Annotated in this window: 54 protein-coding genes, 1 tRNA gene and 2 pseudogenes (1 of these 57 cut by a window edge); 33 read left to right on the forward strand and 24 right to left on the reverse strand. The window is 69.2% G+C overall.

All coding sequences use genetic code 11. From position 1 onward, the window contains the following. Together ASD66_RS24735 and ASD66_RS12405 are read left to right on the forward strand one after the other, a co-directional pair. Positions 1–193 (forward strand): annotated as a pseudogene (locus tag ASD66_RS24735) (hypothetical protein); the annotation flags it as partial. A gap of 34 nt (positions 194–227) precedes the next feature. Next, positions 228–779, forward strand: coding sequence for a nucleosidase (locus ASD66_RS12405; RefSeq protein WP_056891084.1), 552 nt, complete (start codon positions 228–230; stop codon positions 777–779). 72 nt (positions 780–851) lie between these two features. Here ASD66_RS12405 and ASD66_RS12410 read toward each other — a convergent pair whose 3' ends face one another. Then, the gene (locus tag ASD66_RS12410; protein WP_082599529.1) at positions 852–1613 is read right to left on the reverse strand and encodes a LysR family substrate-binding domain-containing protein; all 762 of its coding nucleotides are present in this window, start codon (positions 1611–1613) and stop codon (positions 852–854) included. 328 nt (positions 1614–1941) lie between these two features. On the opposite strand from ASD66_RS12410, the gene ASD66_RS12415 reads away from it, so the two are divergent. From ASD66_RS12415 to ASD66_RS12425, 3 genes are all read left to right on the forward strand, one after another. Next, a complete protein-coding gene (locus ASD66_RS12415; RefSeq protein WP_200950007.1) occupies positions 1942–2562 on the forward strand; it encodes a M23 family metallopeptidase in 621 nt (206 codons plus the stop codon). 511 nt (positions 2563–3073) lie between these two features. Continuing rightward, the gene (locus tag ASD66_RS12420; RefSeq protein ID WP_056678061.1) at positions 3074–3274 is read left to right on the forward strand and encodes a cold-shock protein; all 201 of its coding nucleotides are present in this window, start codon (positions 3074–3076) and stop codon (positions 3272–3274) included. A gap of 72 nt (positions 3275–3346) precedes the next feature. After that, positions 3347–3757, forward strand: a complete 411-nt coding sequence (locus tag ASD66_RS12425; RefSeq protein WP_056891086.1) for a TIGR03618 family F420-dependent PPOX class oxidoreductase — start codon at positions 3347–3349, stop codon at positions 3755–3757. A 60-nt stretch (positions 3758–3817) separates the two neighbouring features. Here the strand turns inward: ASD66_RS12425 and ASD66_RS12430 are convergent, their stop codons facing one another. The 3 genes from ASD66_RS12430 to ASD66_RS12440 form a co-directional block, all read right to left on the reverse strand. Further along, positions 3818–4330: a ferritin gene (locus ASD66_RS12430; RefSeq protein WP_056678070.1), complete on the reverse strand. Its 513-nt coding sequence runs from the start codon at positions 4328–4330 to the stop codon at positions 3818–3820. A 62-nt stretch (positions 4331–4392) separates the two neighbouring features. Then, positions 4393–5013, reverse strand: coding sequence for a response regulator transcription factor (locus ASD66_RS12435; RefSeq protein WP_056678073.1), 621 nt, complete (start codon positions 5011–5013; stop codon positions 4393–4395). Further along, positions 5010–6092, reverse strand: a complete 1083-nt coding sequence (locus ASD66_RS12440; RefSeq protein WP_200950009.1) for a sensor histidine kinase — start codon at positions 6090–6092, stop codon at positions 5010–5012. The genes ASD66_RS12435 and ASD66_RS12440 overlap by 4 nt, the downstream gene beginning before the upstream one ends. 109 nt (positions 6093–6201) lie before the next feature. On the opposite strand from ASD66_RS12440, the gene ASD66_RS12445 reads away from it, so the two are divergent. The 3 genes from ASD66_RS12445 to ASD66_RS12455 all read left to right on the forward strand — a co-directional run bounded on the left by ASD66_RS12445 (position 6202) and on the right by ASD66_RS12455 (position 8800). Continuing rightward, positions 6202–7251 (forward strand): ABC transporter permease, encoded by a 1050-nt coding sequence (locus tag ASD66_RS12445; protein WP_235530068.1) that lies wholly within the window; start codon positions 6202–6204, stop codon positions 7249–7251. Then, a complete protein-coding gene (locus ASD66_RS12450; protein ID WP_056891088.1) occupies positions 7248–7931 on the forward strand; it encodes an ABC transporter ATP-binding protein in 684 nt (227 codons plus the stop codon). The genes ASD66_RS12445 and ASD66_RS12450 overlap by 4 nt, the downstream gene beginning before the upstream one ends. A gap of 68 nt (positions 7932–7999) precedes the next feature. After that, the gene (locus ASD66_RS12455) at positions 8000–8800 is read left to right on the forward strand and encodes an alpha/beta fold hydrolase (protein ID WP_056891459.1); all 801 of its coding nucleotides are present in this window, start codon (positions 8000–8002) and stop codon (positions 8798–8800) included. A 77-nt stretch (positions 8801–8877) separates the two neighbouring features. Here ASD66_RS12455 and ASD66_RS12460 read toward each other — a convergent pair whose 3' ends face one another. From ASD66_RS12460 to ASD66_RS12470, 3 genes are all read right to left on the reverse strand, one after another. Further along, entirely contained in the window at positions 8878–10539 is a 1662-nt protein-coding gene (locus ASD66_RS12460) for a SulP family inorganic anion transporter (protein ID WP_056891089.1), read from the reverse strand. A gap of 16 nt (positions 10540–10555) precedes the next feature. Further along, positions 10556–11455 carry a universal stress protein gene (locus ASD66_RS12465; RefSeq protein WP_082599463.1) on the reverse strand — a complete coding sequence of 300 codons (900 nt, stop codon included), beginning with the start codon at positions 11453–11455 and terminating at the stop codon, positions 10556–10558. 151 nt (positions 11456–11606) lie between these two features. Beyond that, positions 11607–12503, reverse strand: coding sequence for a universal stress protein (locus ASD66_RS12470; protein ID WP_056891091.1), 897 nt, complete (start codon positions 12501–12503; stop codon positions 11607–11609). A gap of 180 nt (positions 12504–12683) precedes the next feature. Between ASD66_RS12470 and ASD66_RS24160 the strand changes: the two genes are divergently transcribed. Next, a complete protein-coding gene (locus ASD66_RS24160) occupies positions 12684–13124 on the forward strand; it encodes a pyridoxamine 5'-phosphate oxidase family protein (RefSeq protein ID WP_162254269.1) in 441 nt (146 codons plus the stop codon). A 26-nt stretch (positions 13125–13150) separates the two neighbouring features. On the opposite strand, the gene ASD66_RS12480 is transcribed toward ASD66_RS24160, so the two are convergent. Further along, positions 13151–13945, reverse strand: coding sequence for an ABC transporter permease subunit (locus ASD66_RS12480; RefSeq protein WP_082599465.1), 795 nt, complete (start codon positions 13943–13945; stop codon positions 13151–13153). Next, entirely contained in the window at positions 13884–14849 is a 966-nt protein-coding gene (locus tag ASD66_RS12485; RefSeq protein ID WP_200950011.1) for an ABC transporter ATP-binding protein, read from the reverse strand. The genes ASD66_RS12480 and ASD66_RS12485 overlap by 62 nt, the downstream gene beginning before the upstream one ends. Positions 14850–15013: 164 nt before the next feature. Here ASD66_RS12485 and ASD66_RS12490 point away from each other — a divergent pair, with 164 nt between their 5' ends. Further along, positions 15014–16396, forward strand: coding sequence for an MBL fold metallo-hydrolase RNA specificity domain-containing protein (locus tag ASD66_RS12490; RefSeq protein WP_056891094.1), 1383 nt, complete (start codon positions 15014–15016; stop codon positions 16394–16396). Positions 16397–16451: 55 nt separating this feature from the next. Here the strand turns inward: ASD66_RS12490 and ASD66_RS12495 are convergent, their stop codons facing one another. Further along, positions 16452–17318 (reverse strand): universal stress protein, encoded by an 867-nt coding sequence (locus tag ASD66_RS12495; RefSeq protein ID WP_082599466.1) that lies wholly within the window; start codon positions 17316–17318, stop codon positions 16452–16454. 227 nt (positions 17319–17545) lie between these two features. On the opposite strand from ASD66_RS12495, the gene ASD66_RS12500 reads away from it, so the two are divergent. Continuing rightward, entirely contained in the window at positions 17546–17968 is a 423-nt protein-coding gene (locus ASD66_RS12500; RefSeq protein WP_056891096.1) for a pyridoxamine 5'-phosphate oxidase family protein, read from the forward strand. On the opposite strand, the gene ASD66_RS12505 is transcribed toward ASD66_RS12500, so the two are convergent. Further along, entirely contained in the window at positions 17893–18846 is a 954-nt protein-coding gene (locus ASD66_RS12505) for a universal stress protein (RefSeq protein ID WP_056891097.1), read from the reverse strand. The genes ASD66_RS12500 and ASD66_RS12505 overlap by 76 nt on opposite strands. Before the next feature lie 132 nt (positions 18847–18978). Between ASD66_RS12505 and ASD66_RS24740 the strand changes: the two genes are divergently transcribed. The 5 genes from ASD66_RS24740 (at position 18979) to ASD66_RS12530 (ending at position 22800) form a co-directional block, all read left to right on the forward strand. Continuing rightward, positions 18979–19884, forward strand: coding sequence for a hypothetical protein (locus ASD66_RS24740; protein WP_056891098.1), 906 nt, complete (start codon positions 18979–18981; stop codon positions 19882–19884). A 37-nt stretch (positions 19885–19921) separates the two neighbouring features. Next, positions 19922–20377, forward strand: coding sequence for a pyridoxamine 5'-phosphate oxidase family protein (locus tag ASD66_RS12515; protein WP_056891099.1), 456 nt, complete (start codon positions 19922–19924; stop codon positions 20375–20377). Continuing rightward, a complete protein-coding gene (locus ASD66_RS12520) occupies positions 20374–21384 on the forward strand; it encodes a magnesium transporter (RefSeq protein WP_056891100.1) in 1011 nt (336 codons plus the stop codon). The genes ASD66_RS12515 and ASD66_RS12520 overlap by 4 nt, the downstream gene beginning before the upstream one ends. An 83-nt stretch (positions 21385–21467) precedes the next feature. Then, positions 21468–22370: a universal stress protein gene (locus ASD66_RS12525; protein ID WP_056891101.1), complete on the forward strand. Its 903-nt coding sequence runs from the start codon at positions 21468–21470 to the stop codon at positions 22368–22370. A 13-nt stretch (positions 22371–22383) separates the two neighbouring features. After that, positions 22384–22800 carry a pyridoxamine 5'-phosphate oxidase family protein gene (locus ASD66_RS12530; RefSeq protein WP_056891102.1) on the forward strand — a complete coding sequence of 139 codons (417 nt, stop codon included), beginning with the start codon at positions 22384–22386 and terminating at the stop codon, positions 22798–22800. Here the strand turns inward: ASD66_RS12530 and ASD66_RS12535 are convergent. Then, positions 22790–23779, reverse strand: a complete 990-nt coding sequence (locus ASD66_RS12535) for an Acg family FMN-binding oxidoreductase (RefSeq protein ID WP_156388650.1) — start codon at positions 23777–23779, stop codon at positions 22790–22792. The two genes, ASD66_RS12530 and ASD66_RS12535, sit on opposite strands and share 11 nt — an antisense overlap. Further along, positions 23776–24231 carry a hypothetical protein gene (locus tag ASD66_RS12540; RefSeq protein WP_200950012.1) on the reverse strand — a complete coding sequence of 152 codons (456 nt, stop codon included), beginning with the start codon at positions 24229–24231 and terminating at the stop codon, positions 23776–23778. Before ASD66_RS12540 ends, ASD66_RS12535 begins: the two co-directional genes overlap by 4 nt. A 184-nt stretch (positions 24232–24415) precedes the next feature. On the opposite strand from ASD66_RS12540, the gene ASD66_RS12545 reads away from it, so the two are divergent. After that, on the forward strand, positions 24416–25828 hold the full coding sequence (locus ASD66_RS12545) for a DUF4389 domain-containing protein (protein ID WP_056891105.1): 1413 nt from the start codon (positions 24416–24418) through the stop codon (positions 25826–25828). Then, positions 25825–26253, forward strand: coding sequence for a DUF5655 domain-containing protein (locus ASD66_RS25690; protein WP_414858577.1), 429 nt, complete (start codon positions 25825–25827; stop codon positions 26251–26253). Before ASD66_RS12545 ends, ASD66_RS25690 begins: the two co-directional genes overlap by 4 nt. On the opposite strand, the gene ppdK is transcribed toward ASD66_RS25690, so the two are convergent. The 3 genes from ppdK to ASD66_RS12555 all read right to left on the reverse strand — a co-directional run bounded on the left by ppdK (position 26184) and on the right by ASD66_RS12555 (position 29485). Further along, on the reverse strand, positions 26184–28844 hold the full coding sequence (gene ppdK, locus ASD66_RS12550) for a pyruvate, phosphate dikinase (protein WP_056891106.1): 2661 nt from the start codon (positions 28842–28844) through the stop codon (positions 26184–26186). The two genes, ASD66_RS25690 and ppdK, sit on opposite strands and share 70 nt — an antisense overlap. A gap of 63 nt (positions 28845–28907) precedes the next feature. Then, positions 28908–29090, reverse strand: a complete 183-nt coding sequence (locus ASD66_RS24170; RefSeq protein ID WP_082599469.1) for a hypothetical protein — start codon at positions 29088–29090, stop codon at positions 28908–28910. Between the two features lie 11 nt (positions 29091–29101). Further along, entirely contained in the window at positions 29102–29485 is a 384-nt protein-coding gene (locus ASD66_RS12555; RefSeq protein WP_056891107.1) for a carboxymuconolactone decarboxylase family protein, read from the reverse strand. A 186-nt stretch (positions 29486–29671) separates the two neighbouring features. On the opposite strand from ASD66_RS12555, the gene ASD66_RS12560 reads away from it, so the two are divergent. Further along, positions 29672–30058, forward strand: coding sequence for a DUF302 domain-containing protein (locus ASD66_RS12560; protein WP_235530069.1), 387 nt, complete (start codon positions 29672–29674; stop codon positions 30056–30058). 2 nt (positions 30059–30060) lie between these two features. After that, positions 30061–30321, forward strand: a complete 261-nt coding sequence (locus tag ASD66_RS12565; RefSeq protein ID WP_056891109.1) for a metal-sensitive transcriptional regulator — start codon at positions 30061–30063, stop codon at positions 30319–30321. A 118-nt stretch (positions 30322–30439) separates the two neighbouring features. On the opposite strand, the gene ASD66_RS12570 is transcribed toward ASD66_RS12565, so the two are convergent. Then, positions 30440–30994, reverse strand: a complete 555-nt coding sequence (locus tag ASD66_RS12570) for a hypothetical protein (protein WP_235530070.1) — start codon at positions 30992–30994, stop codon at positions 30440–30442. Positions 30995–31251: 257 nt separating this feature from the next. On the opposite strand from ASD66_RS12570, the gene ASD66_RS12575 reads away from it, so the two are divergent. The 3 genes from ASD66_RS12575 (at position 31252) to ASD66_RS12585 (ending at position 36501) form a co-directional block, all read left to right on the forward strand. Next, positions 31252–33969 (forward strand): acetate--CoA ligase, encoded by a 2718-nt coding sequence (locus ASD66_RS12575; protein ID WP_056678112.1) that lies wholly within the window; start codon positions 31252–31254, stop codon positions 33967–33969. 78 nt (positions 33970–34047) lie between these two features. Then, positions 34048–34713, forward strand: a complete 666-nt coding sequence (locus ASD66_RS12580; RefSeq protein WP_321163504.1) for a response regulator transcription factor — start codon at positions 34048–34050, stop codon at positions 34711–34713. A 57-nt stretch (positions 34714–34770) separates the two neighbouring features. Continuing rightward, entirely contained in the window at positions 34771–36501 is a 1731-nt protein-coding gene (locus ASD66_RS12585; RefSeq protein WP_056678114.1) for a GAF domain-containing sensor histidine kinase, read from the forward strand. Positions 36502–36508: 7 nt separating this feature from the next. Here ASD66_RS12585 and ASD66_RS12590 read toward each other — a convergent pair whose 3' ends face one another. The 5 genes and pseudogenes from ASD66_RS12590 to ASD66_RS12610 form a co-directional block, all read right to left on the reverse strand. Beyond that, a complete protein-coding gene (locus ASD66_RS12590) occupies positions 36509–37060 on the reverse strand; it encodes a flavodoxin family protein (RefSeq protein WP_200950014.1) in 552 nt (183 codons plus the stop codon). Positions 37061–37230: 170 nt separating this feature from the next. Continuing rightward, positions 37231–38130 (reverse strand): annotated as a pseudogene (gene arcC, locus ASD66_RS12595) (carbamate kinase); the annotation flags it as partial. Position 38131: 1 nt separating this feature from the next. Continuing rightward, positions 38132–39133, reverse strand: a complete 1002-nt coding sequence (argF, locus tag ASD66_RS12600) for an ornithine carbamoyltransferase (RefSeq protein ID WP_056678117.1) — start codon at positions 39131–39133, stop codon at positions 38132–38134. A 3-nt stretch (positions 39134–39136) separates the two neighbouring features. Then, on the reverse strand, positions 39137–40360 hold the full coding sequence (locus ASD66_RS12605; RefSeq protein WP_056678120.1) for an arginine deiminase: 1224 nt from the start codon (positions 40358–40360) through the stop codon (positions 39137–39139). Between the two features lie 24 nt (positions 40361–40384). Beyond that, positions 40385–40924 (reverse strand): universal stress protein, encoded by a 540-nt coding sequence (locus ASD66_RS12610; protein WP_082599470.1) that lies wholly within the window; start codon positions 40922–40924, stop codon positions 40385–40387. A 216-nt stretch (positions 40925–41140) separates the two neighbouring features. Here ASD66_RS12610 and ASD66_RS12615 point away from each other — a divergent pair, with 216 nt between their 5' ends. From ASD66_RS12615 to ASD66_RS12650, 8 genes are all read left to right on the forward strand, one after another. Continuing rightward, the gene (locus tag ASD66_RS12615; protein ID WP_056678126.1) at positions 41141–42697 is read left to right on the forward strand and encodes a YfcC family protein; all 1557 of its coding nucleotides are present in this window, start codon (positions 41141–41143) and stop codon (positions 42695–42697) included. A gap of 17 nt (positions 42698–42714) precedes the next feature. Further along, entirely contained in the window at positions 42715–43644 is a 930-nt protein-coding gene (locus ASD66_RS12620) for a universal stress protein (protein WP_268788278.1), read from the forward strand. Between the two features lie 88 nt (positions 43645–43732). Next, positions 43733–44995 carry an MFS transporter gene (locus ASD66_RS12625; RefSeq protein ID WP_235530071.1) on the forward strand — a complete coding sequence of 421 codons (1263 nt, stop codon included), beginning with the start codon at positions 43733–43735 and terminating at the stop codon, positions 44993–44995. Between the two features lie 135 nt (positions 44996–45130). Next, the gene (locus ASD66_RS12630; protein ID WP_056891460.1) at positions 45131–48832 is read left to right on the forward strand and encodes a nitrate reductase subunit alpha; all 3702 of its coding nucleotides are present in this window, start codon (positions 45131–45133) and stop codon (positions 48830–48832) included. 60 nt (positions 48833–48892) lie between these two features. Beyond that, positions 48893–50542, forward strand: a complete 1650-nt coding sequence (narH, locus tag ASD66_RS12635; RefSeq protein ID WP_056891112.1) for a nitrate reductase subunit beta — start codon at positions 48893–48895, stop codon at positions 50540–50542. Next, the gene (gene narJ, locus ASD66_RS12640; RefSeq protein ID WP_056678136.1) at positions 50539–51243 is read left to right on the forward strand and encodes a nitrate reductase molybdenum cofactor assembly chaperone; all 705 of its coding nucleotides are present in this window, start codon (positions 50539–50541) and stop codon (positions 51241–51243) included. The genes narH and narJ overlap by 4 nt, the downstream gene beginning before the upstream one ends. Beyond that, positions 51240–51971 (forward strand): respiratory nitrate reductase subunit gamma, encoded by a 732-nt coding sequence (gene narI / locus ASD66_RS12645; protein ID WP_056891113.1) that lies wholly within the window; start codon positions 51240–51242, stop codon positions 51969–51971. The genes narJ and narI overlap by 4 nt, the downstream gene beginning before the upstream one ends. 58 nt (positions 51972–52029) lie before the next feature. Beyond that, on the forward strand, positions 52030–52362 hold the full coding sequence (locus tag ASD66_RS12650; RefSeq protein ID WP_056678144.1) for a cupin domain-containing protein: 333 nt from the start codon (positions 52030–52032) through the stop codon (positions 52360–52362). 23 nt (positions 52363–52385) lie between these two features. Here ASD66_RS12650 and ASD66_RS12655 read toward each other — a convergent pair whose 3' ends face one another. Further along, positions 52386–53327: a hypothetical protein gene (locus ASD66_RS12655; protein ID WP_056891114.1), complete on the reverse strand. Its 942-nt coding sequence runs from the start codon at positions 53325–53327 to the stop codon at positions 52386–52388. Positions 53328–53405: 78 nt separating this feature from the next. On the opposite strand from ASD66_RS12655, the gene ASD66_RS12660 reads away from it, so the two are divergent. Next, a complete protein-coding gene (locus ASD66_RS12660) occupies positions 53406–55793 on the forward strand; it encodes a PQQ-binding-like beta-propeller repeat protein (RefSeq protein ID WP_082599471.1) in 2388 nt (795 codons plus the stop codon). Positions 55794–55850: 57 nt separating this feature from the next. Here ASD66_RS12660 and ASD66_RS12665 read toward each other — a convergent pair. Beyond that, positions 55851–55936 (reverse strand) — tRNA-Leu (locus ASD66_RS12665). Between the two features lie 78 nt (positions 55937–56014). On the opposite strand from ASD66_RS12665, the gene ASD66_RS12670 reads away from it, so the two are divergent. Continuing rightward, a protein-coding gene (locus ASD66_RS12670; RefSeq protein ID WP_056891116.1) for a M20/M25/M40 family metallo-hydrolase crosses the window boundary here: on the forward strand, positions 56015–56477 show its beginning. It continues 866 nt past the right edge of the window; only the first 463 of its 1329 coding nucleotides appear in the window; the start codon lies at positions 56015–56017; its stop codon lies off the right edge, out of view.

Below are 56477 nucleotides of genomic sequence, written 5' to 3' on the forward strand. Positions count from 1 at the left end.
GACACCGAGTGAACCCACGCCCACGGACCCCCCGGAGACGACGCCGCCCACCGACCCGGTCGAGCCGGCCGCGCCGGCCTGCATCCTCGACCCGGCGACCGGGCAGCCGATCGACGCGGCCACCGGGCAGCCGCTCGACCCGGCCGACCCCTGCGTGCTCGCGCTCGAGCCGGCTCCCACGACGACCCCCTGACCTTCCCGGCTGGACCCACTCGTAGCCTTCGGGCGTGAGCTCCTACCTGATCGTCGCCGCGACTGCCGCGGAGGCGGCGTACGTCCCCGACGGGCTGCCTGTCGTGATCACCGGCATGGGCAAGACCGCCGCAGGCGTCGCAACGGCCCGCGCCCTGGCCGCGTTCGAGGACACCGACGGACTGCAGGTCATCAACATCGGCACGGCCGGGGCCCTGCGCGACGGACTGACCGGACTGCACGAGCCGGGTGTCGTCCTCAACCACGACATCAACGCCGACGCGATCCGGGAACTCGGCTACGACCCGCAGGAGGAGCTGCGCGTGGGTGAAGGACCCGTCGTGCTGGCCACCGGAGACACGTTCGTCACCGACCCTCTCGTGCGGTCACGCCTTGCCGAGCGGGCACACCTGGTCGACATGGAGGGCTACGCCGTCGTCTGGGCCGCCCGCCAGTTCGGCGTGCCGGTGCGGGTGGTCAAGCACGTCTCGGACAACGCAGACGAGGGCGCCGTCGACTGGCCGTCCCTGGTGGACCACAGTGCCAAGGTCCTCGGTGCCTGGCTCCACGAGTCGCTGCCCGAGTAACGCTCCGTCCATGACGCCGTGCACCCTGCTGGCAGGGCGCAAGGCGTCAACAGGGGCGCACAAGTGCGACGGTCAACGTCGGCGCTTGCGGGCCGGGGGAGTGCGGCGCTTGTCCCCGGACGCCTTGCGTGCGCCGGTCTTCTTCGCCGCTCCGGCGGCGGACCTGCCGCCAACCGGCTTGGCCGGCGCCTTCCGGGCCGGCTTCTTCTCGGCCGCCTTGCCCGTGGCGGGCCGCAGGCCGGTCTCGCTGCGCGAGCTGTTGGCCCGGCGGCCGCGGACGACACCGATGAACTCCTCGAGCCGCGGGTCGTCCACGCCGAGCGGCCAGGCCAGCCCCACCCGCGTCGGGGGTACGCCGACCACGGGCCGGTGCACCACATCCTTGCGGTGGTGGAGCCGGGCCACCGACATCGGCACGATGACCATGCCCGTGCCGGAGCCCACCACCTCGAACGCGTCCTTCCACGTCATCTCGGGGAAGTCCAGGGGAGTGGCGGTCGCCAGCTCGGCCCAGCCCGGCACCTCTCCAGCCACCAGCTGCTCGTTCGCGAGGTCGGCCAGCGGCACCTCGTCGTACGCCGCGGCCGGGTGGTCCTTGGCCACGACCACCACCGGCTGCTCCTCGTAGAGCGGAATCAGGTGCAGGCCGTCCTGGTCGAGAGGGAGCCTGACGAAGACCATGTCGGCGCGGCCCTCGTCGAGCACGAGACGCTGCTCGGCCTCCTCCACCAGGGCCAGCTCGAGCGGGAGTCTCGGGAAGCGCTCGCGCCAGATGCGCGACCACTTGTCGGGGGTCACGCCGGGCACGAACGCGATCCGTAGCGGCTCAGTCACCTGCACAGGCTAGCGAGGACGCGGCGATCCGGCGGGTTTCGGGGCGTTGTGATCTCCCTCGCCATTTCCGGGCCGCTCAGGCGTGGGCCCGGAAAATTCCTGTGACCGGCGTTACCGGGCGGAATGTCCTGATTTGAACCAGCGAAGCCCACATGGCCCACTGGATGGGCCGCCGCTTGCAATTGTTAGCACGCCGCAAGCGGGGCCGGAACCGGGACGCCGACCACTGCCCATCCCGACTCCGTCCATGTCACCGATATCGGATCACCGGGCAGGTCCAACGCAAGCAGTCGCAGCGGTCAGCGATCGGCGAGTGACCCACAAGAGCATGCCTACACGTCCACAGTTCCGCCGTACCCTTGCCCGCAGCGCCGCCTTCGGCGTCCTCCTGGTCAGCACCTCGCTGGCCGCCCCGAGCCAGGCCCACCCCGCCTCGGCCACCGCCCAGGCTCCCGCCGGGAAGCAGGTGGCCGCGCAGGCCCCCGTCCCCGTCTCCGCGGACGCGAAGCCGAAGTCCGTCGCCAAGCCGGTCACCCTCGAACCGCTTCCGCCGGCCTGGGTGCTGCCCGTCTCGGGCTACCACCTCACCGGCACCTTCGGCGCCACCAGTTCGCTGTGGTCCAGCACCCACACCGGCCTTGACTTCGCCGCGCCGGACGGAACCCCGATCCACTCGGTCACCGACGGCGTCGTGATCGAGTCGGGCTGGGACGGTGCCTATGGCAACAAGACGGTCGTCGAGCTCGCCGACGGCACACAGCTCTGGTACTGCCACCAGAACTCGATCACGTCCACGGTCGGGCAGGAGCTGGCAGCCGGGGACCTGCTGGGCTACATCGGTGCCACCGGCAACGTCACCGGCCCGCACCTGCACCTCGAGGTTCGGCCCAGCCCGGACGTGCCGGTCGACCCGTTCACCGCGCTCACCGAGCACGGCCTGCACCCCTGATCCGGCCAAGGCAATGACGAAGGCCCCGCCGATCGGCGGGGCCTTCGTTGTGTCATTGAGCGAGCCCTTCGGCGAGTCCGGGGCTCAGTCGCGCACGCGGATCGGCTGGGGCTGCGGCTCTTCCTCCGCCGGCAGCAACACGCCGATCACGTGGAGCAGGGCGATGCCGCCGATGATGGTCGTCCAGACGAGCATGGTGTTCCTCCTGTCGGTGCGGTGAGCTCCCCCGTGGGCTCGCCGATGGAACACGTGTGCCCACGTTCGACGCGTTCTACACCTCGGGTGATACGGAACACGCCATGCCGATGTCGTGCCGAAATTCGCTATTCGCTTCCGTTGCCCGTACCGTTGTCGTCGTCGGGCCGCGTTGTTCTGTCGGTGCCCGACCGAATCAGCGTCAATGACCGTGTGTTGCGGACAACGATCCGCCCCGGGCAGAACGCATCATCAGTTTATTGGGACTTTCGCATCATGCAGGGCCCCGCTTTACGCTCCAGAAGGGAGCAGCAACATGACACAGGGAACCGTCAAGTGGTTCAACGGCGAAAAGGGCTTCGGCTTCATCGAGCAGGCTGAAGGCCCCGACGTCTTCGTGCACTACTCGGAGATCCAGGGCACCGGCTTCAAGAACCTCGAAGAGAACCAGAAGGTCGAGTTCGAGGTTGCCCAGGGTCCCAAGGGCCCCCAGGCGACCAACGTGCGCGGTCTCTGAGACCCTCACTCGCAAGAACCCCCGCAGCCTTCGGGCTGCGGGGGTTCTTCGTATTTCGGGGAGAATGACGTCATGTCCCGACTCGACCTGCTCGACGACCCGGCCTACCTTGCCTTCTGGCGGGCCCGCCACCTCTGCACGGTGAGCACCCCTCGCCCCGACGGCACGTTGCACGTCACCCCGATGGGGATCGTGCTCGACGCGGACCGGGCGTTCGCGTGGGGCATCACCAGTCGCACGTCGGTCAAGGCCCGCAACATCGCGGCGTACGACGAGGGCGCGCCCGTCGCGGTGTGCCAGATCGACGGCCGGCACTGGGCGTCACTCGAAGGCGTCGCCCGGGTCCTGGACGACCCGGAGTCCGTGCGCGAGGCCGAGGAGCGCTACGCGGTCCGCTACAAGGTGCCGCGACCGAACCCACAGCGGGTCGCGTTGCGCATCACACTGTCCCGGGCGCTGGGCAGGGCCCCCGAAGAGCACTGAACGAGAACGGCACCGCAACCCCAGTGGGGTGCGGCGCCGTTGTTCAGGCGGAGCGATGCGTCACTTGGCCTCGGTCGACCTGGTCGGCCGTGCGCCGAGCTCCTCGTCGAGACGGAGCAGGCCGGGGCCGTCCTCGTTGATCAGCTCGACGCGACCGACAATCTCGCTGACCGTGGCCTCTTCCTCGACCTGCTCCTCGAGGAAGAAGTTGAGCAGCGGGCGGGAGTCGAGGTCGCCCTCCTTCTCCGCTGCCCGGTAGAGCTCGCGAATGCTCTCGGACACGCGCTGCTCGTGGGCGTAGGCCGCCTCGAACACCTCCAGCACGGAGGACCCCTTCACGGTCGGGGCGCTGAGGCCGCCGATCTTCGGGTGGTTGCCCCGGTCGGCGAGGTGGTCGATGAACTTGTTGGCGTGGACGATCTCCTCGTCGGCCTGGTGGCGCAGCCATGCGGCCATGCCGGGCAGGTCCTTCAGCTCGAGCTCGATGGCCAGCTGGCGGTAGACCAGCGATGCTTCGAACTCCAGGGTGATCTGGTCATTGAATGCGGACTCGAGGGTCTCGTTGAGCTTCATGGCCCCAAGACTAGGCGGCCGGACTGCCTTGTGCATCGAAGGATTGGCTCACCTTCACCTCGTCAGCGGATCATCCCGGACGCCCGCGCACTGGCCACGGCCGCCGTGCGCGAGTCGACGCCGAGCTTGCCGAACACGTGCACCAGGTGGGACTTGATCGTGGCCTGGCTGAGGAACAGCCGCTCGCCGATCTGCTGGTTGGAGAGCCCGTCGGCAACCAGCCCCAGCACCTCCAGCTCCCTGGGAGAGAGGGACGTGTCCGGACGCAGCGTGCGGCGTACCAGCCGTTGCGCGATCGAGGGAGCCAATGAGGTCTCACCGCGCGCCGCCGCCCGGATGCCGGCCGCGAGGTCCGCCGGGTCGGCGTCCTTGAGCAGGTAGCCGACCGCGCCGGCCTCCACGGCAGCCAGCACGTCGGTCTCGACGTCGTACGTCGTGAGCACCAGCACCTGGGGAGGCTCGGGAAGCGCCCGCAGGCTGCGGGTGGCATCGATCCCGTCGACGCGATCACCGAACCGCAGGTCCATCAGCACCACGTCGACCGGCGTGGTGGCGCAGAACGCCACGGCGCCCCGGGCGGTGTCGACCTGGTAGACCACCTCGACGTCCGCCTGCAGCGCGAGTACGGCGGCCAGCCCGGCACGCACGACGGGATGGTCGTCGGCAAGCAGGACCCGGATCATGGGTGCACCTCCAGGGGGAGCCGGGCCGCGACGGCGGTGCCGTGGCCGGGTGTCGACTCGAGATCGAAGGTACCGCCGAGCTCGGCGACCCGGGCTCGCATGGAGGTGAGCCCATAGCCACCGTTGTCCGTGGCGGCCCCGTTGCCGTCGTCGACGACGTCGAGGGCGACCTCGTCGTCCTGGTAGGACAGCGTGACGGTGACCCGTCGGGCACCGGCGTGTCGGACGGCGTTGGCGATCGCCTCCTGGGCGACCCGCAGCAGTGCCACGTCGTGGGCGCCGGGCAGGGCGAAGGGTGTGCCGTCCACGCGGAACGTGGTGGTGGGGGAGTCGACGCCGTCCGCCAGCCGGGCCAGCGCCTCGGGCAGCGACCGCTCCGCGAGGTCTGCCGGGCCCTGGGCCCGCACCAGGCGCCGAGCTTCGACCAGGTTGGCGCCGGCCACCTCGCGCGCCTGGACGACCAGGTCCCTGGCCAGGCCCGGGTGTGCGTCGAGGTGACGCTCGGCCGCACCGAGGAGGAGGTGGATGCTGCCGAGGCCCTGGGCGAGCGTGTCGTGTATCTCGCGGGAGAAGCGTTCCCGTTCCTCGAGCTTCCCGCGTCGTTCGCTCTCCTGACTGGCGACCCGGAGTCCGAGGACGACGGCGATCGCCACTCCGGCGCCGATCACGGGACCGAGCACGCCGCCGATCTCCCACGCGTCGCTGTGGTGCGCGAAGCCGACGACGGCGACCACGGTCAGGGCACCGACCACGGGTACCGCCACGCGGGCGGGCAGCACGTTGAGGGCCAGGAAGAACAAGGGAAAGGCCAGCCAGACGCCCATCGGGGTCACCACGACGAGGCCGATCCACACCAGGGAGAGCAGGGCGCCCCAGAGCGGGACCAGTGCCGGCCGTCGGGTGATCCACGGGCCGAGTCCGGCGACGTACACGGCCGCAAGCAGCGCGGTGACCACGAGGACGGCCGTGTCGGGACCGTCCCCGAGAGCCGACACCGCGGTGACCAGCAGTAGCGCCACCACGAGCAGATGGGTGACCAGTCGCACCAAGGGGAGTGCGCGGCTGATCGGGGAGGTCACCGGGCCAGGATAGGCAGTCGGGAAGCCGCCACCCATCAACCGAAAGTTGGAGCCGGGAGCCTCCTCACGGGCGATCTCCCCGCGCCGGCTCACGACCAGACTCGAAGACGTGGCCGTCACCGTGACGACCGCGAAGTCGAGGAGGCAGACGTTGTACGTCGGATGGCGCGACCTGGTGCATGCAAAGGGCCGGTTCCTGTTGATGGCGGGTGTGGTCACCCTGATCGCCGTGCTCGTCGGACTGCTGAGCGGGCTCACCCGCGGGCTGGCCGACGAGAGCACCTCGGCGATCACCGGACTCCACACGGAGCGTCTGGTCTTCTCCGGAGCCACGGCCGACTTCTCAGCGTCGAGGGTCCCGACCGACGGCAGCATCGAGGGTGAACCCCTGGGTGTGGCCACCTCGCGTGCGGCGACCGCGGCCAAGGCCGAGCCGGTGACGGTCATGGGGGTGCGGCCCGGCAGCCCGATCGCGCCCGACGCCGACGGGGTCGGTCCCGGAAGGGTGGTCCTGACCGACCAGGTCGCCGAGGACCTCGACCTGCACGAGGGCGACGAGCTCTTGGTCGGCACACAGGAGTTCACGGTCACCGCCGTGCGTGGTGACGCGTCCTACTCGCACGTGCCCGTGGTGTGGCTCGACCTCGTCGACTGGCAGTCGGTGACCGGCGCGACGGATTCCGCGACCGTCTTCGCCACCGATTCCACCTCGGCGCCGACCGGTTTCACCAACGTGTCGCTCGACGACTCGCTCGCGGGGATCGGCGCGTACTCGTCGGAGAACGGCTCGCTGCAGCTGATCCGCGGGTTCCTGTTCGCCATCTCCGCACTCGTGGTGGGCTCGTTCTTCACGGTGTGGACCGTGCAACGCCAGCGCGACATCGCCGTCCTGAAGGCGCTCGGTGCCTCGACCGGCTACCTGATCCGCGATGCCCTCGGCCAGGCTGCCCTGCTGCTGGGACTGGGAGTCGGACTCGGTGCCGTGATCGTCGTCGGCGTCGGGACGCTCGCCGTCCGCGCCGTGCCGTTCGTGCTCGACGCGGCCACCATCGGAATGCCGTTGCTGGCCCTGGTCCTGCTCGGCCTCGGCGGCGCCGCCCTCGCCGTACGCCGCATCACCTCCGTCGACCCGCTGACCGCACTGGGGAGTGCCCGATGAACGCCCTGGAACTGACCGACGTCACCCTCACCTACCCCGACGGTGCCTCTCGGCTGACCGCCGTCGACCACGCCTCGCTGGTCGTGCCGCGCGGCGCCCTGACCGCGCTGGTCGGGCCCTCCGGGTCCGGGAAGTCGTCACTGCTCGCGGTGGCGGCCACCCTGATCACCCCCGACACGGGCCGGGTGGTCGTCGACGGAGTCGACACCGGCACCCTCTCGGCAGGCCAGCGCACGCAGCTGCGCCGCGACCGGGTCGGTCTGGTCTTCCAGCAACCCAACCTGATCGACTCGCTGACCGCCTTCGAACAGCTCACCGTCACCGCGTCGCTGGCCGGCCGCTCACGCCGTACGGCGACGGGGGAGGCGCGTGACCTCCTCGCCGACGTGGGGCTGCTGGACCAGGCGGACCGGTTGCCGGCGCAGCTCTCGGGCGGGCAACGCCAGCGGGTGAACATCGCCCGCGCGCTGATGGGTTCGCCGGCACTGCTGCTGGTCGACGAGCCGACGTCCGCGCTGGACCACGAACGCGGTGCCGAGGTGATGGCCCTGATCCGGCGGATGACCGTCGACCGCAACGTCGGGACCGTGCTGGTCACCCACGACACCGGGCACCTGGGCGACGACGACCGCGTCGTCGAGTGCGTCGACGGCCGCCTGCGGGAGTCTGCCCCCGTCTGAGGCGGCCGTATCGCCCCCGAAGACTAAGGTGCAGATGGGGGCCCGTGAACGAGGAGGTGGTGGGGCGCATGACGGTGGATTTCGCGCAGGTGAACGGGATCGAGGTCGCCTACCACCGGGTCGGTGACGGGCCGCTCCTCGTCCTCGTCCACGGCGCGGCGGAGGACGGCCGCATCTGGGAACCACAGCTCGAGGTTCTCTCCGACGACTTCACGGTCGTGGCCTGGGACGAGCCCGGCGCCGGTCGGTCCGGTGACATGCCCAGGGACTTCGGCCTCACGGACTACGCCGACTGCCTCGCGGGACTGATCGACTCTCTGGCCCTGGGGCCCGCGCACGTCGCCGGTCTCTCGTGGGGCGGCACGATGGTCCTTGAGCTCTACCGCCGTCATCCGGCTCTCGTCGCCACGCTGATCATGAACGACACGTACGCCGGGTGGTCGGGGTCCCTTCCCGCCGACGAGGTCCGGGCTCGGGTGGACGGTGCCCGCCGGATGCTGGCTGCACCTGCGGAGGACTTCAGCCCCACCCTTCCGGGGCTCTTCGCCGGCGACCCACCGGCGGAGTTCCTGCCGCTGCTCGCGGCCATTTCCGCCGACGTCCGGCCGGCCTCACTCAGGCACCAGCTCGCCATCATGGCCGCGGCCGACCTGAGCGACCTGCTTCCTCGGGTCGCCGTCCCCACCCTGCTGCTCTGGGGCGAGGAGGACGTGCGCTCGCCCCTGAGCGTGGCCCGTCAGTTCGAGACGGCGATCGCGGACACGCAGCTCGTGGTGATCCCGGGCGCCGGGCACATGTGCAACCTCGAGCGGCCCGGGCTGGTGAACCGAGCCGTGCGCGAGTTCTGCCTGGCCCATCCCCAGAGGTGAACGAGGCGGGCAGGCTGTCGCGCAGGTGACTTTTCCGCTGGCTCCGCGCTTCGAGCGTGTCGACAGGACCCGAGCAGTCACCGCTGGCTGGACTCGTACGCCGACACCGCCATCGGAAGGGTCGGGAAGATGCGGTCGGCCCCGATCCGGTCCAACAGCCCGGTGGGCTTCAACTCATCCCGCAGGTCCTGCTTCACCCGGGCCAGGGCCAGGGTCACCCCGCGTTCGGTCATCTGGCGGCGCAGCGTCTCGAGCGCGTCGGCAGCGGTGATGTCCACCTCGACCATGGCTTCCGTGTTCAGCACCAGCCAGCGCACCGGCTGCTGGGCTCCGTCCACGGCCCTGACCGCCCGTCGCAGGAAGTCCCCGGCGTTGGCGAAGAAGAGCGGGGAGTCGTACCGATAGACCACCAGGCCCGGAACCTGCTGCGCGAGCGGGTAGTCATCGATGTCGTGCATGCCCGCCACGCCCGGAACCGTGCCCTCGACTGCGTCATGGGGCCGGGCCACGCGACGGAGGAGGTCGAGCACGGAGAGCACGATCGCGATCAGCACACCCTGGAGCACGCCGAGCACGAGCACCGCCGCGATCGTGGCGACGCACAGGAGCAGCTCGCTTCGCCGGAACGCGGCGAAGCGACGCAGCTCGGCTATCTCAATCAGCCGCACCGCCGCGTAGACGACGACGGCCCCCAGGGCCGCCGAAGGAAAGGCGGCGAGCACGGGGCCCATGGTGAAGATGGCGGCCACGGTGGCGGCCAGGGTGACCAGGCTCGTCACCTGCGACCTGGCACCGACCGCGTCCGCGATCGCCGTACGGCTGCCGCTGCTGCTGACCGGGAAGCCGTGCATCAGTCCGGACCCGATGTTGGCCAGGCCGAGACCGAGCAGCTCCCTGCGCGGGTCTATGGCCTCCTGGCGGCGGTCCGCGAACGATCGCGCGGTCAACACGTTGTCCGTGTAGCCGACCAGTGCCACGCCCAGTGCGGGCAGCACGAGGCCTGCCACGTCGCCGAGGCCCACGGCCGGTACGGCGGGCATCGGCAGGCCCGTGGGGATCGTCCCGATGACCTCGACGCCGGCACCAGGGAGGTCCAGCAGCACCGACACGCCGGCAGCGCCGAGCATCCCGATCAGGGCAACGGGCGCCCTGGGAAACGCCCACGACCCGAGCAGCAGCACGGCCAGCGTGGCCAGGCCCAGTGCGAGCGTCGGAGCATGCACGCCGTCGATGTTCTCGACCAGGCTGACGAGGTCGGCCCCGGTCGAGTCCCCGGACGCGGTCGTGCCGGTGAGCCTGTCCAGCTGAGAGACCACCATGACCACGGCGATTCCGGTCATGTAGCCGACCAGGACGGGGCGCGAGAGGAGGTCGGCGAAGGCGCTGAAGCCCACGAACCACCCCAGCAGGCAGATCAGCGCGACCATCAGCGCCAGCGCCGCCGCGAATGCGGCCGGATTCGCCGAGGCGGCGGGGCTGGCGCCGAGGACCGCGGCCGTCATCAGTGCCGTGGTCGACTCCGGTCCGACCGACAGCACCCGCGACGACCCGACGAACGCATAGCCGAGGAGGGCTCCTGCGGCAGCCCAGAGGCCTGTCACGGCAGGTAGTCCGGCCAGCTCTGCGTAGGCCATCACCTGCGGAATGAGATAGGCGGTGACGGTGACGCCGGCCAGCAGGTCGCCCCGGAACCACGATCGGTGGTACCCGGTCAGCAGGGAGACCGGTTTCCCCGCCATCACGAGTTCCCGCGGATCAGTGGGAAGGGACCACGACGACAGGCGTCTCCGAGTGGTGCAGCACCCCTCGGGCCACCGAGCCCAGCTCCAGGCCGAACCTGCCGTTGCGGCGTCGGCCCAGCACCAGGAGCTGTGCCCGAGCCGCCGCGTCGAGCAGCGCGGTGCCCGGATGGCCAACCTTGTGGGTGAGCTCCACCTCGACGTCGGGGAACTCGTCGCGGAGCGGCTTGACGGTGCGCTCCACGGACCCGGCACCCCGTTCTTGCCATTCCCGGTACGTCGGCCCGCCGAGCTGGGGGTCCCACACGAGGATCGGCTCGATGTCCACCGAGTGCAGGACCTCCAGCCGGACGCCGCGTCGCGCGGCCTCGGTGAACGCGAAGCGCAAGGCGGTCTCCGACCCCTCGTCGGGGTCGATCCCCACGAGGACCTTGTCGTGCTCGTGAGCAGCCTGTTCCCAGGCCGGCGGGACGACGAACACCGGCACCCGTGACCGGCCGGCCACCGCGATGGAGGTCGACCCGGCCAGCATCCGGCTGAACGTCCCGAGCCCGCGTTTGCCAACGACCAGGCGGGCCTGTTCGACGGAGCGGTCGAGCAGGCAGTGGGCGGCGCCACCGAACCTGACCTCGTGGTGAACGGTCAGGTCGGGGTGGTCGGCGCGCAGCCGACGTTCCGTCTCGTGCAGGAGCTGCCACTCGTGCGAGGTGTCGAAGCGAACGTCGTGATGGGGCACGGGGATGACCGAGTCGTCGACGGCGACGACCAGGACCAGGTCACGCCCCGTGGCGGTGGCGTCATGCGCGGCGTAGTCGACGGCGGCGGCGTTGCTCGGTGACGCGTCGACGCCGACGACGATCGCGCGGGTCGGGTCGGTCCACGCCACGGGGCGGCTCTGCCATGCCGGGGCGGTCATCGCAGTGCTCTGATGACGGGGTGGGTGCGCAACATGATGATTCCTCCTGGAGTCCGATTGCCTCCAGCGAACCGCGCAGGCCCTGCGCACCGGCAGGGACGATCGTCGTGTGTCGGTGGGCACAAAGCCCCGGACGGAGTCCGGCCCCGGATCAGCCGAGAGTGGGCGACGAGAAGGGGCGGAGCCACGGCACGACGGCGACAGGACTCTCCGTGCGCTGCAGAAGCGCTCGTACGGTCGAGCCGAGTCGATGACGGCCCAGACCGTTGGCCCGGGTGCGCCCGACGACGGTCAGCTGGGCGTGGCGAGCGGACTGGAGCAGGGCGACCACCGGCGTGGCGGCGCTGCAGGACAGGGTCGCCTCCACCTCCGGGAACTGTTCGAGCCATGGTTCCAACCGGGTCGCGAGGGACGTCCGGACCGACTCCTCGTAGAGGGCGATCGCCTCGGCGTCGTACGCCAGCACCGGAGGAACCTGCCAGGCGCAGACGATGGTCAACGGTGTCCGGAGGTCGTCCGCACGGGCGAACGCGAACGCGAGTGCCGGTGCCTCCGGGTCCTGGCCCTCGCCAGTGTCGGGCGAGAGTCCGAGCACGATCGGTGCCGCCGCGAACCGAGGTTGGATCCATGCCTCGGGGACCACCACCACCGGCACGGGGGAGTGTGTGGCCACCAGGGCCGACGTGCCGCGGGTCATCGCCCGCGCCGTACGTCCCATGCCACGGTGGCCGATCACCACCAGCTCGTTGCCGGGGGCGGCCGCCAGGAGGGTGGGAGCGACGGGGCCGACCAGTCGGCGTGTCTGCACCTGTCCCAGGGCGAGCCGTCTGGCGAGCACGGACAGGTCGTGGCCGGTCTGCTCCGAGGCCTCGTCCGCGCTCGACTCCACGGCGGTCACGAGGCGCACCAGCTGCCCGGTCCGTTCCGCTTCCTGGGCAGCCCAGACGACGGCTGAGGCCGAACGGCCGTCGGCGCCGACCCCGACCAGGAGCGGACGCGTTGCGGAGCCATGCCGTACGGGCGCCACTCCAGTGGAACGGTTGTCCATGGTGGGCTCCTCGCTGCCTGCGGTTCCTCCCTTCACGATGGCGTCGACCGAACCACCCTGGGAGGGCCGGCCGTCCCGACTTGCGGGACCTTCGACCCTGCATGGGCCGACGGCCCGCTCCTAACGTGGGGACGCCAGGTCGGGCTGACGTGTCGCGGCCGTTGCAGGAGGAGCGACCCAGTGAATCTGCCCCGCGAACTACCCCCGGAGAAGTGCCTGGACCTGCTCTCGGCGGGAGTGGTGGGGAGGGTGGCCGTGTGCACCCCCGACGGCCCGCGCATCGTGCCGGTGAACTACGCCGTCGTGCGCGGCGCCGTCGTCTTCCGGACGGACCCCGGCTCGGTCCTTGGTCAGCGCCGCTGGCCGGAGCTCCTCGCCTTCGAGGTCGATCACCTCGACTACGAGCGGCACCGTGGCTGGAGCGTGGTGGCGGTCGGCACCGGTGAATGTGTCGAGGACCCGGACACCCTGGACGTCATCCGCCGGGACTGGGAACCGCGGCCCTGGGCCGGGGGTGAGCGTCCGCTCCACATCCGCCTCGCCTGGACTGAGCTGTCCGGCCGCCAGCTCGGAGGACCCTGGTCCTCGACCGAGGAGATGCCCGTACGACGCACCGTGTGAGGCCTGGTGACCGGCGGTCGCCCGAGTCAGCGGCCGATGCCGATGTCACGACGCGACCAGAACGGCAACGCGGTGACAAGAGCGAGCATCGGGGGCAGGACCAGCCACACGAATGACGCGGGCAGTTGAGCTGCCAGCGGCCCGGCGTGCAGCGCCTGGTCGAACGGAGAGAGCCTTCGCCACTCCGCGAACTCATTTACGAGGGCGCCGGCGACGAACAGTAGATACGCGGCCAGGACCAGGGCGGCGGGCACGCCTACCGCCAATCCACGACGCCCGGTGAGGGCACCAGTCACCAGGGCGAGCATCCCGAACTCGAAGCCCAGCAACACCAGGGCGATGGCGCCCACGGTCGCTGCCGCCAGCGAGATGCCGAGGCCGAAGAATCGGCCGCCGATCACCGTCGCGCCCCAGACCGCGGTGCCGAGGACGGCAATGCTGAGGGTGAGGGCGGCGGCCTCCTGCACGAGGAGTCGTGTGGCCGACAGCGGAGTGACGAGCAGTAGGTCGAGTGTGCCTGCCTTTTCCTCGCCGGCAAGCATGCGGGCCCCGCGCGTAATCGCGAACACCAGGAAGATCATCGGCAGGACCAGCGTGAACAGTTCGGCGTTGAGGAAGCCGGCACCGGTCGCCATCTGGTCGAGTGGGAAGACCTCCCGCAGGGCCGGTGGGAGATCCCTGAGGTAGTCGTCGAGGCTGGTCATGTTGGCCATGGAGGGCCACAGTGCGGCCTCGAGCAGGACGACCAACGCGACTCCGCTAGCCCAGAAGGGAAGGCTGCGGCGCTGATCCCACAGGGCCTTCTGAAAGACGTTGCGCATCAGGGTCCTCCGATCCGTTCTCGTAGAAGCCGAGGAAGGTGTCTGCCAGGTCCGTGTCGTGGGTCGTGATCCGCGCGACGCCGTACGGTGCGGCGACCCGCACGAGGTCGGCGGTCGACCCGGTCACGGTCAGGTGAGCGGTCCGGTCGCGGACGTGGACGTCGCGCACGCCACTGGCGTGGCGGAGCTCAGCCTCGGGGACGTCATGTTCGAAGGTGAGGTCGATGCTGCGGCGCGCGCCGGCGTGGAGATCGTCCATCGGCAGTGTGGTCAGTAGTCGTCCGCTCTTCAGGATCGCTATCCGGTCTGCCACGGCCTCCACCTCGGAGAGGACGTGGGAGGAGAGCAGCACTGTCTGCCCTCGCCCGCGGACCTCACCCAGGAGCGCCAGGAACTCGCGCTGCATCAGGGGGTCGAGCCCTTGCGTCGGTTCGTCGAGGACGAGCAGCGGCGGCTGGTTCATGAAGGCCTGGATGATGCCGATCTTCTGCCTGTTGCCGTGGGAGAGCGTCCCGAGCCTCCGCCCCAGGTCGACGTCGAACCGTTCGGCCAGCCGCCTGACCATGGCCGGATCCACGCCGCCTCGCAGTGAAGCGATCAGGTGGAGAAACTGCCGGCCGGTCTGGTCGGCGTACCCGGTGAAGTCCCCGGGAAGGTAGCCGATCATCCGTTGGACGCGGTCGCGGTCGGAGGTGACGTCGCGGCCGAAGATGCGGGCCCGACCCGAGGTGGGTCGGTAGAGCCCGGCCAGAAGCTTGAGGGTGGTGGTCTTGCCGGCCCCGTTGGGTCCCAGGTAACCGAACACGACGCCGCGCGGCACCTCAAGGTCAAGGTCCTGCAGGGCGCGCCGCTTCCCGAACGCCTTGGTCAGGCCGGTCGTCGCGACGGCAAGGGACTCGTCCACAGTGACTCCTCTCCGGTCACACGCTAGGAGTCTCGCTCCGGGTGCCGGGAGGGTCCAAGGGCCCTCGTCGACTTGTCTCCCGGCCCCAGACAGGGCTGAAGGTCCCGAGCAGTTGACGACCAACGCCACTGTCGGTGGCCCGGGCTCGCGATGAGCGTTGGGTCATGAGCAACCCCATGACGTTGACCTTCCTGGGCGCGGCCGGCACGGTCACCGGGAGCAAGTTCCTGTTGGAGCACGACGGCCGCCGGATCCTGGTCGACGCCGGCCTCTTCCAGGGTGAGTCCGCTTGGCGGCGGCGCAACTGGGAGCCGCCGCCGCTGGATCCGTCGACACTCGACGCCGTGGTGCTGACTCACGCCCACCTGGACCACTCCGGGTACCTTCCGGTCCTGGCCCGCGAAGGCTTTGCCGGCCACGTGACCTGCACGTCGGACACCGCGCGCCTGGCGGCGATCGTGCTGCGCGATGCTGCCCACCTCCAGGAGGAGGAGGCACGGTGGGCGCGGTCGACGGGCCTTTCGAAGCACGAACGCCCGCGACCCCTCTTCGACAGTGCTGACGCGGAGCGGGCGATCGCACTCCTGCGCCCGGTTGCCCGGCATGAGGAGATTCCGCTGGGTGGGGAGTTCACCGCCGAGCTGTTCCGCGCCGGCCACATCCTGGGATCGTCGTTCGTGGCGATCTCCCGAGGCGCGACCCGACTTGTGTTCAGCGGTGATCTCGGCCGGACGGATCATCCGTTGCTGCGTGCACCGGAACACCCCGGACGGGCCGATCACTTCGTCGTCGAGTCGACGTACGGCAACCGGGAACACCACGGCCACGGCAGCGAGGAGCTGGCCGGGGCGTTGGAGCGAACTTTGCGACGCGGTGGCGTCGCACTGCTGCCTGCCTTCGCAGTCGACCGGACTCCGATGGTCCTGCACGAGATCCAGCGGCTCGTGAGATCCGGCCAGGTTCAGGACGTGCCGGTGTACGTCGACAGCCCGATGGCGCTGAGTGCTCTGCAGGTCTACCAGGCGGCCTTGCGAGCCACCGACACCGACTTCCGCGACGAGATCGCGAGCGACTCGGATCCGTTCGACCCGGGCAAGCTTCGGCTGGTCTCGGACCCCGACGAGTCAAGGCGGCTGAACGACCCACGGCATCCGTGCATTCTCGTCTCGGCGTCGGGTATGGCGACCGGCGGCCGCGTGCTTCACCACCTCGAGCACCAGTTGCCGATGGAGCGGAACAGCGTGATCCTCACCGGGTACCAGGTCGCAGGGACCCGCGGGCGATTCCTCGCCGACGGAGCGCGCGCCGTCAAGATCCACGGTCGTTACGTCCCCGTGCGTGCAGAGGTCGTCAATGTCCGGGGCTTCTCCGCGCACGCGGACGCCTCCCAGATGATCGAGTGGCTGCGTCCCTCCCCGTCGCCGCGGACGACCTTCGTGGTCCACGGGGAACCGCACTCGGCCCAGGCACTTGCGGAGCGCCTGCGTGAAGAGCTCTCCTGGACTGCCGTCGTGCCCGGCCATGAGGAGAGGGTGCTCGTCGACTGACGGCGCGGACCGGTACCTGGGTCGCGCGGCGGTGCGGTGAGAAGCGTCGGTGGTGTCAGCCCGGTACCACCGCGACCGGGACCTCGGCGTAGTGGAGCACCTGGCGCGAGGTGGAGCCGAGACCCGGCGCAAAATGTTCTCGGTCTTCTCTGCCCAGCACCAGCAGCTGGGCAGCCCGCGCACGACGCAGCAGGGCTGTTGCGGGGTCGACCCGTTCGTCGCAGAGTGTGACCGGCACCGAGGCGAAGGCGGATTGAAGAGGGGCCACCACGTCTTCCAGGCGCCTCGCACCGATCGTCAGCGTGCTTCGGTGGGCGGGAGCGGCCTGCAGGGGATCCCAGACCAAGCGGGTCTCGGCGTCGATCGCGTGCACTGCCACGAGGGAGGCCCCCCGTCGCGCTGCCTCCGCGAAGGCGAACCTGAGAGCCGTGTCGTCGTGGCGCGCCGGATCGACGCCCACCACGACTGTTTGGCGCCCGTGGTCCGCGTGGCGCCAGGCCGCGGGAACGATCACGACCGGTCGGTCCGAGCGGGCTGCGACGTCGGTGGAGGTCGAGCCCAGAATCGGACGACCGAAGGTTCCGAGCCCGCGTCGCCCGACCACCAGACGGTCCGCACGCCTGGTCCGGTCGAGCAGGCGGGAGGGCACGTTGCCGAACTCGAGGGTGCTGCGCACCCTGAGCTCGGGGTGCTGCCTCGTGGCCTTTCGCGCGACGTGAGTGAGCAGGGTCCAGGCAGGCTCCGGATCCCGGGCGGGCGAGGGGGCGCCCGGAACGTCGAGCACTGCCACCAGAAGGAGTGGACGCCGCGTTCCTGAAGCGTCTTCGACGGCATACCGGACGGCCGCCTGGTTGTTCCTCGAACCATCGACTCCGACAACGATCGGGCGGCGACGTGGCAGATCACGGATGCGTTCTGGCATGTCTTGACCCTGTCGAAGCGTGGCCGACTGCAGAAGGGCCGGAGGTCACTCGGACAGGGACTGAGTGCCCGTGTGGGCAGCCCCTCCTGCGGGAAGCCCGGCTCGACCCTGCTCGACGCAGGCGTGGCACCGGGACCTTCGACCCTTCGCCGACCCCCGCACCGACTCGTAGCGTGAAGCCAGGGGCACCCGTCGCCCGATGGGCAGCCAGAAGAGAGGAGCCTGTCATGGACATGCCGCGAGAACTCTCCCCACAGGAGTGCCTCGAACTGCTCTCGCACGAGGAGGTGGCCCGGGTGGCAGTGTGCACACCGTCGGGTCCCCACATCGTGCCGGTGAACTACGTCGTCGTGGACGACGCCATCGTGTTCCGTACGGCGCCGTACTCAGTGCTGGGCACGGTGGGCTGGTCGTCGCACCTGGCCGTCGAGGTCGACCATCTCGACCCTGGCCTGCGGCGTGGCTGGAGCGTGGTGGCCACAGGTCACGGCGAGATGCTCTCGGACGCCGATGCGCTGTCCGCCTTGGCAGGCTTGGCCGACCTCGAGCCCTGGGCGGGTGGGAGCCGGCATCTTCACATCAGGTTGCCGTGGGTCTCCTTGACGGGACGCGCGGTCGGGGGAACCACCGCCACGGGCACCTCGGCATAGTGGAGAGCGGCTTGTGCGACGGAGCCGAACGGAAAGCTGCCCCTGCGGTCGCGGCTGCCATGGCGACCGAGTACGAGCAGCTGCGCAGGACCGGTCCGGTCGAGCAGGACGGTCAGCGGGTGTTCGTGGCCGTGGAGCAACTCGACGTGGACGTCGTTGAACCGGTCACGGAACGGCGCGACCACGCGAGCGAGCGCCTCTGGCGAGGCCTGCTCGGCGGCTTCCACGGCACTGAACTCCGGAGGAGGATCCTGATCCCAGTCCCGTGCTGGCAACTCTCGTCCGTGCGCCGCGATCAGGGTCACGCCGCGGCGCTGAGCTTCCAGGAACGCATAGAGCAACGCTTCCCCCTGCACGTCACGATGATCGACTCCGACGACGACAGGTTCCCTGCGATGCGCGCGACTGTCCCAGTCCTGCGGGACCACCACCACGGGCACGCGCGCGCGGCCGCAGACCTTCAGCGATGTGGAGCCGATGAGCAGCCGAAGGAAGGTGCCGTGACCACGTCGACCGACCACGACAGCCGACTGTGCGGCGGAGCGCGTGACCAAGGTGTCCTCGAGTCGGCCGATCCCGAGTTCCTCGAGGACGTGGGCCTCGGGGTGAGCGCTGTGAACCGTCTCCGCCACAGCTGCGAGGAGTCGTCGTCCCAGGGTGTCGTCAGGCTCCATGCGATGGAACGGCAGTGGAATCTCCGACCCGTCGAGCACGTGCAGCAGGGTCAGCGGGCGGTCGCTCCCGACCGCGGTGTCGGCAGCCCATTCGATGGCGGCCCGGTTTTGGCGGGAACCGTCCACAGCCACGACGACTGCCCTTCCGGGCACCGTCCATGCGGGATCTTCGTGTCCGACCTTGGTGGCCTCGTCAGCGGGCATCGTGGGTCCTTCCAATCGTTGCGTCCCTCCAGCCAACGGCGGCGCCTCCCGGCTTCACAGGGGAGCAGGTCTCGTGTGATGGAGCACAAGGTCCCTCCCACGAGGACATCAGGAGGGCGCAGAGTGTCCGGTATGGACCGTGCAGGGATCGGATCGATGCCGGGCGAGACCAGCAGGCCCGCTGCCAAGGCACCACCACCGGGCGCCTATGGGGTGCTCCTGTTGGTCCTGGCCGGCAGCCTGCTCGCCAACTCCGTGCTCGGGCCCCTGGTCCTGGGAGTCGTGAGGTACCCCGTCTCCGACACGCTGGCGAACCAGCTCCTCGGACTCGAGCTCGTGACCCTCGTCGTCGTCGTCCCGTGGGCAGCGCTCACGGGAGTGGCGGGGCTCATGGGGGCGCGCTCGGCGCCCCTCTTCGGGTTCGCCCCGTCCGCCTACGCGGCCTACATGCTCGTGCAGTACATCCTCGGACCCGAGTACGACCACTACTCGGTTGTCGTGCTGGGTCAGCTGCTGACCTTCGTCCTCGCAGCCGGTTTGATGGTCTGGTCGTGGGCACTGTCGGCGTACGTCCCGGTGCCGCGACGCGACAGTCGTGACCAGCGACGGGCCGGGCTGGTCATGTTCGCCCTGGCCACCTTCGTGGCGCTTCGGTACGCCGGCGCCGTCGGCGGCTCGTTCGCCGGAGCCGGGATCGGAGCCGAGTTCGCGGAGGAGCGAACCTTCTTCTGGTCCATCTTCCTGCTCGATCTGGGGATCGTGGTGCCCTGTACTGTCGCCGCCGGATGCGCGCTCGTCTCCGGAGCCGCGGGCGGATGGCGTGCCCACTACGCGGTGATCGGCTGGTTCGCGCTGGTTCCCCCGTCGGTGACCGCGATGGCAGTCGTCATGCTGCTCAGGGACGACCCGCATGCCTCGGTTCCCACGACGCTGCTGTTGGGGGCTGCCTCGGTGGTGTTCGGCTCCTTCGCCTGGCACACGTTCCGCACGCTCCTCCGGCCCGCCGGGTCCTTGGTCCCGACGGGGCATGTCTCGTGACCCTGCAGCCACGGTCGCCTGCCGAGAAGACTCGGAAGTGAGCGGGCACGTCCTGGGCCCCCACTCCGACGAGGGAGACGACATGACCAACGAGCGCTGGTACGCGAACCACTTCAGGGAGCTGTCCCCGGACGAGTGCCTGGAGCTGTTGGGATCCTGCCCGGTCGGGCGCATTGCCTACTCGGTCGAGGGCGGTCCGGTGGTCCTTCCGGTGAACCACGTGCTCGATGGCGGTGACATCCTGTTCCGGACCTCTCCGCACACCGAACTGGGCCGCACGATGATCTCCGGCCACGTCGCCTTCCAGGTCGACCACTTCGACGAGACCGACCGCACCGGTTGGAGCGTCCTCGTGCGCGGCTCGGCCGAGTACGACGACTCCGACGTGAGCATTCCGGAGGATCGGCCCGCTCCCTGGGCGGACGGAACCCGGAACCTCGTGGTGCGCATCCGGCCTCGTCTGGTGACCGGGCGCCGACTCCTGCCGGCGTGACCACGCTGGAGGCCCCGAGCGGCAAGGCGTCCCGCGCCAGCGACGGTCCCGGGCGTCGCCGGAGGGTGGCCAGCCGCATCGAGGCACGAGTGCCCGAGGTCGGGCCGGACGCACTGGTCGTCGAGGCCCGCGCCCTGTTGGCAGCCGGCCGGTTCTCCTACGCCGGACATCTCGCCGTCCTCGACGGCGACCACCTGGTCGGACTGGTGCCCATCGAGTCGCTGTCAGCCGCGTCACCCGGCGATCGAGTGGCCGGGCTGGTCGATCCGGGCGTGCCTCGGGCGGCACCTGACGACTTCGAGGAAGCAGCAGCCGCAGACGTGGCGCGGCGGGGCTCCAGGGTGCTCGCGGTGGTCGACGTGGATCACCGCTTTCTCGGTGTGCTCCCGCCGGAGGCGTTGCTGCTGGCGTTGGTGACCGAGCACGAGGAGGACGTCGCCCGCTTCGGAGGTTCCCTGGCCCGGACCGCCCAGGTGCGCTCGGCACTCGAGGAGCGCGTCGTGCGTCGGCTCTGGCACCGCACCCCGTGGCTGGTCCTCGGCCTGCTCGGGGCGATGTTCTCCACGGTCCTGACGGCCTCCTTCGAGGACGCGCTCGCCACCCGTGTGGTCCTGGCCTTCTTCGTCCCGGCGGTCGTCTACCTGGCCGACGCCGTCGGCACCCAGACGGAGGCCCTGGTGATCCGCGGCATCTCCCAAGGTGTCTCCCTGCGCGCAATCCTGGTCAGTGAGCTGGCGACGGGCCTCCTCATCGGGCTCGTCCTGGCCGGCCTGTTCCTGCCCTTCGCTTTCATGGTCGGCGGAGACCTGCGACTGGCGTTCGCGATCTCCCTCGCGTTGGTGGTCAGCTGTGCCACCGCCACCCTCGTGGCGCTGGGGCTTCCCTACGTCTTCGCGAAGTTCGGGAAGGACCCGGCCTTCGGATCGGGACCCCTGGCCACCGTGATCCAGGACCTGCTGTCGCTTGCCGTCTACTTCGCCCTGGCCATCTCGGTCGGGGGAGTCTGAGCCCTCGGCTTCGGGCCCTTGGTCCTCGTCGTTCGGGCCCATGGACCGTGTGGCACGCCCTTCGTCGTCGGCACGCTGAAACCATGGACACACACATCACACCGGACAGCATCGTGCTCGGCTATGACGGCTCCGAGCCCGCCAGGCATGCCGTCACCTGGGCAGCAGATCAGGCGGCCCTCGAGGGACGGCCCCTCGCCATCGTGAATGCGGGCGGCGAGGGTGAGCTCAGGACCATCGGATGGGCGGGAGTGGACGGCGGCTGTTCGCAACAGCTGCCGGATCTCCTCGCGACGTCCAGGGCGCTCGTGCAGGAGGCCGTGACACTCGCGTCGTCGACGCAAACCGGCGTCCAGGTCCAAGGAGTGCCACTGCTGGGTGGAGCCCGGCAGCGTCTCGTCGAGCTCTCCGCCTCGGCACACATGATCGTCCTGGGATCGCGGGGCCGGGGTCCCTTCCGCAGCACGGTCCTCGGATCCGTGAGCGCCGGCGTGGTCCGATCGGCACGCTGCACCGTCGTGGTGTGCCGGCCCGGGCACTCCGGCGCCCTCAAGGACGGGGTCCTCGTCGGCGCCGACGGGTCCGCCGAGTCGCTTCCGGTGGTCGAGTTCGCCTTCCGCCACGCCTCCCTGCGGGGCCTCCCGTTGACCGTGGTGCACTGCGTGACAGGTCCCGTCACCCACCCGTCCGTTCCGGAGTCCGTGGTCCTGGCCGACGACCAGGAGCTTCACCTGCTCCTGTCGGAGTCGGTCGCGGGCCTGTCGGAGAAGTTCCCGGACGTGCACGTCACGCTCCAGCTGGCTCGGGGCCCCGTCGAGCAGTGCCTGACGAGCGGATCGCGACCCAGGGATCTCATCGTCGTGGGCCGCCACCGGGTGTCACCGCTCCTGGGGCTGGTCACCGGAGCCACGGCCACGGCGGTGCTCGAGCGGTCGGGCAGCACGGTCGCCGTGGTCCCCGAGGCTGCACCCGTCAGCGAGATCTGACGGAGGACCGGTGATGGAACACATCGAGGACGCCGTCACGGAACTGACGTCCGAACAGTGCTGGGCACTGCTCGAGGGCGAGGAGTTCGGCCGGCTGGCCTTCCGACTGGTCACCGAGGTGCACATAGTGCCGCTCAACTACTCGGTGGCGCGGCGCATGCTGCTCTTCCCCACGGACTCGGGCAACAAGCTGCTGGCCGCGGCCATGCACTCTGAGGTGGCCTTCGAGATCGACTGGTACGACGACGAGTCCGCCTGGTCCGTCGTCGCTCGGGGCACACTCCGGCGACTCGGTGAGGACGAACAGCACCGTCTCGGAGAGAAGTCACCGGAGTCGTGGCTGCCCACACTCAAGTTCGACGTCGTGGAGCTGAGCCCCTCAGTGGTCACCGGCCGCCGCTTCGTCCTCCGCCGGCCGATCACCAGCTGAGTACGTCGTCCAGCGGCCGGCGCGGCGTCCTGGGGAGAGCCCCTCGGCTGATCGCCTGCCAACCGACCCGGACCAGGAGATGCGGGGTGCCCATTCCGTGGAGGACCTCGGCGCGCAGGCGTTCGCGTGTCTCGTCGACCTCGATGACCTGGCTCAGCGGCACCACCGAGAGGCCCTCCCGGGTCGCCCGCAGCCACAGGGCGCTCAGGCCCTCGCCGGTCCGCAACCAGGCGGGGGAGTCGTCCGATGCACCCCGCATCACCAACAGCCCGTCTGCTCCTTCGAGCTCCCGCTCCGGCTCGGTGAGGAGACCGCTTCCGAAGCGCGTGCGCAGGTGTGTGTCGTTCGGCGCGTTCGCGGGGATGACTACGCCGGGGACGCCATCGCGAGCGCTGTGGTTGACCCACTGCCGTTGTTCTTCGGCGAGTGGTTCATCGGTCGCCTGACGGTCGAGTGCCCGGCCGACGAGGAGTTCGGTGCGGAGCTTCTCGGCGAGATCCTGCACGACCATCACATGTGCGCCCCACTCGTCGGCGGTGGCCGCTAGGTGGCGGAGGCGCTCCTCGGGCACCGGCCACGACGTGAACCGACGACGATCCGTGCAGCGATCGCGGATAGCCTGCAGCGCCTCCGCGGCGTCCGGCGGCGGTGTTGCGGGCGTGAGCCTGATCCGGGCCAGGAGCGTCGAACCGTCACCGTCCGGGAGTCGGGTGACGGTGGGCTCCCAACCGAGTGCTCTGGCCGCGACCTGGGCATGGTGAAGTGCGGCACCACAGCTGATCACCAGGTTCCGACCGCGGGTATCGGCCACGGTGAGCTGACGCCCGGTGTCGGCGAACAGCTCGAGCGTGTTGCCGGAGGCATGCCAGGACCACGGTTGGGTGTTGTGGACGCTGGGTGCCATGCAGGCGTGCCCGACGATGTCGCGCAGGATGCGCGCCGGGACCACCTTGGTTTTTGCGGCTCCATCGCCCGTCATGACAGTGACTCAGGCGACGTGCGGAGGTCGCGCAGTGCCAGCGGCACCAGGACGGCCAGCGCGGGGATCGACCACACCCAGACTCCCCAGCCGAACAGCAGCAGCAACAGGTGGAAGACGATGACTCCGGCCCAGCCGTACCTCGCCGCGCGGCCCCCGACCAGAAGGGCGGTGCCCATGGCGATCTCGCCGGTCATCAACAGGAGACCGTAGACGGCAGGTTCGGCCATCACGATCTGTTGCCATCCGTCGCGGACGAACGGGAACAGTCCGTGGTCGGCGAATCCGGCGTACGTCTGTGGGTCGGCGGAGACCAGACCGAGGTGAACGCCACCCATGACCAGGAAGAAACCGCCGACGAGGCGGCGCCCCAGGGCATGGTGGAGCGGGAACGGGCCGAGCGGCTCCCTGTCCTGGGTCGTTGCTGGAACGGCGCGTGTTGCGGTGGTCATCAGGTGTCCCTTCGTCATGTCCAACGATCCAGCACGGTCAGGGGCGGCCACAGGGTCGTTGGTCCCGGCTCGGCGGGTACGGCGGACCCTGCCGGCCCGCACGACACGGCGGTTGCATGGCGTCATGCCGGTCCGAGCGGCCGAGTACGACCCGCGCGTGCGAGCCCCTCCAGGAGGAGAACCGATGGACAGTCCCGCCTATCCCGTCCGTGTGGATGCGACCCTGCAGGCACAGCTCAGTCGTTGGCTCTGGCTGGTGAAGTGGATCCTGGTCCTCCCTCACTACGTCGTGCTGGCGTTCCTGTGGCTCGCCTTTCTCGTCCTGACGGTGGTGGCCTTGGTCGCCATCGTGGTGACCGGGCGCTACCCGCGCCCGATCTTCGACTTCAACGTGGGGGTGTTGCGCTGGACCTGGCGTGTTGCCTACTTCTCCTACGGCGCCCTGGGCACCGATCAGTACCCGCCGTTCAGCCTGGCCGAGCGGGCCGACTACCCGGCGCGCCTCGAGGTCGTCCACCCGGAGCACCTCTCCCGTGGTCTGGCTCTGGTCAAGTGGTGGCTGCTGGCAATCCCGCACTACCTAGTGCTGGGCCTCCTCATCGGTGGTGGTGGGTACGCCGCCTCCGGCGCTGAGGACAGGGCCGGCGGTTGGGGACTGGTCCCGCTGCTGGTGCTCGTCGCAGGCGTCGTGCTCCTGGTCACCGGGCGCTACCCCCGAGGCATCTTCGACCTCGTGATCGGCCTGAACCGGTGGGCGCTGAGGGTTGCGGCGTACGCGACCCTGATGACTGACCGCTACCCGCCCTTCCGCCTGGACCAAGGTGGTGACGACCCAGCCGGCCGCGGTGGGCACGGTGGCGCGGACCTTCCCGACGACTCCAACGCGGCCGGCGAGGACACGGTTGCTCCGCCGAAGGTGCCCAGTCGCCAGGCTTGGGGAGTCGGACGCATCGTGGCCGTGATCGTGGCCAGCGTGGCGCTCATCGGCGCCCTCGGACTGTTGAGTGGCGGGGTCACCCTGAAGGTCTTCGACGAAGTTGCCCGCGACGGTGACGGCTACATCACCAGTTCGGCAGTGGACTTGCGGACGCAGGGGCATGCACTGGTCTCCGAGGAGGCCGAGATCCGAAACGACACCACCATCGTGGACCTTCCGAAGAAGGTCATTGGAACGGTCAGGATCGAGGCCCGGGCGCCAGACGGAGAAGTCTTCATCGGCATCGCCCAGCGCGACGACGTGGCGGGCTACCTCTCCGGGGTCGCGCACTCCGTGGTCCGGGACCCGCTCGACGAATACGGCGACCCGGACTACCGGTTCACGGCCGGTGGTGCACCGGGGATCCCACCGGGGGACAGCCAGATCTGGGCGGCCTCGGCGGTGGGGTCAGGCACACAGCGGATCACGTTCACGCCACGAGAAGGTTCGTGGTCGGTGGTCGTGATGAACGCGGACGGAACCGCCCCCCTGCAGGCCTCGGTCCGGGTGGGCGCAACGCTGCCGGTGCTGGACAAGCTCGCATCCGGACTTCTGTGGGCAGGCCTGGCGTTCTTGTGCGGCGGAGGTGTCGGCCTGTGGCTGGCGGCTCGGAGGCGGTGACTCCCGAGGAGGTTTTCGACGGTGACCCTGTCGCGCTCGCCATCCACGACGAGATCCGGCGGACGCTACTTCTCCTGGACGGAGTCAGGGGGCGGGTCAGCAGGTCACAAGTCGGGTTCCGTCGGGACCGGGCGTTCGCCATGTTGTGGTGTCCGGGCCGATACGTCGCTTCCGACGTGCCCGTCGTGCTGTCCGTGGCGCTGCCCCGGGCACTGCAATCAGCACGAGTGAAACAGGTGGTGCACCCCTCAGCCGGGACGTGGATGAACCATCTCGAGCTACGCGACGTGGCTGACGTCGATGACGAGGTCCGTGGCTGGCTCGTCGAAGCCTGGGCAGCCGCCACGGTCACCGGTCATTCCAAAGTGGAGCGACCTGCCTCCAGCCGGGCGATCGGGACCCGGAAGGGCGAACACGACACGTAGTCGAGGCCGGCGTCGTCGAAGAAGTGGATCGAATCGGGGTCGCCTCCGTGCTCGCCGCACACGCCGAGGTGCAGATCGGGGTTGGCTTCGCGGCCCCGCTCGGCGGCGAGGCGCACCAAGGCACCCACCCCCTCGGTGTCCAGCGACTCGAACGGTGACACCTGGAAGACGCCCTGCTCCAGATAGGTGGAGAAGAACGAAGCCTCGACGTCGTCGCGTGAGAAGCCCCAGGTCATCTGGGTGAGGTCGTTGGTGCCAAAGGAGAAGAAGTCGGCGGAGCGGCCGATCGCGTCGGCGGTCAGGGCCGCGCGGGGCAGCTCGATCATGGTGCCGACGTGGAAGGGCACCTCCACCCCTGTCTCTGATCGGACGTCCGCGGCGACCTCGAGGATGCGCCCCTTGACGAGATCCAGCTCGCGGACCGAGCCGACCAGCGGGATCATGATCTCCGGGTGCGGGTCACCACCGGCCTGGATCCGCTCCGCCGCGGCCTCGAGGATCGCTCGGGCCTGCATGGTGAAGAGGCCGGGGATGACGATGCCCAGACGGACACCGCGCAGTCCGAGCATCGGATTCTGCTCGTGCAGGCGCTGGACGGCCTCGAGCAGCTTGCGCTGGCGCTTGTTGCGATGTCCGTGGGCATCCGCAAGGGCCAGGTTCACCGACAGCTCGGTGATGTCGGGCAGGAACTCGTGGAGCGGTGGGTCGATCAACCGGATGGTGACCGGCAGTCCGTCCATCGCCTCGAGGATCGCCATGAAGTCGGCCTTCTGCAGTGGGAGCAGTTCCGCCAGGGCCTTGTCCCGGCCTTCCTGGGCTTCAGCGACGATCAGGTGCTCGACGAGTTCGCGGCGCTCGCCGAGGAACATGTGCTCGGTGCGACAGAGACCGATGCCCTGGGCTCCGAACCTGCGCGCGCGGGCCGCGTCATCCGCGGTGTCGGCATTGGCCCTGACCAGCAGTCGACGCGTGTTGTCCGCGTGCTCCATGAGTCGTGCAACCGCGTGCACGAGTGGGTCGTCGACGTCGTCGCCCTCGAACCAGCGCACGACCGCGGAGTCGGTCACCGGAACGCCCCCGGCGAAGACCTCACCCGTGGTGCCGTCGATCGAGATCACGTCACCCTCACGGATCGTCGGGCCGCCACGCACCGTGAACTGCGCGTTCCTCGTGTCGACGTCGAGGGCCGCGGCCCCACAGACACACGTGCGCCCCATACCGCGTGCCACCACGGCTGCGTGCGAGGTCTTCCCGCCTCTGCTGGTCAGGATCCCCTTCGCGACGACCATGCCGTGCAGGTCGTCGGGGCTCGTCTCCTTGCGGACCAGGATGACGTCCTCCCCGCGCTCAACCCACTCCACGGCGGTGGCCCAGTCGAACACAGCCTTGCCGACCGCTGCCCCGGGTGAGGCGTTCATTCCCTTCGCCAGCAGTGTGCGAGGAACGGAGTGGTCGAACCGGGGAAACATCAGTTGGGCCAACTGTGCGCCGGTCACCCGCCTGAGCGCCTCGTCGAGATCGATCATGCCCTCGTCGACCATGTTCTCGGCGATCCGGAACGCCGCCTCGGGCGTGCGCTTGCCGACGCGGGTCTGGAGCATCCAGAGCCTTCCGTGCTCGACGGTGAACTCGATGTCGCACATGTCCCGGAAGTGCTTCTCGAGCTTCTCCATGATCGCCAGCAGCTCGTCGTGGGAGGTGCGGTCGAGGGCTGCCATGTCGGTCAGCGACACGGTGTTGCGAATGCCGGCGACCACGTCCTCGCCTTGTGCGTTCTGGAGGTAGTCGCCGTAGACACCCCGTTTGCCGGTGGCCGGGTCACGGGTGAAGGCGACGCCTGAGCCGGAGTCAGTGCCGAGGTTGCCGAACACCATCGCCTGCACGTTGACGGCGGTGCCGAGGTCTTCGGGGATGTGTTCCTGGCGGCGGTAGAGCACTGCGCGGTCGGTGTTCCAGGAGTCGAAGACGGCGTGGATGGCGAGGTCGAGCTGCTCACGCGGATCCTGGGGGAACGGGTCACCGTCGTGCTCCTCGATGAGGCCCTTGTACGTCGCGACGAGGGCACGCAGATCTTCCGTACCGAGGTCGACATCCAGTTCAGAGCCCCTGGTCTGCTTCGCCGCATCCAGTGCCCGGGAGAAGACACCGTCCTCGATGCCCAGCACGGTGGAGCCGAACATCTGGAGGAGACGACGGTAGGAGTCGTACGCGAACCGTTCGTCGTCGCTCTGCCCGGCCAGGCCCTCGACCGAATGGTCGTTGAGGCCGACGTTGAGCACGGTCTCCATCATTCCGGGCATCGAGAATCTGGCGCCACTGCGCACGCTGACCAGCAGCGGGTCGGTGGGGTCGCCTAGTCGACGGCCCGTGGCCCTCTCGAGTGTGACCAGATGTTGGCTCACCTGGGCGGCGAGCGCCTCGGGGTCGCTGCCCTCCTGCAGGTGGGCGCGGCAGGCCTCGGTGGTGATGGTGAAACCTGGCGGCACGGGAAGCCCGAGCGTGGTCATCTCGGCGAGGTTGGCGCCCTTTCCACCCAGGAGGTCCTTCAGGTCCATGCTGCCGTCGGCGAAGTCGTACACGTAGGTACTCATGGATCGATCATGTCGACGTGGCACGGGGGGAGTCAGGGGAGAAAGTCACGAATCAGTCCAGGTTCATGGCTTCCCTTCGATCTGGTGGAGGATCCGGCGAATCCAGGACGTGCGCGCCCTGGTGTCGTCGGGATGTCCCCGGCACCACTGGTCGTCGGGGACGCCGGCCTTCACCTGGGCGATGTGGGAGCCGCAGCCGGACCAGGTGGTCTTGGCGCAGGCGCGGCATCGAACTGCTCGGCACATGAGATCTCCTCTCAGGCTGGTGTGGCGCCTGACTCGACATCGGCGGCGAAGCCGCAGAACGCGTCGTAGGCACGGGGGCCGTGGATGGTGGCGGGTCCTCCCTTCATCAGGAAGGTCACGCCGATTGCTTCGGCGGCCTCCTGGCGGGTGGCTCCGGCACGTGCCGCGGCTTGGGCATGGGATGCGATGCAGCCGTCGCAGCCCTCGACGACGCCGATCGCCAGGGCGATCAGCTCCTTGGTCTTCATGTCGAGCGCTCCTGCGGTGAAGGCTGCCTTGTGAAGTTCGCCAAAGCCCTTGTAGACCTCGGGGATCGCGCGTCGGAGGTGGCGGTGCAGGGGCGCGAGTTCGGTGAGGACGTCCTTGCCGTGCTCGATGTGGGTCGTGGAGCTCATGGTTGTTCCTTTCGCTGGACGAGTGGTCACGAGGCGGGCGGGCACTGTGTCAGTCATCGATCTCCTGTTCGGGGCGGACATGTATACCCTAGGGGGTATAGACTGCATTGTTCAAACACCCCAGGGGGTATGCTCATTCCTGAGCACACCATGCACTCAGGAGGCAGCCCGATGAGCAGTTACACGATGGCCACGACCGTGGATCGGAGCTTCCCCGAGACCGTCGAACTGGTCCGGGCCGCACTCGTCGAGCAAGGGTTCGGGATCATCACCGAGATCGACATGAGCGCCACGTTGAAGGCCAAGCTCGATGTCGACATGCCGCCGCAGGTCATCCTCGGGGCTTGTCGCCCGGCACTGGCCCACCAGGCACTGCTCGCCGACCCGTCGATTGCGGCTCTGCTTCCTTGCAATGTGGTCGTCCGCAGCATCAAGGGTGACCAAACTACGGTCGAGGCGTTCGACCCCGCCTTCATGGCCGCGATGGTCGACAGTGATGCGGTCCGGACCGTGGCATCTGATGCCCGAGAGCGCTTGTCCAACATGCTCGAGACAATCGCGAGGGAGAACTGAGAATGCAGCTCGACACTGAGGCGATGAAGCCGGTGGTGAACCGGATCAAACGTGCCCAAGGTCAGTTGGCCGGGGTCGTGCGGATGCTCGAGGAGGGCCGCGACTGCGAAGACGTGGTCACCCAGCTCGCAGCGGTCTCCAAGGCCCTTGACCGTGCCGGATTCGCGATCGTCGCCACCGGACTCCAGCAATGCATCACCGAGGGTGGTACTGACAGCCTCGACATCAAGAAGATGGAGAAACTGTTCCTCAGTCTCGCGTGAGGCGTTCCTCGAACCTTCCGCGCTCAGTCGGCACCGCACACCGCCGGTTGGTCCTGCTTGCGCTAGGCACGCCGAAGCCACCCGGACCTCGAGAAGTCCGGGTGGCTCTGGCGGCGTTCTACCGGAGGACCGGGTTGTCCCGGACCACGCGGTTCCTCGCCCAGACCTTGCCGAAGCCCCACGTGTCGCCGGCACTGAGTGCCGCGAGAACCACCAGGGTGACGGCGCCGAGGAGGTGGTCGTCGATCACCGGGTTGTTCTCCGGGGGCAGGACGACGGACCACATCAGCACGTAGAGCAGGGCGCCAGCGGCCGCGGCGAGCCGCATGCCGATGCCGAAGGTCAGCGCCGCGCCGATGCCGAGCAGGCCGAGCATGAACAGCCAGTCCGCCCAGGCGGCTCCGGCAATGTCGTTGTAGAAGCTCTGGAACGGGCCGTCGGCTCCGAACTTCAGGAAGCCTTCGGTGGGGCTGCCGCCGTTGATCCAGGCGGCGTCACCGTAGCGGTCCAAGTTGCCGGCCTGGTCGTAGCCGGTGTGAAAGCCCAGTGCCAGCAGCTTGTCGAAGAACGCCCACAGGAACGTGATGCCGAAGCCGATCCGGAGCACGGCCAGCGTCCGTCCTGCGAACGTGTTCGTCCCGGTTTCTTCGGCCATGTGGACCGAGTCCGTCATTTCGTGACGGTGGCGATGCAACGTGATCATGGCTGACCTCCTGTTTCTCTGTGATGGATGGCTCTTGTGATGCCCTCAGCCTTGCCAGTCGAGCGACTGGCCTGAAGTGCCGTCCGTCATCGGAAGCGCGGGTAGTTGGTCCCGGGTGCCTGGGCACGTTCGGCCCTGTGTGGGGTGAGCCGGATCGCCGTACGTTCGACGAACGTGGCCCGATCGGGCCGGAACGGCACCGCTGGCGCGGGCCATGAGGAGGATCCGTGCGACTCGACCCGACCACGACCGACGCGGCCGGTGCGGCCATCGACCTGGCGGACCCGGCCCCAGCGGATGTCCTGCTGCAGGACGGCTCCATAGCCATCATTCGCCCCATGGCACCGCAGGACCTGCCAGCCCTCGAGGCGCTCCACGACGGGATCTGCGAGGACAACCTGCGGCTGCGATTCTTCAGCTGCAACCGTGCCGCGGCCCGGGCGTACGTCGAGCACCTGGGCGTGAGCCCCGACACCCTGGTCCTGGTCGTGGAGCGTGCGGGTGCCCTGGTCGCGGTCGGCACGGCGGAACCCGTGGGTCCCGACGTTGCTGAAGTTGCGTTCCTGGTCGACGACTCACAACACGGACTGGGACTGGGCAGCCTCCTGCTCGAGCACCTCGCCGCGGCCGGCCGGGCGCGCGGCGTACGCCGCTTCGTCGCCGAGATTCTCGCCGAGAACCGCGGGATGTTGCGTGTGTTCACCGACGCCGGGTTCGCCGTATCCCGACGTGCCGAGCAAGGCGACGTCCACCTCGAGATGGACACGGTCAGCTCCGCGGCCGCGCTCCTCGCCGCCGACGAACGAGAGTGCCAGTCGGAGGCCAGGTCGCTCCGACCGCTCCTTTATCCGCGAAGCGTCGCTGTCACGGGCGTCCGCCGGGACGGCACCGGCATCGGTGCGACCATCCTGCGTTCAGTCGTGACGGGTGGCTTCACCGGCGAGGTGTACGCCGTGCACCCGGAAGCGGACCGGCTCGGCGGGGTGGCGGCGTACCCCGGACTCGTCGAGATCCCCGGTCGGGTCGACCTGGTCGTCGTGGCGGTTCCGGCGAGGCGCGTGCTGGCCGCCCTTGAAGACGCTGCCGACGCGGGTGTGCGGGCCGCGGTGGTCGTTTCATCGGGCTTCGAGGAGCTGGGTGCCGAGGGCGCGCGGATGCAGCACGAGATGCTGGCGCTGGCCCGGCGGCGGAACATCAGGATCGTCGGGCCGAACTGCCTGGGCCTGATGAGCAACGGCGCCGGCACTTCACTCAATGCGACGTTCAGTGGCACGGTCCCTCCGGTCGGCGGCTTGGCCATCGCCTCGCAGTCGGGTGGTGTGGGCATCGTCCTCAGCGACCTGGCCCGGGAGCTCGGCCTAGGTGTGGGCTCCTTCGTGTCCTTGGGCAACAAGGCGGACGTGTCGAGCAACGACCTGCTCGCCGCGTGGCGGGACGACCCGCGCGTGACCGCCGCAGCGCTCTACCTCGAGTCGTTCGGCAACGCCCCGAAGTTCGCCCGGTTCGCCCGGCGCTTCGCGGAGCGCAAACCCCTGCTCGCAGTGGTCGGCGGCCGGTCGACCGGCGGCCGGCGAGCCGGTGCCTCCCACACGGCCGCCGCGGCCTCCTCGTCCGTCGGGGTCGACACGCTCTTCGCCCAGGCGGGCGTGATCGCGTGCAGTGGCGCCGAGGACATGGCGGAGGCCGCGTTGTTGCTCAGCGAGCAGCCGCTTCCTTCCGGCAACCGGATCGCCGTCCTCAGCAACGCCGGTGGGATGGGGGTGCTCGCCGCCGACAGCGCCGACACCTGCGGACTGCGGGTGCCCGAGCTCTCCGCGTCCCTGCAGGCCCGGATCGCGGAACACGTCGCAGGCACGACCGGCACGGGCAACCCGATCGATGCCGGGGCAGGAGCCGACGCGCGTGCGCTCGCCGACATCTGCTCACTGCTCGTCACCTCCGAAGAGGTGGATGCGGTGGTGGTGGTCGTCGTCGCCACCGGCGTGAGCGACTCGGCCGCCTCGTTGCAGCGCCTCGCCGATGTCACGCATCCCGGCAAACCCCTGGTGGTGGTGCCGATGGGCGGGCTGACCGTCGCCCCCGGTGAGCTGTCGGGCGTCACCACCTTCCGCAGCGTTCCGGCGTCGGTCCGCGCGCTCGGCCGGGCCGCGCGCTATGCAGCCTGGCGCAAGCAGCCGGCACAGCAGCCGCTCCCGGTCGATCGAGACCGTGCGCAGCGTGCGCGTCACGTCGCCGAGGAGCTGCTCGGCCGCGTCGACGCGGAGGGAGGCTGGCTCGACACCGGTGACCTGGTGAGCCTGCTCGACGACTACGGACTCGCCCCGGTCGGCACAGTCGTGACCGACCCCGACGCGGCAGCTGGTGTTGCGGCAGCGATCGGGTTCCCGGTGGCGCTCAAGGTGGCCGACCGGACCGTTGTGCACAAGACCGACCGTGGCCTCGTCCGCGTCGGGCTGCTCACGACCGCGGCGGTCGCGGACGTCGTGCGGGAGTTCGAGAGCGAGCTCGGCCGTCAGAGTGTCCCGGTTCTCGTGCAACCCGTGGCGAGCGGCGTCGAGATCGCCCTGGGGGTGGTCCGCGATCCCGGATTCGGTCCCCTGGTGATGGTCGGTGCCGGGGGAGTGGCCACCGACCTGTGGGACGACCGCGTCTTCCTGCTCCCGCCGGTCACCGCCGGTGACGCGGCCCGCGCCCTCCGCTCCTTGCGGATCTGGCCGATGCTGGACGGCTACCGGGGCACGGCACGCTCCGACGTCGCCAGCTTGGAGGAGATCCTGGTGCAGCTCGGGCAACTGGCCGAGGACGTGCCGCAGGTGGCCGAGCTGGACCTCAACCCGGTGCTCGCCGGCCCGCACGGGTGCGTGCTGGTCGACGTGAAGGTCCGTCTTCAGACCCCGCTGGCCCTCGACGCCGGTGTGCCGCGTCGGCTGCGGAGGAGCGTCTGACAGACGGGACGAAAGTCCCGTGAGGACGGGGACTGTCGCCACCTGCCCGGCCTCACGCTCCCGCCGTACAGTGAGGACGTGAGCCATGACAGCACTGCCCCGACGCCCGAACCGATCAAGGTCTACCTGCTCGACGACCACGAGATCGTCCGGCGCGGGATCCGGGAGCTGCTGGAGGCCGAGGGCGACATCGTCGTCGTCGGCGAGTCGGGCCTGGCCCAGGAGGCCTCGCGGCGGATTCCCGCGCTGCGGCCCGACGTGGCCATCCTCGACGGGCGGCTGCCGGACGGCTCCGGCATCGACGTCTGTCGCGAGATCCGATCACGCGACGCGAGCATCGCCGCGCTGATCCTCACCTCGTACGACGACGATGACGCCTTGTTCTCCGCGATCATGGCCGGTGCCGCCGGCTATGTCCTCAAGCAGGTGCACGGCAACGACCTCGTCGACACCGTCCGCCGCGTGGCAGCAGGCCAGTCGATGCTCGACCCGGGCGTGACCGCCCAGGTGCTGGAGCGCCTCCGGAACGGCCCCAAGAAGGACCCTTCGCTGGACCAGCTGACCCAGCAGGAGCAGAAGATCCTCGAGCTGATCGGCGAGGGCATGACCAACAGGCAGATCGCCGGCGCCATGTTCCTGGCCGAGAAGACGGTCAAGAACTACGTGTCGTCGCTGCTGGCGAAGTTGTCCCTCCAGAGCCGCACGCAGGCCGCCATCTTCGCAACCAAGCACCTGAAACGCTGAAGCCGGCCGGCCGCGCTGTTACGGTCGGAGTGGAGGGAGTCCCTTTGCGGAGAGACGATGAACATCAGGCCGCCTGATCCTGGCCGGCCGAACGACGAGCCGGCGCGGTCGCAGCTCGCCAGGACCAGTTTCGACGACCTCCTGCGCGAGGTGGTCGACCGGACGCACCGCGCCCTCGACGAGCAGTCGCGGTGGAAGCTGCTCCTCGACGCCGTCGTCACCATGGGCGCCGATCTCGACCTCGACGCCCTGCTCAGCCGGATCGTGGAGGTCGCCAGCGACCTGGCGCGGGCTCACTACGCGGCCCTGGGCGTGCTCGACACCGGGCCCGAGCGCAGGCTGCGCACCTTCATCACCCACGGCCTCACGCCGGGCCAGAAGGCGAAGATCGGAGACCTCCCCACAGGTCACGGAATCCTCGGGTTGATCATCGACCGGCCGGAACCGCTCCGTCTGCACGACCTCGCCGAGCACCCGGAGTCCTACGGCTTCCCGGCCGACCACCCGCCGATGAAGTCGTTCCTCGGAGTGCCGGTGCGCACCCGCGAGAAGGTGTTCGGCAACCTCTACCTCACCGAGAAGGAGGGTGGCGGCGACTTCACCGAGGAGGACGAGGGGATCGTCGTGGCCCTTGCCGCCGCCGCAGGGGTGGCGATCGAGAACGCCCGCCTGTCCGAGGAGGCCGCACGCCGCGAACGCTGGCTGGGTGCGACGGTCGACATCGCCTCCAGCCTCTCCGACGCCGGGTCCGATGCCCTGCAGACCGTGGCCGACCGGGCCCGCGAGGTGGCCGACGCCGACATCGCCTGGGTCGTGGTCGCCGATGCCGCCGAAACCCTCGCCCTGCGCGTCGTCTCCGGTGTGTCCCACGACGCGCACGCGGCCGAGGGCGTCTCGTTCGAGCACTCGCTGGCGAGTGCGGTGCTTCGCAGCGGCACCCCCATCGCAGTCGAGGACTTCGTCGCCGACGAGCGTGCTCTCGACCTGGGAGCAGCGCTCGGCTGGCCGCGGTTGGGGCCGGTCGTCATCGTGCCGATGAGCAACTCGCACGGAGTCAGTGGTGCGCTGGCCCTCGGCTGGGTGCCCGCCAACGCGCAGCGATTCCATGAGCTCGACACGTCGCTGCCGGCCAGCTTCGCCGAGCAGGCAGCCCTCGCCATCGAGATCACCCGGGCCCGGGAGGACCAGCACCGACTGACCCTGTTCGAGGACCGCGACCGGATCGCTCGCGACCTCCATGACCTGGTCATCCAGCGGCTGTTCGCGGTGGGGCTGGGCCTGCAGAGCCTGAGCCGGCTGGCCGACCGTCCGGAGATCGCCACCCGCCTCGCCACCGCGGTCGACGACCTCGACGCGACCATCAAGGACATCCGGCGCACGATCTTCGCCCTGGGGTCCATGGACGACTCCGCCGACGTCCAGGCAGAGGTCCAGCGCATCGTCGACCGGTCCGCCGAGACCCTCGGGTTCCGGCCGAGCCTGCAGTTCGAGGGGCCGGTGCGCACCAGGATCGGGCCCACGGTCGTGCCGGACCTCCTGGCCGTCCTGGGGGAGGCGTTGTCGAACGCAGCCCGGCACGCCGAGGCGAGCGCCGTCGACGTACAGCTCACGGCCGGTGACGAGATCCGGCTGCGGGTGAGTGACGACGGCCGTGGCCTGCCCGCGGGCGCGACCGAGAGCGGGCTGCTGAACATGAAGCAGCGCGCGGTGCGGCTCGGTGGCACGTGCGCGATCACGTCCAGGGCCGGCGAAGGCACCTGCGTGGAGTGGTCGGTGCCCTCGGGCTGAGAACGCTTCAGTGCACCGAGCCGGCCGCGATCCGGCTCCGGGTCTCGACGGCGAGCTGACGTCCCCAGCTGGTCGCCTCCTTGAGCTGTCCCTCGCTCAGCGGCCCCGGCACGTCCTCCACGAGGAAGCCGTGCGGGGGCACCACGAGGTGATAGCCCTTCCGATGCAGCAGCCGTGCCGCCGTACGCGCGGCGGAGACGGGCAGGTGCCGGACCTTGCGCACCCGCGTGTCGAAGACGGCGGCCATCCCGTGACCGGTGCCCGGCGACGGGGCGCCCTCGATCCACTCGCGCAGGCCGAGCGCAGCGGTCTCCGGTGGTGCGCCCTGCCTGACCGCGTCCTGCCGGGTCGCGGGCCGGCTGAGTGAGAACGCGTGGGTGGGCGCGCCGACCACCAGCAGGTCGAGGTCGTCGGCGGGTACGGCGAACCGGACGTCGACGACCGTGGTCTCGAAGCCTTCCAGCCGGAGCCCCTCGGCGACGGCCAGGGCGATCCATGCCGTGTTGCCGAACAGGGACTCATGGACCACCCGGGCCCGCAGGCACTTCTCCGTGCTCATCGTGACGCTCCTCTGTCCCGAACCTCTGATGTGGGCCACGTCAGGCCCCTTGTCCCTCAAGCGTGCTGGCTCGCCGGCGCGGACGCAGGTGCCGTGGTGCCCCAGGGGAGGGGCACTTGGTCCGGTGCCGCTGTGCGTGACAGTCCGCCGCCCTCGTAGAGCCCGTCGGGAGTCACGAGGGTTCCGGCCTCGCCGCGAAGGATGGCAGCAGCGTCTTCGAGGGTGCCGATGGCGGCGACGCCCCCGGTGAGCTCGACGAATCGACACGCGGCCTCCACCTTGGGCCCCATCGATCCCGCCGGGAAGGTGATCGCACGCAGGCTGCTCGGGGTAGCCCGGAGCACGGGCCGCTGGTCGGGGGTGCCGAAGCCGCGGAACACGTGCGGCACGTCCGTGAGCACGAGGAGCACGTCGGCATCCAGCGCTTCGGCGAGCACGGCACTGGTGAGGTCCTTGTCCACCACGGCCTCGACACCCTGTAGGTGTCCCTGGGGGTCGCGGATGACCGGCACGCCACCGCCACCTGCGCAGACCACCACCGCGCCACTCTCGAGGAGCAGCCTGATCAGTCTCGTCTCGACCACACGCTGTGGGCGCGGGGACCCGACCACGCGCCGCCAACCGTCGCCGTCCGGCTTGACCGCCCAGCCTCGTTCGGCCGCAAGACGCCGTGCCTCCTCGCCGGTGTACATCTCTCCGACGAACTTGGTGGGGTCGCGGAACGCCGGGTCTGCAGCCTCGACCAGGGTCTGGTTGATGATGGCGGCGACCTGACGACCGGGCAGGTGGTTCTGCATGGCCTGCAGCAGCCAGTAGCCGATCATCCCCTGGGTCTGGGCACCCAGCACGTCGAAGGGATACGGCGTGGTGAGGTGCGGGTCCATCGCGCTCTGCAGCGCCAGCACCCCCACCTGGGGACCGTTGCCGTGTGTGAGGACGAGCTCGTGCTCCGCGGCCAGGGGAGCCAGGGCCTCGGCGGCGCGCTGCACGTTCCGTTCCTGGATGTCGGCATCCGGCTTCTGCCCGCGCCGCAGCAGCGCGTTGCCGCCGAGCGCCACGACGATGCGCACCTCAGCCGCCCAGCGTCGCGACGAGCACTGCCTTGATGGTGTGCAGGCGGTTCTCCGCCTGGTCGAACACGATCGAGTGGGACGACTCGAAGACCTCGTCGGTCACCTCGAGCCCGTCCATGCCAGTGCTGCGGAAGATCTCCTCACCGATTTCGGTGTGCCTGTCGTGGAAGGCAGGCAGGCAGTGCATGAACTTGACCTGCGGGTTGCGGGTGGCCTTCACCACGGCCTGGTTGACCTGGTAGGGGCGCAGCAGCTCGATGCGTTCGGTCCACACCTCCTCGGGTTCACCCATCGAGACCCACACATCGGTGTAGAGGAAGTCGACACCGTCGACGCCGTCCTCGACGTCTTCGGTGTGCAGGATCCGGGCCCCGGTCTCGTCGGCGATCTCTCGGGCCCGGGAGATCACGTCGGGCTGGTTCCACAGCTGCTCGGGCGCGACGATGCGCACGTCCATGCCCATCAGTGCGCCGGCGACCAGCAGAGAGTTGCCCACGTTGTTGTGGGCGTCGCCCAGATAGGCGAACGAAATCTCGGCATCCTGCTTGCCCGAGTGCTCGCGCATCGTGAGCATGTCGCAGAGGGTCTGGGTCGGGTGCCACTCGTCGGTCAGACCGTTCCACACCGGCACGCCGGCGTACGCCGAGAGCGTCTCGACGTCCGACTGTGCCGAGCCGCGGTACTCGATGCCGTCGTACATCCGGCCCAGCACGCGTGCGGTGTCCTTCATCGACTCCTTGTGCCCGATGTGGGAACCGCTCGGCCCCAGATAGGTCACCTGGGCGCCCTGGTCGAAGGCCGCCACCTCGAACGCGCACCGCGTGCGGGTGGAGGCCTTCTCGAAGATCAACGCGATCTCCCTGCCGACCAGTCGGGGTTGTTCGGAGCCGGTGTACTTGGCGATCTTCAGCTCGGCGGCGAGGTCGAGCAGGAACTTCCATTCCTTCGGGGTGAAGTCGAGCTCCTTGACGAAGCTGCGGTTGCGCAGGTTGAAGGCCATGGTTCAGATCCCGTCCCGCTCGATCGGGCAGGTCATGCATCGCGGTCCGCCACGGCCACGTCCCAGCTCGTTGCCCTGGATGGTGATGACCTCGATGCCGTTCCTGCGGAGGTGGGTGTTGGTCGTGACGTTGCGTTCGTAGGCGACCACGACGCCCGGTTCGACGGCCAGCACGTTGCAGCCGTCGTCCCACTGCTCGCGCTCGGCGGAGTGCACGTCCTGCGTCGCGGTGAGCACGTTGATCGAGTCGATGCCCAGCGCCGCGGCGATCACCGCGTGCATCTGGTCCGGTTCGTGCGCGGTCACCTTCAGCTCCTTCTCGGTGTCACCCGGCTCGATCGTGTACGACGGCAGCATCCCGAGTCCGACGTATTTGGTGAAGGTGTGGTCGTCGACCATGGTCATCACCGTGTCGAGGTGCATGAAGGCGCGCTTCTGTGGCATCGCCAGGGCCACGATCCTGCTGGCGCGCCCGGCGTCGAACAGGCGACGCGCGAGCCGCTCGACACCTTGCGGCGTGGTGCGTTCGCTCATCCCCACCAGCACGGCGCCCCTGCCGAGCACCAGAATGTCGCCGCCCTCCGTGGTGGCCGCGCCGCTCGCCGTACCGTCGGCCCAGACGAGGAAGTCATCGGCCACGAAGGTGGGGTGCCAGCGGTAGATGGCCTCGTAGTGGATGGTCTCGCGCATTCGTGCCCGCTTGCGCATCGCGTTGACGGACACCCCGTCGTAGATCCACGCGGAGGTGTCGCGGGTGAACAGGTGGTTGGGCAGCGGCGGGAGCAGGAAGTCGTCTGCTGCCATGGCGCGCACGACGACCGACGACGGTTCGTCCATCCGCTCGAGCAGCTCGGCCTTGGTCATGCCGCCGATCAGGTGGTTCGTCAGCTCACGCGGTTGCATCGAGCTGAACAGACCATGCAGGGCATCGAGCGCCATCGGGCCGTGGACGCGCTCGTCCAGGGTCGACTCGAGCACGTGCTTGCGTGCCTCGGGGATGGCGAGCGTCTCGGTCAGCAGCTGGTCAAGCAGGTGCACCGTCACCCCGCGGTCACGCAGCGTGTCGGCGAAGGCGTCGTGCTCCTGCTTCGCGTGCTTGACCCACAGCACGTCATCGAAGAGGTAGTCGTCATGGTTGCTCGGGGTCAGCCTCTTCAGCTCGAGGTCCGGGCGGTGCAGGATGGCCTGCCGTAGCCGGCCGACCTCCGAGTCGACGTGCAGGTTCACGGTGTTCCTCTCGTGGTGGTCCTGTCAGCGTGCCGTCGTCCGCAGGGTGGTCGAGAGGGGCGAACGTCCTGCGCTGGTGGGTCGCTGGACCTCGCCCGCACGGTCCACCACCACGACCTGACACTCCGCCTGTTCGGTGACCCGGGTGGTCAGGGGATGTGGTTCGTCGCCCGAAGCCGCCCCGAGAACCACCAGCTCGCATCGTGCGGACGCGTGGACGATCGAGTCCACGACGCGTCCGTTCTCCAGCCGGGCGGCATGGATCGAGCCGCGGGGCACCTGGGCGAGCGCCTTCCGGATGACTTCCCGTTGGGCGTCGCGAGCCTTCCAACGAGGGGCACTGAAGTGTCCGGCGACCTCATGGACGAAGACGCTGTGGCGTGACGGCCAGATCGTGACGACCTCGACGGTGAGTTGGTGAACGGCGGCATGGTGGAGGGCCCAGACCAGGCACTGGACGCTGGCGTCGGATCCGTCGACCGCGACCAGGCAGACGCGGTCTCGGGACTCGGCGACCTGGTCAGCGGCGTACACGCTGGCTCTCCGGATGCGGTGACTTCTCATGGCCACACACTTCGGTGGCTGGGTTGCGCAGCACCAGCGCCGGAGGGCCCCGGGTGGACGGGCACTTGGTCCTCAGGTGCGCGTGGGCCCGGTGGGCCCACGCCGGCCGGGTCGAAGGTCCTCCCCGGGAGGGGCCGATCGCCACGTCTCCCGGTGCTCCGTTCCGTGGTTCGGTGATTTTCGGCCGAGCTGTGTCGATCCGAGAGAGGGAGCACCATGACCACCACGAGACGGGCCATCCTGCCGAAGCTGACCGCTGGGCTCGAGGCCGACGACGGAGAGCCGACCACCACCGCGAAGAGGTTCCGCTTCCCGAGCGCCTTCACGGTGCTGTTCGGGGTGACGATCGCGGTGTGGTTGCTGGCCTTCGTCGTTCCGACCGGTGCCTACCAGACGGACGCCGACTCCGGACGGCCGATCCCCGGCAGCTACGAAGCCACCGACAGTGCGTTCTCCTTCGGCGACCGGTTGATGGAGCTGTTCATGGCGCCGATCAACGGCCTGTACGGCGTGATCAACGCCGACGGCTACATCGGGCCCTACGAGTCCGGTGAGCTGTACGGCGCCGCGGGGGTCTTCCTGTTCGTCCTGGCCATCGGGATCTTCATCACGATGGCGATGAAGACCGGGGCCATCGACAACGGCGTGGCTCGCGTCGCCCAGCGGATGAGCACCCGTGGAGCCTTGCTGATCGCCGTGCTGATGGTGCTGTTCTCGATCGGTGGCACCACCGAGGGGATGGCCGAGGAGACCCTCGGGTTCTACGCCCTCCTGATTCCCCTGATGCTCGCCCTCGGCTACGACCGGATGGTGGCCGCCGCGACGATCCTGGTGGGTGCCGGCATCGGCGTCCTGGCCTCGACCGTCAACCCGTTCGCCACCGGCGTCGGCTCCGGCGCCGCGGACATCTCGATCGGTGACGGCATCGGCTTCCGCCTGCTGATGTACGTCGTCCTCGTGCCCGTCGGCGTGTGGTGGGTGCTGCGCTACGCCCGCAAGGTCAAGGCCGACCCCACGACGTCCCTCGTCGGCCAGATGGAGGGCGACGCCGAGCTGAAGGCGCACGGGGTGCGCGAGGTGTCTCGTCTCACCGGCCGGGAGAAGAGTGTGCTGGCGATCGTTGCCACCACCTTCGCCTTCATGATCTACGCGATCGTGCCGTGGGCCCAGGTCATCCAGGGCCCCGACGCCGCGAGCTACGGCTGGCAGCTCGACTGGTACTTCCCCGAGCTGGCTGCCCTGTTCCTGCTGATGGCGCTCGTGGTCGGACTCGTCGGCGGACTGGGGGAGAAGGGGATCACGAACTCGGTGGTGAAGGGCGCGGCGGACTTCATCGGGGTCGGGCTGATCATCGTGCTGGCCCGCGGAGTCACCGTGATCATGAACAACTCCGAGATCACCGGCACGATCCTGCACTCCATGGAGAGCGTCGTCGGCGACACCAACTCCGGCGTCTTCGGCGTGCTGATGTTCCTGATCAACCTTCCCCTCGCCTTCCTCGTGCCGTCGACCTCGGGTCACGGCGCCCTGGCGATGCCGATCCTGGCGCCGCTGGCCGACTTCGCCGGGGTCTCCCGAGCCATGGTGGTCACCGCGTTCCAGTCGGCCTCGGGGATCGTCAACCTGATCACCCCGACCTCGGCGGTCGTCATGGGTGGACTGGCACTCGCCCGGGTCCGCTACGACCAGTACCTGCGCTTCGTCCTCCCGCTGGTCGGCATCCTGCTGGTCCTCTGCGCGGCGTTCGTCGGCGTCGGCGCGGCGGTCTCCTAGTCGTGGGGCGCCTCACGGTGGTTCCTGCACGTGGGCGGATCGTCGCCGCCGTGGCAGGGCAGGACACCCGAGCGCTGGTGGACTTCGTGGCCGAGGAGGCGCTGCGCACGGGTGCCGACCTGCACCTCGTGCACGTGCCCCAGCTGGCACCGGGTCTCTCGGGACCCTTCGACGTTGACTGGGAGGCCGCCCGGGCCTTCGGTCATCACGTGCTCGCCCGCGCGTCAGCTGACGCCCACGAACTGGTCGGTGGCAGGGTCACGATCACCCACGAGCTCGTGGCGGAGAGCCGCGGGACCGTCACCGACATCGTCGCGCGCTCCGAAGGCGCACGGATGGTCGCGCTGCAGCACAGGCGTCTGACGGGAATCGGTCGGGCGGTCGGCACGTCCACCACACAGGGGGTCGCGTCGCGGTCACACGCACCCGTGGTCTCCGTGCCGGCGTCCTGGCAGCCGGAGAATCGACACCACAGAGTGGTGGTGGCGGTGCACGACCCAGCCGGTGCCGACCACACGTTGCGCACTGCCTTCACGCTCGCCGGCCAGCGTCAGGATCGGCTGCGCGTCCTCCATGCGTGTTTGCCGTGCGACGGTCACGGGGACGAAGGGGTCCGCCGCGAGGCCGTCCGGGAGGACCGCTTTCGCAACGCGCTCGCCGCGCAGGTGCAGGCGCTGAGGGCGGAGTTCTCAGATGTCAGGGTCGAAATCGAGGTGCGCCACGAGCCGATCGGCTCAGCGCTGCTCCGTGGGGCGGAGCACGGTGACCTGCTGGTGCTGGGACGCCGTCACCCGCGGCTGCCACTCGCCGCACATCTGGGTCCGGTGAGCCGGCTGGCCCTGGAAACCAGCACGATCCCGGTGATGTTCGTGGAGACCGTCGCACCCGTGCCGGTGCCAGGGCAACGCGTCGAGACGACCACGTCTCCGGGGCAGACTCGTCGCTGACGCCCGAGGCAGCGGATGGGCAGACAGGCCGCAGCTGTCGGGACCTTCGGCCCGTGCGGAACGACGACCGCGTTGCGAAGGTGGATGTGTGCACACACCAACGACGAGCAGCATCCAGTCCAGGACCACGGGCGACGGGTCGCCGCGCGAGACGACAGGTTCGCCCTGGCTGATGCTGGCCGTGGCCACGCTCGGCTTCGCGGTCAACTTCTGGGCCTGGGCACTGCTCAGCCCCCTTGGGCCGTTGTTCCGCGACAAGGGGACGCTCGGCGCGCTGACGGAGTCCGACGTCGCCCTGCTGGTCGCCGTACCGGTCGTCGTCGGGTCGCTGGGCCGAATCGTGGTCGGCGCCCTGACCGACCGCTTCGGGGGACGAGCCATGTTCCCCCTGGTCTCGGCCGCCACCATCGTGCCGGTGCTGTTCATCGGCTTCTTCGCCCAGACGTCCTACGCCGCACTCCTCTTCGGTGGCTTCTTCCTCGGCATCGGTGGCACCGCGTTCGCGGTGGGCGTCCCGTTCGTCAATGCGTGGTTCCCGCCGGAGCGACGCGGCCTCGCCGTCGGCATCTTCGGTGCCGGCATGGGTGGTACGGCCATCAGCGCACTGACCACCGTGAAGCTCTACACCAACGTCGGTGAGCGAGCTCCGTTCCTCATCATGGCCGCAGCGCTCGCGGTGTACGCCGTCGCCGCGTGGCTGGTGCTTCGCGATGCGCCGGGACGCACGGTTCCCACCACGCCACTGGTGCAACGCCTGTCGGCGACAGCGCGACTTCCGATCACCTGGCAGGCCAGCCTGCTCTACGCAGTGGCCTTCGGCGGCTACGTCGCGTTCTCGGTCTACCTGCCGTCGTACCTCAAGGTGGCCTACGAGCTGACCCCTGCCGACGCTGCGAACCGGATGGCCGGCTTCGTCGTCGTCGCGGTCATCATGCGACCGGTCGGAGGCTGGCTCTCGGACCGGTTCGGAGCCGTCCCGGTCCTTGCCACCGGCTACGGCGTCGTGGTCATCGGGGCCGGCATCACCGCGACCCAACCCCTCCTCGAGCACGTCGGCACAATCTCGTTCCTGGCCATGGCCGCGGCCCTCGGAGCCGGGAGCGGCGCGACCTTCGCAATGGTCGCACGAGTGACCGAGCAGTCACGGGTCGGTGGCGTGACCGGAATGGTGGGCGCGGCCGGCGGTCTCGGCGGGTTCCTGCCGCCGTTGATCATGGGCTACATCTACGGCCGCACGGACTCCTACGCCATCGGCCTGTGGATGTTGTCCGCGACTGCTGCGCTCGCGCTGGCGTTGACGCTCACCGTGGTCGCCCACACCGCAAGGGCGCACGAGCCTGCCCATGGATGACCAGTCGCAACCGGACCCTGGGAGTAGGGTCCGAGACGTACGGTCCGAAGCACCTCACCCGCAGACGACCAAAGGCAATGCCGCGTGAGCAACGAAGTGGAAGAACCGAAGCAACGCAAGCGGAACGCGGCGGGAATCGACGGTGGCCTGAGCGACGCTCTGCTGCGCACCCGCCGCTACTTCACGAAGGACAAGGTCTCCGACGACCTGCGCACCGTGCACAGGACCGGTGGTCGCGACGCGGACGACTTCTACCGGGACCGCTGGAGCCACGACAAGGTGGTCCGCTCCACGCACGGCGTGAACTGCACGGGCTCGTGCTCGTGGAAGGTCTACGTCAAGGACGGGATCATCACCTGGGAGACGCAGCAGACCGACTATCCGTCGGTGGGTCCGGACTCCCCGGAGTACGAACCCCGCGGTTGCCCGCGTGGCGCGGCGTTCTCCTGGTACACCTACTCGCCGACCCGGGTTCGCTATCCCTACGTGCGTGGAGTCCTGCTCCAGATGTTCCGCGAGGCCAAGGCCCAGCACGACGGTGACCCGGTCAAGGCGTGGGAGCACATCGTCGAGAATCCGCTGCGGGCCAAGGCCTACAAGTCGGCCCGCGGAAAGGGCGGCCTGGTCCGGGCCACGTGGGAGGAGGCCAGTGAGATCGTGGCCGCGGCCCACGTCCACACGATCAAGAAGTACGGACCCGACAGGGTCGCCGGCTTCTCGCCGATCCCGGCGATGTCGATGGTCTCCCACGCCTCGGGGGCCAGGTTCGTGAACCTCATCGGCGGCTCGATGCTCAGCTTCTACGACTGGTACGCCGACCTGCCGGTCGCCTCACCCCAGGTGTTCGGCGACCAGACCGACGTGCCCGAGTCCGGTGACTGGTGGAACGCCGGCTACCTGATCATGTGGGGCTCCAACCTCCCCGTCACCCGCACACCCGACGCGCACTGGATGGCGGAGGCCCGCTACCGCGGCCAGAAGGTGATCGCGGTAGCGCCGGACTACGCGGACAACGTGAAGTTCGCCGACGAGTGGCTGCCCGCCAAGCCGGGCACCGATGCGGCACTGGCCATGGCGATGGGTCACGTGGTGCTCAAGGAGTTCTTCGTCGACCGGCAGACGCCGTACTTCACGGAGTACGTCAAGTCCTACACCGACCTGCCCTACCTGGTGAAGCTCGACGAGGCGGCCGACGGCGAGTTCACGGCGGGCAAGTTCCTGACCGCGGCAGACCTGGCCGCGACCGACGAGGACGAGGAGAACGCCGCGTTCAAGACCGTCCTGATCGACGCACGCACCGGTGAGCCGGTGGTGCCGAACGGCTCGCTCGGGCACCGGTTCGGGGACTCCGGCGTCGGCAAGTGGAACCTCGAGCTCGGTGACGTCGACCCGCGGCTCTCACTCCTCGACGCCGGCACCGACGGCGAGACCGTGCTGGTGCGGATGCCGCGCTTCGACACCCCAGACGGCGCGGCCGCCGACCTGCCACGCGGTGTGCCGGTCCGACGCGTCGACGGCCACCTGGTCACCACCGTCTTCGACCTGCTCCTCGCGCAGTACGGCGTCGGCCGGGACGGGCTGCCGGGGGAGTGGGCCAGCGGCTACGACGACGCGGAGTCGCCGTACACGCCGGCCTGGCAGGAGAAGATCACCGGCGTCCCGGCCTCGGCCGCGGCCCGGATCGGCCGCGAGTTCGCCGCCAACGCCGAGGAGTCCAAGGGCCGATCGATGATCGTGATGGGCGCGGGGACCAACCACTGGTTCCACTCCGACACGATCTACCGCGCCTTCCTCACCCTCACCAACCTCACCGGCTGCCAGGGCGTCAACGGCGGTGGCTGGGCACACTACGTCGGGCAGGAGAAGGTGCGGCCCCTCACCGGCTACACCCAGATAGCCAACGCCCTCGACTGGAACCGCCCACCGCGCAACATGATCCAGACGGCGTACTGGTACCTCCACACCAACCAGTTCCGCTACGACCAGTTCGGGGCCGACACCCTCAGCGCGACCACCGGCAAGGGTCAGCTCGCGGGGAAGTCCACGGCCGATGTCATCGCGCAGAGCGCGCGGATGGGCTGGATGCCGTCGTACCCCACCTTCGACCGGAACCCTCTCGACCTCAGCGACGATGCCGCTGCGGCCGGCAAGCCGGTGGGGGAGTACGTCGTCGAGCAGCTCAAGTCCGGCGAGCTCGACTTCGCCGGCGAGGATCCCGACGCGCCACAGAACTACCCGCGGATCCTGTCGATCTGGCGGGCCAACCTGCTCGGCTCGTCGGGCAAGGGCAACGAGTACTTCCTCAAGCACCTGCTCGGCACCGACTCGTCGGTGCGGGCGACCGAGACACCCGAGGACCAACGCCCCGTCGACGTGACGTGGCGAGACGTTGCGCCCGAGGGCAAGCTCGACCTGCTGATGACGATCGACTTCCGGCAGACCAGCACGACGATCTTCTCGGACGTCGTCCTGCCGGCGGCGACCTGGTACGAGAAGCACGACCTCAACACCACCGACATGCACCCGTTCGTGCACTCCTTCAACCCGGCGATCGCACCGCCGTGGCAGACCCGCACCGACTGGGACGCGTGGCAGACGATCGCGGAGAAGTTCAGCTACCTGGCCACCACTCACCTCGGTGTGCGCAAGGACGTCGTGGCGGTGCCACTGACGCACGACACCCCGGACGCGATGGCCAACCCGCACGGCGTCGTACGCGACTGGAAGAAGGGCGAGTGCGAGCCGATCCCGGGCGTCACGATGCCCAAGCTGGTCGAGGTCGAGCGCGACTACGGTGCGGTCCACGAGAAGATGAACGCGCTTGGGCCACTGGTCGACACCCTCGGCGCCACCACCAAGGGAGTCACGTTCGAGCTCGGCAAGCAGGTCGACTACCTGCGGGCGAAGAACGGCGCCGTTCGCGGTGGTGTCGCCGATGGTCGACCGTCGCTGAAGAAGGACATCAACGTCTGCGAGGCGATCCTCGCGATGTCCGGGACCACCAACGGACACCTGGCCACCCAGGGCTTCAAGACGCTCGAGAAGCGCACCGGCGTGCGACTGGCCGACCTGGCCGAGGAGCACGAGGGCAAGCAGATCACCTTCGCCGACACCCAGGGCCCGCCGGTGCCGGTGATCACCTCACCGGAGTGGTCGGGCTCCGAGACCGGTGGCCGGCGCTACTCGCCGTTCACCATCAACGTGGAGCGCAAGAAGCCGTGGCACACGCTGACAGGACGGATGCACTTCTACCTCGACCACGACTGGATGACCGAGCTCGGCGAGGGCCTGCCGATCTACCGTCCGCCGCTCAACATGGCGGCTCTCTTCGCGGAGCCTGTCCTTGGCGACGTGTCCGACGGTTCGAACGGCCAGGTCGAGGGGCTGACCGTGCGCTACCTGACCCCGCACAACAAGTGGTCGATCCACTCCGAATACCAGGACAACCTGTTCATGCTGTCCCTCTCGCGCGGCGGGCAGAACATCTGGATGAGCGACCGGGACGCAGTGAAGGTTGGTATCAAGGACAACGACTGGATCGAGGCGGTCAACCGCAACGGCGTCGTCGTGGCGCGGGCGATCGTGTCGCACCGGATGCCCGAGGGAACCGTGTACATGTACCACGCCCAGGACCGGCTCATCGACGTACCGCTCGCGGAGACCTCCGGCAAGCGAGGGGGCATCCACAACTCGCTGACCCGGCTCTTGGTGAAGCCCTCCCACCTGATCGGGGGCTACGCCCAGCTGACGTACGCGTTCAACTATCTCGGTCCCACCGGCAACCAACGTGACGAGGTCACCATCATCCGCAAGCGCAGCCAGGACGTGACGTACTGATGGGTCTCGATAAGACGCTCGCTGGCGCTCGCGTCACTCGACCACCGAGGGGGCACTGACATGCGTGTGATGGCGCAGATGGCGATGGTGATGAACCTCGACAAGTGCATCGGCTGCCACACCTGCTCGGTCACCTGCAAGCAGGCGTGGACCAACCGCTCGGGCACCGAGTACATCTGGTTCAACAACGTGGAGACCCGGCCCGGACTCGGCTACCCGCGGACGTACGAGGACCAGACGAAGTGGAAGGGCGGCTGGGAGCTCAACAAGAACGGTCGGATGAAGCTCAAGGGCGGTGGACGCTTCAAGAGCCTCGTGACCATCTTCTCCAACCCCAAGCTGCCCTCGATCGACGAGTACTACGAGCCGTGGACCTACGACTACGCCACGCTCACCGACGCCCCCGCGCAGGAGCACACGCCGGTCGCCCGCCCGAAGTCCCTGATCAGCGGCAAGAACATGAAGATCTCGTGGTCGGCCAACTGGGACGACGACCTGGGCGGCTCCACCGAGACCGCGCACCGCGATCCGATGCTGGCCAAGATCGCCGACAAGGTGAAGTTCGAGTTCGAGCAGACCTTCATGTTCTACCTGCCGCGGATCTGCGAACACTGCCTGAACCCGTCGTGCGCGGCATCGTGCCCCAGCGGCGCGATCTACAAGCGCGAGGAGGACGGCATCGTCCTGGTCGACCAGGACAAGTGCCGCGGCTGGCGCAAGTGCGTCTCCGGCTGCCCCTACAAGAAGATCTACTTCAACCACCGCACCGGCAAGGCGGAGAAGTGCACGTTCTGCTTCCCGCGCATCGAAGTGGGCCTGCCCACCGTGTGTGCCGAGACGTGTGTCGGCCGACTGCGCTACATCGGCCTGATGCTGTACGACGCCGACAAGGTGCTCGAGGCGGCCTCGACGGAGGACGAGCACGGGCTCTACGAGGCCCAGCGCGATGTCTTCCTCGACCCGTTCGACCCCGAGGTGATGCGCGAGGCCGAGAAGGCGGGCATCGCCCGTGACTGGATCGATGCCGCGCAGCGCTCACCGATCTATGCACTGATCAACACCTTCCGGGTGGCCCTGCCGTTGCATCCGGAGTACCGCACCATGCCGATGGTCTGGTACATCCCGCCGCTGTCGCCGGTCGTCGACGTGGTCCAGGAGACGGGGGAGGACGCCGAGGACAAGGGCAACCTCTTCGCTGCCATCGACGCGCTGCGGATCCCGGTCGAGTACCTCGCCGAGCTGTTCACCGCCGGAGACGTCGCACCGGTCGATGCCGTGCTCAAGAAGCTGGCCGCGATGCGCTGCTACATGCGCGACATCAACATGGGCCGAGAGCCCGACGCCTCGATCCCGGCCGCGGTCGGGATGAGCGAGGAGGGGATGTACGACATGTACCGACTCCTCGCGATCGCCAAGTACGACGAGCGCTACGTCATCCCGTCGGCGCACACCGAGCAGGCGCACTCGCTCGAGGAGCTCGGCACGGAGTGCGCGGTGAGTGAGTACGGCGGTGGGCAGCACGACCTCTTCGGCGAGGGCTCCGGAACGCCGACACCGATCGCCGTGGAGAACTTCGAGATGCTGCAGGACCGGCAGACCTCCGACTCGCTCGCCGGGCCTGAGAACAAGCGCGCCCGGGTGAACCTGCTCAACTGGGACGGCAAGGGGTCCCCTCCCGGACTGTTCCCGCCGAAGGGACCGGACTCGTGAGCCGCCTGCGGAACCGTCGCTCGTCGTTGACGACCGAGCAGCTGACGGTCGTCTGGCAGTCGACGTCGCTCCTGCTCGGCTATCCCGACGAGCATCTCCTCGGGCAGCTCGACCTCGTCGACGCCGCCTCGCACGAGCTGCCGGCCGCCGTCGGCGACCCCCTCCGCAGGTTCGTGGTGCACCTCCGCACCACCCCGCTGGACCAGGTCCAGGAGGACTACGTAGAGACCTTCGACAACCGCCGGCGCTGCAACCTCTTCCTCACCTACTTCGCCCACGGCGACACGCGCAAACGGGGGATGGCGCTGCTCAGGTTCAAGCAGACCTACCTCGACTCGGGGTTCGTGCTCGACGAGTCCGAGCTGCCGGACCACCTGGCCGTGGTCCTGGAGTACGCCGCCACCTGTGACCAGGCGCTCGGCCGAGGGCTCATGCTCGACCACCGGGCGGGACTCGAGCTGCTGCGGATCTCGTTGCGCGACATGCGCAAGCCCTGGGCCGACGTACTCGATGCGGTCACCGCCACGCTGCCCCCGTTGCGGGGCGACGAGCGTGACGCCGTACGCCGGCTGGCCGCCGAAGGACCTCCCGAGGAGGAGGTCGGCCTGGCACCCTTCGCCACGCCGGCGTTCAGCCCCGGTGCGCCGGACGAGTCGCCCACCCTGTTGCCCATGCCGTCGTTCCCCGGAGCCCGCCGATGAGCACGTTCCTGTGGGTCGTGGTGCCCTACGTCTGTCTGACGGTGTTCGTCCTGGGTCACGCGTGGCGCTACCACTACGACAAGTTCGGCTGGACGACGCGCTCGTCGCAGCTCTATGAGCGGAAGCTGCTGCGCATCGGTAGCCCGCTGTTCCACTTCGGCATGCTCGGGGTCGTCGGAGGCCACGTGATCGGTCTCCTCGTGCCACGGTCCTGGACGGAGGCGGTCGGCATCGACGACCACCTCTACCACGTCGTCGCCGTCACCGGGGGCCTCGTGGCGGGCGTCATGGCAGTCGTCGGGATGGCCATCCTGATCTACCGCCGGCGCACCGTGGGACCGGTCTTCTCGGCCACCACCGCGATGGACAAGGTCATGTACCTCTTCCTCGGGGCAGCGATCCTCCTGGGGATGTGGAACACCATCGCCGGCTCGATCTTCACGCTCGGCGGGGAGTACAACTACCGGGAGGGCGTCTCGGTCTGGTACCGCTCTTTCCTTGCCTTCCAACCGGATGCCGGCCTCATGGCAGACGCACCCCTCGGCTTCCAGCTGCACGCGCTGGTGGCCTTCGGCCTCTTCGCGCTGTGGCCATTCACCCGCCTGGTGCACGTGTTCAGTGCCCCGGTCGGCTATCTCACCCGCCCCTACATCGTCTACCGCAGTCGTGACGACCAACAGCTGGGCAGCCACACTCCGCGCCGCGGCTGGGACCGGATCAACAAATGAGGTCGAAGAATCGCCGGGGGCGATCAACCAATGATCCATCCAACATTGAGGAGACGCCGTGCAGAAGGAATCACTGACCGCACTGGTCCGCCAGCACCTGAAGACCGCTGCCAGCGCGTCGAGCGGTCGCAGTGCCCACACGATCTATGGAGGTCACGAACACGTCCTTCGCCAGACCCTCGTTGCACTACGGGCAGGGAGCAACCTGGACGAGCACGAGAACCCCGGCGAGGCCACGCTCCAGGTCCTCCACGGCCGCATCACGCTCGTGGCCGGTGAGAACCGGTGGAACGGCTCACCCGGTGACCTCCTGTTCATCCCCGACTCCCGTCATGCCCTCGAGGCCGTTGAGGACTCCGTGGTCCTGCTGACCGTGGCCAAGCGAGGCTGACCCGCGCACCGGACGGTTCAGCCCTACTCCTGGTCGAGGCTGACGACCTCGTCCCACTCGACCTCGTCGGCGCCGACCAGGGCGCGGCCGATCGCGTCCATGTCAGGCACGTCGCCGGTGCCTTCGCGCACCGTGGCGGTGAGCCGCATGCCGCCGACGTCGGCGCTGACCGCATCCGCGACACCGTCACGTTCCGTGATGACGTAGCCGTCGCTCTCGATGCAGGCGAGGTAGTCGCTGATCTCCTCGCAGGCGGCGCCCTCGGGGCGGAGCACGTTCAGCGAGATCGACGCGGCGTCCCAGCTCTGCTCGCCGCTGGACTCCTGCTCGTAGGTCATGCTGTAGCCGACCACCGCGTGCGAGCCCTCAGCAGTCGAGGTGAACTTGCCGTCGTACTCCGGGACCATCCCGTCGATCTCGGGGAGGTACGGCGACAGGCCCGCCTCCTCGAACGCCCTGGCATCGGCCGCCTGCTCACGCGCGTCGTCGAGCAGCTCGCCGATGGAGGGGCCGGCGCTGATCGCGATGGTCAGGCCGAGCACCGCGCACACGGCGCCGACCGCCGTGGCTCCGGTGTTGTCGCTGGTCCAGTGCACGACGGCCGTCGTGGCCGGTGCGGCGACCGCCGCTGCCGGAATGCCCGCCATCAACGTGACCGTCGTGTCGCTGCCGGGATCGCCGAGGTTGCCCACGATGGCCAGGGCGATCACGACACTCACCGTGTAGATGCCGGACGTGGTCAGCACGATGCCGAGCGCCTGGGGCACCTGCGTGACCCGCAGCACGAAGCCGAAGGCGACCATGATCACCAGTCCGGCGAGGGTCCAGTAGAACAAGGCGTCGTACGTCGTGGTGCCCAGCGCGCCGCGCACCGGCACCAGCAGCACGAGCCCGGCAAGGAAGGCCGCGTTGAGCTGCCGCGCGACGGGGTCGACGGCTGTGGGGGTCGAGGTCTCGGATGACATGGCCAGCAGTGTTGCCGACTTTTCGGCGCCAAAACCCTTCGTCGTTTCGGGCCGCGCCTTCACGGGTAGAGGCTCGCCATGTCACTCCGGATGGCCCGCGCAGGTCTCGCAACCGTCGTCGCACTCACGGTCGCGCTGTCCGGGTGCGCCTCGACGGACGACAAGAAGGACGACTCGTCGAAGGTGTCCCTGCCGAATCCCCTGGAACCAGCCTGGGTCGCGAAGGCAACCGAGACGACGTTCGGTGTCGCGGTTTTCCGCCGAGGCGATCGGTTGTTGCAGGTCAGCCAGGAATCGGTGACGGCCCTGGACCCGGTGTCTGGTGACGTGGTCTGGAACCGGCCGATCCCGCAGGGCTGCTCCGCAGGTGAGCCGAATGCCGCCGGAGACGTGGTGGTCGTGTTCGGTGAAGGATGTCGCGACGTGGTGGTGATCGACAGTGAGAAGGGCACGGCCCAGTGGCGGGCGCACATCCCGTCGATCTCGAAGCAGTACGACTCCGGCAATGTCGTGGCGAGCATCGGTGACAGGACCGTGACCGTGATCCAGTTCTGCGGACAGGTCACCCGCCTCTCGTTGAAGGACGGGCACCGCCTCGGCGTGCTGTCGCCCCATGACGTTGCCTGCGCCAACGAGGCGGACTCGGACGGCCAGGTCATCGCGGTGTGGCACGACCCGGCCACCGAGGCGACCCCTGATGACCACGGCACCGGCTTCATCCCGCCCTGGGACGGTGCTGCTTCCTTCGAGCTGTACGACGCGGACTCCGGCAAGCTCCTGTGGCGGCGTACGAGGTCACGACAGGACAGCGGCCTGGACGCCGGAGCAGTGGTCAGCTCCTCACCACTGATCCTTGCGCTGCGCGAGGACGGCCACACGCTGATGCGCCGCCACTCGCGGGCGCACGGCCGCCCCGGGGCCACGGTGGGCCTTCAGCTCGGCGCATACCGGGGCTTCTTCACGCCGCTGGGGACCGCAGACGGAGTGATGGTGGGCACCTACGACACCTCGCCCAAGAGCCCGACCGGCGCGCCACGCAGGGTCTACGCGTACGACGTGACGACGGGCCGGGAGCTCTGGTCGCGCGCGGTCTCTGCAAACACGCTTTCACCGCACTACGCCTCCTCCGCCGTGGCCGGAGTCGACTCGGAGGGCGTGGTGGTCACGGAGCGCCGGATGCGTGACGACGGCCGTTCGTTCGAGATCTGGCTCGCCCGGTGGAACCTGCGCACCGGCGAGGACGCAGGGACGGCAGGTCGGATCGACGAGGACGAGTCGCAGGCCGTCATCTGGCAGGTGTCGGACGGTCTGTTGCTGGGGCAGGGCAGGGGCACCCTGGAGGCCTACGAGCTCGAGACGGCGGACCCCGACGTGAAGCTGCCGGGAACAGAGCCGGCCTGGGCAGAGGGCGACGTACGTCCGGATCCGATGTCAGAACCGTGCGCGGAGGTCAGCCGCCAGACGCTGCGCACCCTGGGGCTCCGGGCCAGCGCGGCGTTGCCGGCCCCGGCGAACTGCACCTGGACCGAGACCGCCGAGCCGCGCTACTCCGACCGCAGTCTTCGGGTGAGTGTGCACGTCGCCCGCCCCACGGAGTCCACGGACGAAGAAGGCCAGCCGAAGACGATGCCGGCCGTCGACGGGGCCCGCGCCGTCGCCGCACAGTGGCGCAAGGAGTTCAACCCGGACCTGACAGGTGGGATCCTGCACCCGGGGCTCGGAGCTCCGCACGAGGTCGACGGACTCGGCGACGAGGCCTATGCGACGTCGGGCACCCGCTTCGCCGGTTCGATCGGTGTCACCACGGGGAGCTATCTCCTGGTGAGGGCCGGCAATGTCGTGGTGGAGGTGCAGGCCGAGGGCGGCTACGACGTGGCGCACCGCCAAGCCACGCCGCCCTCGCTGAACAGGATCGAGACGGGCACGCTGGCCGCTGCTCGCGAGGTTCTCGCCTCGCTCGGAGTGACGTTGGACGCGACCGAGCGGCCCGATCCGGGACGAGTCCGGCGGGTGGGCGACGTGTGTGCGGTGCTCCGCGCGGACGCCGCGTCACTCGGTCTGCCTGCGGGGCATTCGGTGACGCCGCCCGGCGCCGACCCGCGCCTGGCCGACTGCGCTTGGGAGCAGGACGACTCGATCGGGGACCTCGCCGTCCACGTGTACGCCGCCGGTGGCAACCCGTTGGACGGCGACTCGGCGTCGACGGTCGCCCGCAAGGTGTTCGCCGCAAGCCGCTCGCGCGACGACAAGCCATTGCGCGGCCTCGGTGAGAAGGCCGTGATCTCGCGTTGGGACCAGACCGAGGCGGCCGACGGCTACGACCTGAGTGAGCGCGAGGTCCTGCTGGTCGCCGACAACCTGGTCATCGAGCTGTCGTACTCCCGCGACGGCGCCGGCCTCGGTGAGCAGGTCGAGCGCGACGCTCTCCGGATGACCCGCAAGGTGCTCGACGCCACCCGGAAGTAGGGCCTGCGGCGGTGCCTGAAATGAAGAAAAGGCCCCGTGGAGCCGGGGCCTTTCCAGTGTCCGAGGGGGGACTTGAACCCCCACGCCCTAATACGGGCACTAGCACCTCAAGCTAGCGCGTCTGCCAATTCCGCCACCCGGACGAGTGCTGGAGAACTGTAGCAAGAGACGTGCCGAAAACTCACATCGGCCCCACTGGGCACGGATGCAAGGATGGGGACATGTCTGCACCCGACCCGACGACGGCCCACAACTCGGCGTACGACCCGTCCTCCGAGGTGGTCGACATCTGCCGCGACCTGATTCGAATCGACACCTCCAACTACGGGGACGACGACGGTCCGGGGGAGCGCAAGGCGGCCGAGCACGTCGCCGCGCTGCTCGACGAGGTGGGCATCTCGAGCAACCTCTACGAGTCCGAGCCGGGTCGAACGTCGCTGATCGCCAGGTGGGGCGACGGTCCCGGTGAACCCCTGTTGCTGCACGGGCACCTCGACGTCGTACCGGCCGCGGCGGAGGACTGGCAGTTCGACCCGTTCGCCGCCGAGGTCCACGACGGCTACGTGTGGGGCCGTGGCGCGGTCGACATGAAGGACTTCGACGCGATGGCGCTCTCGGTGGTGCGGGCCCGTGCCCGCGCGGGGGCACTGCCGCCGCGACCCGTCGTGCTCTGCTTCACCGCCG

Origin of the sequence: Nocardioides sp. Root151 (genome assembly GCF_001427925.1) — a bacterium.
GTDB lineage: Bacteria > Actinomycetota > Actinomycetes > Propionibacteriales > Nocardioidaceae > Nocardioides.

Bases quoted from the DNA above. Each gene is read 5' to 3' on its own strand.
- ASD66_RS12415 (WP_200950007.1), top strand. From the start codon at position 1,942: ATGCCTACACGTCCACAGTTCCGCCGTACCCTTGCCCGCAGCGCCGCC.
- ASD66_RS12420 (WP_056678061.1), top strand. From the start codon at position 3,074: ATGACACAGGGAACCGTCAAGTGGTTCAACGGCGAAAAGGGCTTCGGC.
- ASD66_RS12425 (WP_056891086.1), top strand. From the start codon at position 3,347: ATGTCCCGACTCGACCTGCTCGACGACCCGGCCTACCTTGCCTTCTGG.
- ASD66_RS12430 (WP_056678070.1), bottom strand. From the start codon at position 4,330: ATGAAGCTCAACGAGACCCTCGAGTCCGCATTCAATGACCAGATCACC.
- ASD66_RS12435 (WP_056678073.1), bottom strand. From the start codon at position 5,013: ATGATCCGGGTCCTGCTTGCCGACGACCATCCCGTCGTGCGTGCCGGG.
- ASD66_RS12450 (WP_056891088.1), top strand. From the start codon at position 7,248: ATGAACGCCCTGGAACTGACCGACGTCACCCTCACCTACCCCGACGGT.
- ASD66_RS12455 (WP_056891459.1), top strand. From the start codon at position 8,000: ATGACGGTGGATTTCGCGCAGGTGAACGGGATCGAGGTCGCCTACCAC.
- ASD66_RS12460 (WP_056891089.1), bottom strand. From the start codon at position 10,539: ATGGCGGGGAAACCGGTCTCCCTGCTGACCGGGTACCACCGATCGTGG.
- ASD66_RS12465 (WP_082599463.1), bottom strand. From the start codon at position 11,455: ATGACCGCCCCGGCATGGCAGAGCCGCCCCGTGGCGTGGACCGACCCG.
- ASD66_RS12470 (WP_056891091.1), bottom strand. From the start codon at position 12,503: ATGGACAACCGTTCCACTGGAGTGGCGCCCGTACGGCATGGCTCCGCA.
- ASD66_RS12480 (WP_082599465.1), bottom strand. From the start codon at position 13,945: ATGCGCAACGTCTTTCAGAAGGCCCTGTGGGATCAGCGCCGCAGCCTT.
- ASD66_RS12490 (WP_056891094.1), top strand. From the start codon at position 15,014: ATGAGCAACCCCATGACGTTGACCTTCCTGGGCGCGGCCGGCACGGTC.
- ASD66_RS12495 (WP_082599466.1), bottom strand. From the start codon at position 17,318: ATGCCAGAACGCATCCGTGATCTGCCACGTCGCCGCCCGATCGTTGTC.
- ASD66_RS12500 (WP_056891096.1), top strand. From the start codon at position 17,546: ATGGACATGCCGCGAGAACTCTCCCCACAGGAGTGCCTCGAACTGCTC.
- ASD66_RS12505 (WP_056891097.1), bottom strand. From the start codon at position 18,846: ATGCCCGCTGACGAGGCCACCAAGGTCGGACACGAAGATCCCGCATGG.
- ASD66_RS24740 (WP_056891098.1), top strand. From the start codon at position 18,979: ATGGACCGTGCAGGGATCGGATCGATGCCGGGCGAGACCAGCAGGCCC.
- ASD66_RS12525 (WP_056891101.1), top strand. From the start codon at position 21,468: ATGGACACACACATCACACCGGACAGCATCGTGCTCGGCTATGACGGC.
- ASD66_RS12530 (WP_056891102.1), top strand. From the start codon at position 22,384: ATGGAACACATCGAGGACGCCGTCACGGAACTGACGTCCGAACAGTGC.
- ASD66_RS12535 (WP_156388650.1), bottom strand. From the start codon at position 23,779: ATGACGGGCGATGGAGCCGCAAAAACCAAGGTGGTCCCGGCGCGCATC.
- ASD66_RS12540 (WP_200950012.1), bottom strand. From the start codon at position 24,231: ATGACCACCGCAACACGCGCCGTTCCAGCAACGACCCAGGACAGGGAG.
- ASD66_RS12545 (WP_056891105.1), top strand. From the start codon at position 24,416: ATGGACAGTCCCGCCTATCCCGTCCGTGTGGATGCGACCCTGCAGGCA.
- ppdK (WP_056891106.1), bottom strand. From the start codon at position 28,844: ATGAGTACCTACGTGTACGACTTCGCCGACGGCAGCATGGACCTGAAG.
- ASD66_RS24170 (WP_082599469.1), bottom strand. From the start codon at position 29,090: ATGTGCCGAGCAGTTCGATGCCGCGCCTGCGCCAAGACCACCTGGTCC.
- ASD66_RS12555 (WP_056891107.1), bottom strand. From the start codon at position 29,485: ATGAGCTCCACGACCCACATCGAGCACGGCAAGGACGTCCTCACCGAA.
- ASD66_RS12560 (WP_235530069.1), top strand. From the start codon at position 29,672: ATGGCCACGACCGTGGATCGGAGCTTCCCCGAGACCGTCGAACTGGTC.
- ASD66_RS12565 (WP_056891109.1), top strand. From the start codon at position 30,061: ATGCAGCTCGACACTGAGGCGATGAAGCCGGTGGTGAACCGGATCAAA.
- ASD66_RS12570 (WP_235530070.1), bottom strand. From the start codon at position 30,994: ATGACGGACTCGGTCCACATGGCCGAAGAAACCGGGACGAACACGTTC.
- ASD66_RS12585 (WP_056678114.1), top strand. From the start codon at position 34,771: ATGAACATCAGGCCGCCTGATCCTGGCCGGCCGAACGACGAGCCGGCG.
- ASD66_RS12590 (WP_200950014.1), bottom strand. From the start codon at position 37,060: ATGAGCACGGAGAAGTGCCTGCGGGCCCGGGTGGTCCATGAGTCCCTG.
- argF (WP_056678117.1), bottom strand. From the start codon at position 39,133: ATGGCCTTCAACCTGCGCAACCGCAGCTTCGTCAAGGAGCTCGACTTC.
- ASD66_RS12610 (WP_082599470.1), bottom strand. From the start codon at position 40,924: ATGAGAAGTCACCGCATCCGGAGAGCCAGCGTGTACGCCGCTGACCAG.
- ASD66_RS12615 (WP_056678126.1), top strand. From the start codon at position 41,141: ATGACCACCACGAGACGGGCCATCCTGCCGAAGCTGACCGCTGGGCTC.
- narH (WP_056891112.1), top strand. From the start codon at position 48,893: ATGCGTGTGATGGCGCAGATGGCGATGGTGATGAACCTCGACAAGTGC.
- narI (WP_056891113.1), top strand. From the start codon at position 51,240: ATGAGCACGTTCCTGTGGGTCGTGGTGCCCTACGTCTGTCTGACGGTG.
- ASD66_RS12655 (WP_056891114.1), bottom strand. From the start codon at position 53,327: ATGTCATCCGAGACCTCGACCCCCACAGCCGTCGACCCCGTCGCGCGG.
- ASD66_RS12660 (WP_082599471.1), top strand. From the start codon at position 53,406: ATGTCACTCCGGATGGCCCGCGCAGGTCTCGCAACCGTCGTCGCACTC.